The sequence below is a fragment of the Streptomyces sp. NPDC107454 genome (assembly GCF_055582885.1).
In genome coordinates, this window is sequence record NZ_JBVJPA010000011.1 from 1 (window position 1) to 57,671 (window position 57,671).

General features: G+C 69.8%; 40 protein-coding genes and 1 pseudogene (1 of these 41 running past the window's edge). 24 read left to right on the top strand and 17 right to left on the bottom strand.

Annotated features, from left to right (window positions below):
- Positions 1-70 precede the first annotated feature (70 nt).
- Together ACZ69M_RS27530 and ACZ69M_RS27535 are read right to left on the bottom strand one after the other, a co-directional pair.
- Entirely contained in the window at positions 71-2,197 is a 2,127-nt protein-coding gene (locus ACZ69M_RS27530) for an alpha-1,4-glucan--maltose-1-phosphate maltosyltransferase (RefSeq protein ID WP_470053908.1), read from the bottom strand.
- Positions 2,198-2,391: 194 nt separating this feature from the next.
- A complete protein-coding gene (locus ACZ69M_RS27535) occupies positions 2,392-3,594 on the bottom strand; it encodes a S8 family peptidase (protein WP_470053910.1) in 1,203 nt (400 codons plus the stop codon).
- 438 nt (positions 3,595-4,032) lie between these two features.
- Between ACZ69M_RS27535 and glgP the strand changes: the two genes are divergently transcribed.
- The gene (gene glgP / locus ACZ69M_RS27540; protein ID WP_470053912.1) at positions 4,033-6,702 is read left to right on the top strand and encodes an alpha-glucan family phosphorylase; all 2,670 of its coding nucleotides are present in this window, start codon (positions 4,033-4,035) and stop codon (positions 6,700-6,702) included.
- A gap of 31 nt (positions 6,703-6,733) precedes the next feature.
- Here glgP and ACZ69M_RS27545 read toward each other — a convergent pair whose 3' ends face one another.
- The 7 genes from ACZ69M_RS27545 to ACZ69M_RS27575 all read right to left on the bottom strand — a co-directional run bounded on the left by ACZ69M_RS27545 (position 6,734) and on the right by ACZ69M_RS27575 (position 19,049).
- Positions 6,734-7,249: a DUF1990 family protein gene (locus ACZ69M_RS27545; RefSeq protein WP_470053914.1), complete on the bottom strand. Its 516-nt coding sequence runs from the start codon at positions 7,247-7,249 to the stop codon at positions 6,734-6,736.
- A gap of 87 nt (positions 7,250-7,336) precedes the next feature.
- Positions 7,337-8,995: a M4 family metallopeptidase gene (locus ACZ69M_RS27550; RefSeq protein ID WP_470053915.1), complete on the bottom strand. Its 1,659-nt coding sequence runs from the start codon at positions 8,993-8,995 to the stop codon at positions 7,337-7,339.
- A 298-nt stretch (positions 8,996-9,293) separates the two neighbouring features.
- A complete protein-coding gene (locus tag ACZ69M_RS27555; protein ID WP_470053917.1) occupies positions 9,294-11,336 on the bottom strand; it encodes a M4 family metallopeptidase in 2,043 nt (680 codons plus the stop codon).
- Positions 11,337-11,822: 486 nt separating this feature from the next.
- Complete coding sequence (locus tag ACZ69M_RS27560) at positions 11,823-13,562, bottom strand: ABC transporter ATP-binding protein (protein WP_470053919.1); 1,740 nt, start codon at positions 13,560-13,562, stop codon at positions 11,823-11,825.
- On the bottom strand, positions 13,559-15,268 hold the full coding sequence (locus ACZ69M_RS27565; RefSeq protein ID WP_470053921.1) for an ABC transporter transmembrane domain-containing protein: 1,710 nt from the start codon (positions 15,266-15,268) through the stop codon (positions 13,559-13,561). The genes ACZ69M_RS27560 and ACZ69M_RS27565 overlap by 4 nt, the downstream gene beginning before the upstream one ends.
- 53 nt (positions 15,269-15,321) lie before the next feature.
- A complete protein-coding gene (locus ACZ69M_RS27570; protein WP_470053923.1) occupies positions 15,322-17,247 on the bottom strand; it encodes an ABC transporter ATP-binding protein in 1,926 nt (641 codons plus the stop codon).
- Entirely contained in the window at positions 17,244-19,049 is a 1,806-nt protein-coding gene (locus ACZ69M_RS27575; protein WP_470053925.1) for an ABC transporter ATP-binding protein, read from the bottom strand. The genes ACZ69M_RS27570 and ACZ69M_RS27575 overlap by 4 nt, the downstream gene beginning before the upstream one ends.
- Positions 19,050-19,255: 206 nt before the next feature.
- Between ACZ69M_RS27575 and ACZ69M_RS27580 the strand changes: the two genes are divergently transcribed.
- From ACZ69M_RS27580 to ACZ69M_RS27595, 4 genes are read left to right on the top strand one after another with little or no spacing between them, the layout of a single operon-like run.
- Positions 19,256-20,158 (top strand): ABC transporter ATP-binding protein, encoded by a 903-nt coding sequence (locus ACZ69M_RS27580; RefSeq protein ID WP_470053927.1) that lies wholly within the window; start codon positions 19,256-19,258, stop codon positions 20,156-20,158.
- Positions 20,155-20,889 (top strand): ABC transporter permease, encoded by a 735-nt coding sequence (locus ACZ69M_RS27585; protein WP_470053929.1) that lies wholly within the window; start codon positions 20,155-20,157, stop codon positions 20,887-20,889. Before ACZ69M_RS27580 ends, ACZ69M_RS27585 begins: the two co-directional genes overlap by 4 nt.
- Before the next feature lie 25 nt (positions 20,890-20,914).
- Complete coding sequence (locus ACZ69M_RS27590; RefSeq protein ID WP_470053931.1) at positions 20,915-22,183, top strand: sensor histidine kinase; 1,269 nt, start codon at positions 20,915-20,917, stop codon at positions 22,181-22,183.
- Positions 22,173-22,859, top strand: a complete 687-nt coding sequence (locus tag ACZ69M_RS27595; protein ID WP_470053933.1) for a response regulator — start codon at positions 22,173-22,175, stop codon at positions 22,857-22,859. The genes ACZ69M_RS27590 and ACZ69M_RS27595 overlap by 11 nt, the downstream gene beginning before the upstream one ends.
- A 17-nt stretch (positions 22,860-22,876) precedes the next feature.
- Here the strand turns inward: ACZ69M_RS27595 and glgX are convergent, their stop codons facing one another.
- On the bottom strand, positions 22,877-25,144 hold the full coding sequence (glgX, locus tag ACZ69M_RS27600; protein ID WP_470053935.1) for a glycogen debranching protein GlgX: 2,268 nt from the start codon (positions 25,142-25,144) through the stop codon (positions 22,877-22,879).
- A 151-nt stretch (positions 25,145-25,295) separates the two neighbouring features.
- On the opposite strand from glgX, the gene ACZ69M_RS27605 reads away from it, so the two are divergent.
- The 7 genes from ACZ69M_RS27605 to ACZ69M_RS27635 all read left to right on the top strand — a co-directional run bounded on the left by ACZ69M_RS27605 (position 25,296) and on the right by ACZ69M_RS27635 (position 32,486).
- Positions 25,296-26,513: a L,D-transpeptidase gene (locus ACZ69M_RS27605; protein ID WP_470053937.1), complete on the top strand. Its 1,218-nt coding sequence runs from the start codon at positions 25,296-25,298 to the stop codon at positions 26,511-26,513.
- A 202-nt stretch (positions 26,514-26,715) separates the two neighbouring features.
- Positions 26,716-27,975, top strand: coding sequence for a L,D-transpeptidase (locus ACZ69M_RS27610; protein ID WP_470053939.1), 1,260 nt, complete (start codon positions 26,716-26,718; stop codon positions 27,973-27,975).
- A gap of 91 nt (positions 27,976-28,066) precedes the next feature.
- Positions 28,067-28,834 (top strand): enoyl-CoA hydratase/isomerase family protein, encoded by a 768-nt coding sequence (locus tag ACZ69M_RS27615; RefSeq protein ID WP_470053941.1) that lies wholly within the window; start codon positions 28,067-28,069, stop codon positions 28,832-28,834.
- 264 nt (positions 28,835-29,098) lie between these two features.
- The gene (locus tag ACZ69M_RS27620) at positions 29,099-29,602 is read left to right on the top strand and encodes an ATP-binding protein (protein ID WP_470053943.1); all 504 of its coding nucleotides are present in this window, start codon (positions 29,099-29,101) and stop codon (positions 29,600-29,602) included.
- 86 nt (positions 29,603-29,688) lie between these two features.
- Complete coding sequence (locus ACZ69M_RS27625; protein ID WP_470053945.1) at positions 29,689-30,597, top strand: polysaccharide deacetylase family protein; 909 nt, start codon at positions 29,689-29,691, stop codon at positions 30,595-30,597.
- Complete coding sequence (locus ACZ69M_RS27630; protein WP_470053947.1) at positions 30,597-31,787, top strand: YVTN family beta-propeller repeat protein; 1,191 nt, start codon at positions 30,597-30,599, stop codon at positions 31,785-31,787. Before ACZ69M_RS27625 ends, ACZ69M_RS27630 begins: the two co-directional genes overlap by 1 nt.
- A 90-nt stretch (positions 31,788-31,877) precedes the next feature.
- Positions 31,878-32,486, top strand: a complete 609-nt coding sequence (locus ACZ69M_RS27635) for an ADP-ribosyltransferase (RefSeq protein ID WP_470053949.1) — start codon at positions 31,878-31,880, stop codon at positions 32,484-32,486.
- Positions 32,487-32,489: 3 nt separating this feature from the next.
- Here ACZ69M_RS27635 and ACZ69M_RS27640 read toward each other — a convergent pair whose 3' ends face one another.
- Complete coding sequence (locus ACZ69M_RS27640; protein ID WP_470053950.1) at positions 32,490-33,122, bottom strand: GNAT family N-acetyltransferase; 633 nt, start codon at positions 33,120-33,122, stop codon at positions 32,490-32,492.
- Between the two features lie 49 nt (positions 33,123-33,171).
- Here ACZ69M_RS27640 and ACZ69M_RS27645 point away from each other — a divergent pair, with 49 nt between their 5' ends.
- From ACZ69M_RS27645 to ACZ69M_RS27660, 4 genes and pseudogenes are all read left to right on the top strand, one after another.
- Positions 33,172-34,086: a helix-turn-helix domain-containing protein gene (locus ACZ69M_RS27645; RefSeq protein ID WP_470053952.1), complete on the top strand. Its 915-nt coding sequence runs from the start codon at positions 33,172-33,174 to the stop codon at positions 34,084-34,086.
- Between the two features lie 46 nt (positions 34,087-34,132).
- On the top strand, positions 34,133-34,345 hold the full coding sequence (locus ACZ69M_RS27650; RefSeq protein WP_095852504.1) for an EF-hand domain-containing protein: 213 nt from the start codon (positions 34,133-34,135) through the stop codon (positions 34,343-34,345).
- A 135-nt stretch (positions 34,346-34,480) separates the two neighbouring features.
- Positions 34,481-34,774, top strand: a pseudogene (locus ACZ69M_RS27655) (FCD domain-containing protein); the annotation flags it as partial.
- A gap of 60 nt (positions 34,775-34,834) precedes the next feature.
- Entirely contained in the window at positions 34,835-35,506 is a 672-nt protein-coding gene (locus ACZ69M_RS27660; protein WP_470054395.1) for an NADPH-dependent F420 reductase, read from the top strand.
- A gap of 2 nt (positions 35,507-35,508) precedes the next feature.
- Here the strand turns inward: ACZ69M_RS27660 and ACZ69M_RS27665 are convergent, their stop codons facing one another.
- The 3 genes from ACZ69M_RS27665 to ACZ69M_RS27675 all read right to left on the bottom strand — a co-directional run bounded on the left by ACZ69M_RS27665 (position 35,509) and on the right by ACZ69M_RS27675 (position 37,132).
- On the bottom strand, positions 35,509-36,051 hold the full coding sequence (locus ACZ69M_RS27665; protein ID WP_470053954.1) for an MOSC domain-containing protein: 543 nt from the start codon (positions 36,049-36,051) through the stop codon (positions 35,509-35,511).
- A 59-nt stretch (positions 36,052-36,110) separates the two neighbouring features.
- Positions 36,111-36,464 carry a hypothetical protein gene (locus ACZ69M_RS27670; protein ID WP_470053956.1) on the bottom strand — a complete coding sequence of 118 codons (354 nt, stop codon included), beginning with the start codon at positions 36,462-36,464 and terminating at the stop codon, positions 36,111-36,113.
- 110 nt (positions 36,465-36,574) lie between these two features.
- On the bottom strand, positions 36,575-37,132 hold the full coding sequence (locus ACZ69M_RS27675) for a glycoside hydrolase family 25 protein (RefSeq protein ID WP_470054397.1): 558 nt from the start codon (positions 37,130-37,132) through the stop codon (positions 36,575-36,577).
- Positions 37,133-38,626: 1,494 nt separating this feature from the next.
- Between ACZ69M_RS27675 and ACZ69M_RS27680 the strand changes: the two genes are divergently transcribed.
- Positions 38,627-38,779, top strand: coding sequence for a transposase (locus tag ACZ69M_RS27680; RefSeq protein WP_470053958.1), 153 nt, complete (start codon positions 38,627-38,629; stop codon positions 38,777-38,779).
- A gap of 270 nt (positions 38,780-39,049) precedes the next feature.
- Here ACZ69M_RS27680 and ACZ69M_RS27685 read toward each other — a convergent pair whose 3' ends face one another.
- From ACZ69M_RS27685 to ACZ69M_RS27695, 3 genes are all read right to left on the bottom strand, one after another.
- The gene (locus ACZ69M_RS27685) at positions 39,050-40,729 is read right to left on the bottom strand and encodes a hypothetical protein (protein WP_470053959.1); all 1,680 of its coding nucleotides are present in this window, start codon (positions 40,727-40,729) and stop codon (positions 39,050-39,052) included.
- Positions 40,730-40,966: 237 nt separating this feature from the next.
- Entirely contained in the window at positions 40,967-41,314 is a 348-nt protein-coding gene (locus ACZ69M_RS27690) for a LamG-like jellyroll fold domain-containing protein (RefSeq protein ID WP_470054398.1), read from the bottom strand.
- Between the two features lie 77 nt (positions 41,315-41,391).
- Entirely contained in the window at positions 41,392-45,102 is a 3,711-nt protein-coding gene (locus ACZ69M_RS27695) for a LamG-like jellyroll fold domain-containing protein (protein WP_470053961.1), read from the bottom strand.
- Positions 45,103-45,281: 179 nt separating this feature from the next.
- On the opposite strand from ACZ69M_RS27695, the gene ACZ69M_RS27700 reads away from it, so the two are divergent.
- The 7 genes from ACZ69M_RS27700 to ACZ69M_RS27730 all read left to right on the top strand — a co-directional run.
- Positions 45,282-45,668: a hypothetical protein gene (locus ACZ69M_RS27700; protein ID WP_470053963.1), complete on the top strand. Its 387-nt coding sequence runs from the start codon at positions 45,282-45,284 to the stop codon at positions 45,666-45,668.
- A gap of 132 nt (positions 45,669-45,800) precedes the next feature.
- Positions 45,801-46,154: a hypothetical protein gene (locus ACZ69M_RS27705; RefSeq protein ID WP_470053965.1), complete on the top strand. Its 354-nt coding sequence runs from the start codon at positions 45,801-45,803 to the stop codon at positions 46,152-46,154.
- A 72-nt stretch (positions 46,155-46,226) separates the two neighbouring features.
- Positions 46,227-46,754: a hypothetical protein gene (locus ACZ69M_RS27710; RefSeq protein WP_470053967.1), complete on the top strand. Its 528-nt coding sequence runs from the start codon at positions 46,227-46,229 to the stop codon at positions 46,752-46,754.
- A gap of 76 nt (positions 46,755-46,830) precedes the next feature.
- Complete coding sequence (locus ACZ69M_RS27715) at positions 46,831-47,163, top strand: hypothetical protein (RefSeq protein ID WP_470053969.1); 333 nt, start codon at positions 46,831-46,833, stop codon at positions 47,161-47,163.
- A gap of 42 nt (positions 47,164-47,205) precedes the next feature.
- Positions 47,206-47,718 carry a hypothetical protein gene (locus ACZ69M_RS27720; RefSeq protein WP_470053971.1) on the top strand — a complete coding sequence of 171 codons (513 nt, stop codon included), beginning with the start codon at positions 47,206-47,208 and terminating at the stop codon, positions 47,716-47,718.
- 913 nt (positions 47,719-48,631) lie between these two features.
- Positions 48,632-52,876 (top strand): LamG-like jellyroll fold domain-containing protein, encoded by a 4,245-nt coding sequence (locus tag ACZ69M_RS27725; RefSeq protein WP_470053973.1) that lies wholly within the window; start codon positions 48,632-48,634, stop codon positions 52,874-52,876.
- 136 nt (positions 52,877-53,012) lie between these two features.
- Positions 53,013-57,671, top strand: the 5' portion of a protein-coding gene (locus ACZ69M_RS27730) for an RHS repeat-associated core domain-containing protein (RefSeq protein ID WP_470053974.1). It continues 1,758 nt past the right edge of the window; the window shows 4,659 of its 6,417 coding nt (coding positions 1-4,659); it begins with the start codon at positions 53,013-53,015; its stop codon lies off the right edge, out of view.

Genomic DNA, 57,671 nt, shown 5'->3' on the forward strand with positions numbered 1-57,671 from the left:
TTGAACCAGTCGGGGTCGCGGTCCCTGGCCGGGGTGTCCTCGAAAGTGTCCGGGACGGGCTCGTTGACGATCATGTGGTGGGTGACCCTCCGATCTGCGGTGAGGACGGTCGCAGGACGGTGAGGATGTGCGCGGGGCTGTGCCCTGGCTCAAGACGCACATAGTTGGCCCTGCCCCAGTGGTAGGTCTCGCCGGTGAGCTCGTCGCGCACCGGCACGGACTCGTGCCAGTCCAGGCCGAGTTGCGGCATGTCCAACGAGACCGTCGCCTCCTGGGTGTGGTGGGGGTCGAGGTTGACCACCACCACAACCGTGTTCGATCCGCTCCCGTCCGTGACCGACTTCGAGTAGGCGATCACCGCGTCCTTGTCCGTGTGGTGGAAGTGGAGGCCGCGCAACTGGCGCAGCGCCGGACTGCGCCGGCGGATGGCGTTGAGCGCCCTCAGCAATGGCGCGATGCTACGACCCTCCCGCTCCGCCGACTCCCAATCCCGCGGACGCAGTTGGTACTTCTCGGAGTTCAGGTACTCTTCGCTGCCCGCACGCAGCGGGGTGTTCTCACAGAGCTCGAATCCGCTGTAGACGCCCCAGGCCGGAGACAGCGTCGCGGCGAGCACCGCACGCAGTTCGAAGGCCGGCCGCCCCCCGTGCTGAAGGAACTCGTGCAGGATGTCCGGGGTGTTCACGAAGAAATTGGGCCGCATGTAGGCGGCCGCCTCCCCCGACAGCTCACTCAGGTAGTCGGTGAGCTCCTGCTTCGTGTTGCGCCAGGTGAAGTAGGTGTACGACTGCTGGAAGCCGACCGCCCCCAGCGTGCGCATCATCGCGGGCCGGGTGAACGCCTCGGCCAGGAAGATCACGTCAGGGTCGGTGCGGTTGATGTCCGCGATGACCCGCTCCCAGAAGACGACCGGCTTGGTGTGCGGGTTGTCGACGCGGAAGATCCGCACGCCGTGGCTCATCCAGTGGCGCAGCACCCGCAGCGTCTCCTGGACCAGCCCCGGCATGTCCTGGTCGAAGGCGATCGGATAGATGTCCTGGTACTTCTTCGGCGGATTCTCCGCGTACGCGATCGACCCGTCGGCCCGGTGGTGGAACCACTCGGGATGCTTCTGCACCCACGGATGGTCCGGCGAGCACTGGAGCGCGAAGTCGAGCGCGATCTCCAGCCCCTCCCGCTCCGCCCGCCTCACGAAGGCGTCGAAGTCGTCGATCGTGCCGAGATCCGGATGAACGGCGTCGTGCCCGCCCTCCGGGGAGCCGATCGCCCACGGCACACCGACGTCGTACGCCCCCGCAGAGAGAGTGTTGTTGGGCCCCTTGCGATAAGTGGTCCCGATGGGATGAATCGGCGGCAGATACACGACGTCGAAACCCATTCGCGCGATGGCGGGCAGCCGCTCGGCGGCGGTGCGGAAGGTGCCGTGCACCGGCGGATCGAGATGTCCGCTCTCCGAACGCGGAAAGAACTCGTACCAGGAGCCGTACAGCGCCCGCTCGCGCTCCACCAGCAGGGGCAGCGGCTCCGAGCTGCTGACCAGCTCACGCAGCGGATGACGCGTGAGGACCCTGTCCACTTCAGGGGTACGGGCGGCGGCGAGCCGGGCCGCCGAGGAACGGCCGGTGTCCCGCAGCGCGTCCGCCGCGGCGAGGACGACATCCCTTCTGCCCTTGCTCTTCGGCACTCCGGCGGCAGCGCGCTCGTACAGCCGGGCGCCCTCCTCCAGGACCAGTTCCGTGTCGATGCCCGCCGGGATCTTGATCCCCGCGTGATGGCGCCAGGTGGAGACCGGATCGCTCCAGGCCTCCACGGTGTACGTCCAGTGGCCGGTCGTTCCGGCACGGACGCCGGCGCCCCAGCGGTCGGTGCCGGGGGCGAGTTCGCGCATCGGGGTCCAGGGGCCGGTGCGGCCCTCCGGATCGCGCAGGACGACGTTCGCGGCGACGGCGTCGTGACCTTCGCGGAAGACGGTGGCCGTGACCTCGAAGACCTCGCCGACAACTGCCTTGGCGGGGCGGCGGCCTTGCAGGACGAGGGGCCGAACGTCGACGACGGGAATGCGTCCGACGCTCTCGCCGCCTTCGGCTGCCGGTGCGGAGGGTTGCTCCGGGGCGCGCGGGACGGCGTCGACCTTGCGTAGGGGGGGTGTGTCGGAGGTGGTCGTCGGGGGTGGCGACGTGTGGTGCGTGGCGGGCATGACCGCTCCTGTCCGCGTCAACGAGGGTGGGCGGATGACGGTGTGGGGAGGTGGGGCCTGCGGGGCGTACCGGGGGAGCCTTCCCACCCTATTCGGGTGAGCAATCCGGCAGGTTGCTAACTACTTACGCGTATGTCTACACACAAGACCGGCCTCGTCCGACGGGCGAGGCCGGTGCCTGCTGCGGCGGTTTTCTAGGAACCGCCGACTTGCAGAAGCCTGTTCGGTGAACCGACCCCCGCACCGCCGACCTTCCCGTACACGGCCCGCCCGACCAACGCTTTGCCCACTTGGGCCGGGGTCGCCTTCGGGTGGCCGGCGAGATAGAGCGCCGCCGCGCCCGCGACATGCGGGCTCGCCATCGACGTACCGGAGAAGGTCGCCTTCCCGGTGTCGCTCGCGTACGACGCCGACGTGATCGCCACGCCGGGCGCGAACAGGTCGAGCGCCGCGCCGAAGTTGGAGAAGCTCGCCCGGGCGTCGGTCCTGTCGCTCGCGCCGACCGTCAGCGCCTCCTTGACCCGGGCGGGGGAGTACAGCCCGGCGGCCAGTCCGTCGTTGCCCGCCGCGACCGAGTACGTCACTCCGGAGGCGATGGAGTTGCGTACGGCGGCGTCCAGCTGGGCGTTGGCGTGGCCGCCCAGACTCAGATTGGCGACCGCGGGCTTGTGCGCGTGCCGGGTCACCCAGTCGATACCGGCGATGACCTGCGCGGTGGTGCCGGACCCGGCGTTGTCGAGCACCCGCACGGACACGACCTTGGCCTTCTTCGCCACACCGTAGGTCGTCCCCGCGATGGTCCCGGCGACATGCGTCCCGTGTCCGTTCCCGTCCCCCGCCGCCTTGTCGTCGTCCACGAAGTCCCAGCCGTAACTGGCCCGCCCCCCGAAGTCCTTGTGCGTGATCCGGATCCCCGTGTCGATGACGTACGCCGTCACGCCCGCGCCCGCCGACTCCGGCCATGTGTAGCCCTTGTCGAGCGGCAGAGCGGGCTGGTCGATCCGGTCAAGACCCCAGGACGGCGGGTTCTTCTCGAAGTGGTCGAGTGTCACCCGGGTGTCCTGGACGACGGAGGCCACACGGGAGTCCGCCGCGAGCCGCCGCGCCTGCTTCTCGCCCACCTGAACCGCGTACCCGTTGAGTGCCGTGCCGTACGTGTGGCTGATTCGCGCTCCGTACTTCTCGGCGATGCCCTTACCCGCCGACGACGGAGCCGTCGTACCCCCCTTGAGTGTCACGATGTAACTACCGCTGACGGAACCGGGTTCGCCGGCGCCGAGTATCCGCCCCTCCGGGGCGGCGTGCGCGGGCAGGGTGATGGCCGAAAGCACCGCGGCTGTCGTGACCGCGGTGAGGCATCCTGCCCAGCGCAGACGCCGCTGTCTCGTCTGTGCCATGACGTGAGTTCCCCTCCTCAAGTCGGCGTACGCCGACCGGGACCGACCGGTGTGCGACCGGGGTCGCGCGTACGCCACTTGGCAGCCTCTCGTGTGGTGTGAAGCACCACAAGGCCGCCCATGCGGGCGGAATCGGCCATACCCTCCGGGGGTGGGGCGCAATGGTTGCGTCGATTCCCGGTCGACGGTCGGCTGACGGCCGGTGGTGGCTGGCCGCGCGGTTCCCCGCGCCCCTGGAGCGGGGGCTGCGCCCCGCGTCCCCGTGCCCCTTACGGGGTGCCCCCACGCCCCCGGCCCGCCCAGGCGCCCGACCACCCACGCGCCCGCCACCCACGACGCCGGAGTTCATCGATGCGCCGTGTTGTGGAAACACCCTCGCCGCTACCGTCGTCGGTGACGTACTTCCCGCCGCATACGTCTTTTGTGAAGGTGGAACTTGTGAAGGCAATCCGCAGATTCACCGTTCGCCCCGTACTGCCCGACGCCCTTCACCCGCTCAGTGACCTCGCCCGCAACCTGCGCTGGTCCTGGCACGCCGAGACCCGCGACCTCTTCCAGTCCGTCGACCCCGAACGCTGGACCGCATCCGACGGCGACCCCGTACGCCTGCTCGGCAGCGTCGCCCCCCACCGCCTCGCGGAACTCGCCGAGGACCGCCGCTTCCTGCGCCGCCTCGCCGCCGTCGCCGACGACCTGCGCGACTACGTGACCGGCGAACGCTGGTATCAGACCCAGACCCAGATTCCCGACCTCCCCGCCGCCATCGCCTACTTCTCACCCGAGTTCGGCATCACCGCGGCCCTGCCCCAGTACTCCGGAGGCCTCGGCATCCTCGCCGGCGACCACCTCAAGGCCGCCAGCGACCTCGGCGTACCCCTCATCGGCGTAGGACTCCTCTACCGGCACGGCTACTTCCGCCAGTCCCTCTCCCGGGACGGCTGGCAGCAGGAGCACTATCCCGTCCTCGACCCCAACGAACTCCCTCTCGTACCCCTGCGCGAATCCGACGGCGCCCCGGCCCAGGTCACCCTCGCCCTCCCCGGCGCCCGCGCCCTGCGCGCCCGCATCTGGCTGGCCCAGGTCGGTCGCGTCCCCCTCCTCATGCTCGACTCCGACGTCGAGGAGAACGACCTCGGCGAACGCGGGGTGACCGACCGGCTGTACGGCGGCGGCAGCGAGCACCGGCTGCTGCAGGAGATGCTCCTCGGCATCGGCGGGGTACGCGCCGTACGGACGTACTGCCGGCTGACCGGCCACCCCCAGCCCGAGGTGTTCCACACCAACGAGGGCCACGCGGGCTTCCTCGGCCTGGAACGCATCGCCGAACTCGCCGAGGGGCAGGACGGGCACGACGGCCTGGACTTCGAGGCCGCTCTCGAATCCGTCCGCGCCGGTACCGTCTTCACCACCCACACCCCCGTCCCCGCCGGCATCGACCGCTTCGACCGCGAGCTGGTCGCCCACCACTTCGGCCCGGACGCCGAACTCCCCCGTATCGACGTCGAGCGCATCCTCGGCCTCGGCATGGAGACCTATCCGGGCGGTGAGCCGAACCTCTTCAACATGGCCGTGATGGGACTCAGGCTCGGCCAGCGGGCCAACGGGGTGTCGCTGCTCCACGGTCACGTCAGCCGCGAGATGTTCTCCGGGCTGTGGCCGGGTTTCGACCCGGACGAGGTCCCGATCACCTCGGTCACCAACGGCGTGCACGCACCGACCTGGGTGGCACCGGAGGTCTTCCGTCTGGGCGCCCGTCAGATCGGCGCCCAGCGCACCGAGGACGCGATGACGGTCGGCGGCTCGGACCGCTGGGACGCGGTGGCGGACATCGCCGACCAGGAGATCTGGGACCTGCGCCGGGTGCTGCGCGAGCAACTGGTCCTCGAGGTACGCGAACGCCTGCACGCCTCCTGGCGCCAGCGCGGTGCCGGAACGGCCGAACTCGGCTGGATCGACGGGGTGCTGGACCCGGACGTCCTCACCATCGGCTTCGCCCGTCGCGTCCCCTCCTACAAGCGTCTGACCCTGATGCTGCGCGACCGCGACCGCCTGATGGACCTCCTCCTGCACGCCGAACGCCCGATCCAGATCGTGGTCGCGGGCAAGGCGCACCCCGCCGACGACGGCGGCAAGCGACTCGTGCAGGAACTGGTCCGGTTCGCGGACGACCCGCGTGTGCGCCACCGGATCGTCTTCCTCCCGGACTACGGGATGGCGATGGCGCAGAAGCTGTACCCGGGCTGCGACATCTGGCTGAACAACCCGCTCCGCCCGCTGGAGGCCTGCGGCACGTCCGGGATGAAGGCGGCGCTCAACGGCTGTCTGAACCTCTCCGTCCTGGACGGCTGGTGGGACGAGTGGTTCCAGCCGGACTTCGGCTGGGCGATCCCGACGGCGGACGGTACGGATGGGGGTCCCCCCACGCGTTCAGCAGTGGGGGAGGACGACGACCGCCGCGACGACCTGGAGGCGGCGGCCCTCTACGAGCTGCTGGAACAGCGCGTGGCGCCCCGCTTCTACGAGCGGGGCCAGCACGGTCTGCCCGACCGGTGGATCGAGATGGTCCGCCAGACGCTGACCCATCTCGGCCCGAAGGTCCTGGCGGGCCGGATGGTGCGCGAGTACGTGGAGCGCCTGTACGCCCCCGCGGCCCGCGCCCATCGCGCCCTGGCCCCGGAGGCGGCCCGCGAACTGGCCGCCTGGAAGTCCCGCGTCCGGGCGGCCTGGCCCCGGGTCACGGTGGACCATCTGGAGGCCTCCGCCGCCACCACGACCGCCGAACTGGGCACCACCCTCTCCCTGCGGGTGCGGGTGGCGCTGGCCGACCTCGTCCCGGACGACGTCGAGGTCCAGGCGGTCTCGGGCCGCGTCGACTCGCAGGACCGCATCGCGGACGCGAGCTGCGTCCCGCTGAAACCGGCGGGCGGTCCGGACCTGGAGGGGCACTGGGTGTACGAGGGTCCGCTCTCCCTCGACCGCACCGGCCCGTTCGGCTACACGGTCCGTATTCTCCCCACGCACCGACTGCTCGCGTCCGGCGCCGAGCTGGGCCTGGTGACGATGCCTTCGGAGGAGGTGGGGGAGGAGGCCGGGGTCCTGATGCGCTGAGCGAGCCGAAAGCGGAAGGCGGACAGCGGGCCTACGGTTCGAACCCCGCGCACAGCCGGCGCAGTACCGTTCCGCAGCGCCGTGCGTAGGCGTGCTGGAGCCCCCGGGTCGCAGGTCCGCCCGCACGGGTGTACCACTTGGCCGCACGGCTGAAGGCGGTCACGGTCAGCCAGACCGTGCCGTCGCCCGTGCGGTCGACCACGAAGGCCTCCTCGCCGCGCTCGGGGTGGCCGGGCAGGGTGCCGTAGGCCCAGCCGGCCCGGCGGTACTCCTCGACCGCCCAGACCACCCGGCAGGGGGCCTTCAGGGGGCCGAGCCCGACGGTGACGTCGACTCCGGGGGCCGCCTTGTCGGCGGTGGCGGTTATGCCCACGCCCATCGCGCGGTGCATCTCCCAGGTCATCAAGGCTTCGGACGCGGCGCGGAAGACGGCCTCGCCCTCGCCGACGCGGGTGCGCAGGTGCAGGGGGTGGAACCCCGGCGGGCAGCGGCCGTCGCGCGTTGCGCCCACGTCCTCGTAAGTGAAGGGGTTGTCCGGGGAGACCATGGGGGACAGCGTAGGGCGGTACCCGGAGGTGCTTTCTCCCCGGGTACCGCCCAAGTGCCTAAGCGGGTCTCGAGGACCCCGTGGGCACTAGCTCACGTTGACCGCGGTCCAGGCCGCGGCCACCGCCTTGTACTCGGCACTGGTCGAGCCGTACAGGGCGGACGCCGCGGAGAGCGTCCCCGTGCGGGCCGACTTGTAGTTGGTCGTCGACGTGAAGTACGTCGTCAGCGCCTTGTACCAGATCTGCAGGGCCTTGTCCCGGCCGATGCCGGTGACCGCCGTGCCGTTGTACGTGGGCGAGTTGTAGCTGACGCCGTTGATGGTCTTGGCGCCGCTGCCCTCGCTCAGCAGGTAGAAGAAGTGGTTGGCGACACCGGACGAGTAGTGCACGTCCAGGTTGCCGACGCTGGAGGACCAGTAGTCGGCGGAGCCGCCGTCCTTGCTGGGCTTGTCCATGTAGCGCAGCGGGGTGCCGTCGCCGTTGATGTTGATCTTCTCGCCGATGAGGTAGTCACCCACGTCGGAGGAGTTCCCCGCGTAGAACTCGACGCCGGTGCCGAAGATGTCGGAGGTCGCCTCGTTCAGACCGCCGGACTCGCCCGAGTAGTTGAGGCCGGCCGTGTTGGCGGTGACGCCGTGGCTCATCTCGTGGCCGGCCACGTCCAGCGAGGTCAGCGGGTGGTTGTTCCCGGAGCCGTCGCCGTACGTCATGCAGAAGCAGCTGTCGTCCCAGAACGCGTTGACGTACGCGTTGCCGTAGTGGACGCGGGAGTACGCGCCGACACCGTTGTTCTTGATGCCGCTGCGGCCGAAGGTGTTCTTGTAGAAGTCCCACGTCTCCTGCGCGCCGTACGCGGCGTCGGCCGCCGCGGTCTGGTCGGTGGTGGAGCTGGAGGCCGCGCCGGTGCCCCAGACGTCGTCCGCGTCGGTGAACAGGGTGCCCGCGGAGGAGGAGGTGGTGTGCGACTTGTTGTACGTCTTGTGGCCGCCGCGGGTGCCGTCGGTCAGCTGGTACGTCGAGCCCGACAGGGTGGTGTTGAGGCTGACCGTGCCCGAGTAGAGGGTCTTGCCGGTGCCGGTCTCGATGCCCTGGTACTCGTAGAGCTTCTTGCCGGTGGCCGCGTCGGTGATGACGTGCAGCTCGTTCGGGGTGCCGTCGTCCTGGAGACCGCCGATGACCGTCTCGTAGGCGAGGGTGGGCTTGCCGGTGGCGGCCCAGATCACCTTGCGGGGGGCGCGGTCGGCCGTGGTCTTCTCCGAGCCGGCGGCCTTCGCGGCGGTGAGAGCCTGCTTCTCGGCCTTCGCGGTGGTGACCTGCGGCTTCAGCGAGGCGACCTTGATGGCCGTCTTCACGGCCTTGGTGACGCCCTCGGTCTTGCCGGCCTTGGACTCGTGGACGACCAGGTCGCCGCCGAGGACCGGAAGGCCGTTGTACGTGCGCTCGTAGCGGGTGTGCACAGTGCCGTCCGCGTCCTTGAGGACGTCTCTGACGACGAGCTTCTCCTTGGCGCCGAGGCCTATCTGCTGGGCGGTCTCGGGCGCGGCCGCGTCGGCCTGCTGGATCAGGCTCGTGCGCGCGGCGGCGGAGAGCTGGACCGTGGCGCCGGGGGACTTCGCCTTGGCGGCGGCCGACTCGGTCTGGGCGGAGGCACCGGTGGTCAGACCGGTGGTGAGCAGCGCTCCGGCGGCGACAGCGGTGGCGATGGCCAGAGTGGTGCGCTTGTGACGCGCGTAGAGGGGGGTCACGCAATCTCCTCTTGTGGGGGCGACCGGACGGCGTGGGGTGGCCGTACGGAAGGTGCGAAGTTGCGGTGCGGGTGAGCCGTGCGGTGGAAGAGTGACATCCAGGGCGCGTACATGTCAGGAGGGCGATGAAATCTTGGCCGAAAAGCGTCCGGTGGATGAAGATCGCTGTTCGTTACGCGGATCTCGATCTTGGTCAAGCGACAACAAAAGCAAGGTCATGGCACGGCAAAGAGGGCGTCGCCCCGGGGAGTCGGACCCCGGGGCGGCGCCCTCTTGATGCCATGCGTTCAGACGCGGTCTACGGGAACGTCAGCTTCCAGCTGTCGATGTAGCCGGTGTCCTGCGCGGCCTTGTCCTGGACCCTCAACTTCCAAGTGCCGTTGGCGACTTCGGAGGACGCGTTGACCGTGTAGGTCTCCTGGACGTTGTCCGCCGAGTCGGAGGAACTGAACGCCTTCAGGGGGTACACCGTGCCGTCCGGAGCCAGCAGATCCACCACCAGGTCGCCGCGCCAGGTGTGCACGATGTTCACGTCGACCAGAAGGTTCGACGGGGCGTTGCCGGTACGGCCGGTGACCGCGATCGACGACGTCACGGCCGGCCCGTTGTCCGGAATCGATACGTCGCCGGTGTTCTCGAACGACGTACCGGTGCCGCCGCCACCGCCCGGACGCGAGCCGACCTTCACGGCCGCCCAGGCGTTCTGCACCGCCGTGTACTCGGCGCTCGTCGTGCCGTACAGCTCGCCCGTCGCCGCGAGCGTGCCGGTGCGGGCCGCCGCGTAGTTGGTGGTCGAGGTGAACTTGGTGGTGAGCGCCCGGTACCAGATCTGCAGGGCCTTGTCCCGGCCGATGCCGGTGACCGGAAGGCCGTCGGCGGTGGGCGAGTTGTAGCTGACGCCGTTGATGACCTTGGCGCCGCTGCCCTCGCTCAGCAGGTAGAAGAAGTGGTTGGCGACACCGGACGAGTAGTGGACGTCGAGACCGCCCACGCTGGAGGACCAGTTGTCCGCCGAGCCGCCGTCCTTGCTGGGCTTGTCCATGTAGCGCAGCGGGGTGCCGTCGCCGTTGATGTCGATCTTCTCGCCGATGAGGTAGTCACCGGGGTCGGAGGCGTTGTTGGCGTAGAACTCGACGCCGGTGCCGAAGATGTCGGAGGTCGCCTCGTTCAGACCGCCGGACTCGCCCGAGTAGTTGAGGCCCGCGGTGTTGGAGGTGACGCCGTGGCTCATCTCGTGGCCGGCCACGTCCAGCGCGGTCAGCGGGTCCGCGTTGCCGGAGCCGTCGCCGTACGTCATGCAGAAGCAGCTGTCGTCCCAGAACGCGTTGACGTACGCGTTGCCGTAGTGGACCCGGGAGTACGCACCCACGCCGTTGTTCTTGATGCCGCTGCGGCCGAAGGTGTTCTTGTAGAAGTCCCACGTCTCGGCGGCGCCGTAGTGCGCGTCGGCGCCCGCGGTCGCGGCGTTCGACGTGGTGCCGTTGCCCCAGGTGTCGCTGGTCTGCGAGAACAGGGTGCCGGTGCCGGACGTGCCGCGGTTGAGGTTGTACGTCTTGTGGCCGCCGCGCGCGCCGTCGGTGAGCGTGTAGTTGGAGCCCGACTGCGTGGTCGTCAGCGTCACCTGGCCGCTGTACTGGGTGTTGCCGATCCCGGTCTCGATGCCCTGGTACTCGTAGAGCTTCTTGCCGGTGGCCGCGTCGGTGATGACGTGCAGCTGGTTCGGGGTGCCGTCGTCCTGGAAGCCGCCGACGACCGTCTCGTAGGCGAGGGTCGGCTTGCCGTCCGCCGCCCAGATCACCTTGCGGGGCGCCCGGTCGGCGTCGGTCTTCTTCGAACCGTCGGCCTTGGCGGCGGAGAGGGCCTGCTTCTCCGCCTTGGCGGCGGCGATGGCGGGCGTGAGCGAGGCGACCTTGAGGGTCGCCCGCGTCGCCTTGATGACCCGCTCGGTCTTGCCCGCCTTGGTGGTGTCGACCACCAGGTCGCCACCGAGGACCGGGAGTCCCGCGTACGTGCGCTCGTAGCGGGTGTGGACCGTGCCGTCCGCGTCCTTGATGACGTCGCGGGCGACGAGCTTCTCCTGGGCCCCGAGGCCCAGGTCCTTGGCGGTGGCCGCCTTGGCGGTGTCCGCGTCGCGTATCAGCTCCGCGCGCTGCGAAGGCGTGAGCTGGACGGCGAGAGAACCACGGTTGATCTTGCCGAGGGAGGACTTCTGGGGGGTCGCGCTCGCGGCGCCCGACTGGACGGCCGCGGCCAGCAGGGCGGAGACACCGACGAGGGCGACGGCCGCGACGCGGCGCTGGGTGGTGTGGGAGGTGCGTCTGTGGGAGGAACTGCTGCTCAACACACTGACTCCTTCTGCGTGGCCACGGCTCGCGCGGCCAGTGGGGATCCGGTCGGGGTGGGTACCCGTCCGGGCAGAACAGGGCAGAACAGGGCGGAACAGGGTGGTACGCGGGACCAGTTGCCTGAGGGTCCACGGCTACGACACGGCGATGGCGCTGTGAGGTTGCTGTGAAGTTGCCGTGGGAAGAGTGGCAGGAGATTTCGCTTTCTGTCAGGACCGCGTCAGGAAGTTGGCCGGAATTCGTCCGTTGTCCGGGTGTTCATGTTCGGCATGCGGACTGTTCGCCGGAGTGCGTCTGATCTGTGGCGCGGCAAGGCGCCGCGGCCCTGCCGCCCCGCGCCCAGGACGACCGGACGCGACCCGATTCGCCGCGCCCTGAAGGGGCGCGGGGAACTGCGCGACCAGCCACGAGGACGCCGCAGACGATCGACGGCACATCCCGGTACTTCCAGACGGCACATCCCGGTACTTCCAGCGGAGCGCTCAGTCCCCGTGCCACGTCCGCCAAAGTGCCGCGTACGCCCCCGCGGCCGCCACCAGCTCGTCGTGCGTGCCGAGTTCGGTGAGCAGTCCGTCCTTCATCACGGCGACCCGGTCCGCGTCGTGCGCGGTGTGCAGCCGGTGCGCGATGGCGATCACGGTGCGCCCCTCCAGTACGGCGGCGAGCGCACGCTCGGTGTGGCGCGCGGTCGTCGGATCGAGCAGGGCCGTCGCCTCGTCGAGGATCAGGGTGTGCGGGTCGGCCAGCACCACCCGGGCCAGGGCGAGCTGCTGGGCCCGCGACCCGTCCGTCCGGCGGCCGCCGCTGCCGAGCTCGGTGTCCAGGCCGTCCGGCAGCTCCCGGACCCAGCCGTCGGCACCGACGGCGGCCAGCGCCGCCCACAACGCCGCGTCATCGGCGGCGGGTTCGGCGATCAGCAGGTTGTCGCGAACGGTGCCCAGAAACACGTGGTGCTCCTGGGTGACGAGGACGACCTGCCGGCGCAGCTGCTCGGGATCGAGGTCGGCGATCGGTACGCCCCCCACCGTCACCGACCCGGACCGCGGCGCGTCGATGCCCGCGAGCAGTCGGCTCAGCGTGGTCTTCCCGGCGCCGGAGGGCCCGACGACCGCCAGCCGTTCCCCGGGCCGCACGGTCAGGTCGACTCCGCGCAGCACCTCGCCCCCGCGGTCGTAGGAGTAGCGGACATCCGTCACGTCGATCCGGTCGTCGACCGGGGTGGGCGAGCCCGAGGTCACGGCCCGTGGCGCGCGGGCCAGCCCCTCGACGCGGGCGAACGAGGCCCCGCTGCTCTGGAGCTGCTCGACCTGCATCAGGATCTGGTCGAGCGGCTCGGCGAGCTGGCGCAGATACAGGGTCGCGGCGACCACCGCGCCCAGGCTCATCGCTCCCCTCGCGTGCAGGGCACCGCCCACCAGCAGGACGGCGACCACGGGAACGACGTACGACACCTCCACGGCCGGGAAGAACACGCTGCGCAGGAACAGGGTCCGCATCCGCCTGAGCCGGGACGTCTCCAGCGTCCGACGGCTCGCGGTGATCCGGTCGCGCTGCAGCCCGAACGCCTCCACCGTACGGGCACCGGACGCGGTGGCCGCGAGGATCTCGGCGACGTCCGAGGTGGCGGTGCCCTCGGCGAGATACGCGGTGCGCGCACGGCGCAGATACCAGCGCAGGGCGAACCAGATCCCGACGAGCCCGAGCACCCCGCAGGCGCCGAGCAGCGGGGCGATGACGAAGACCGCGCCGAGGATGAACAACGCCTGGGCGCAGGAGATGAGCAGTTCGGGCCCGGCGTCGCGCAGGGTGTTGCCCACCACGGTGACATCGGCGGTGCCGCGCGCGGTCAGGTCACCGGTGCCGGCCCGCTCCACGACCGAGGCGGGCAGACTCAGCGCCCGCTCCACGAACTGCTCCCGCACCCGGGCCAGCGTCCGCTCCCCGAACCGGTGCCCCACGTACCGGGCCCACCGCGCCAGCAGCAGCTGCGCCAGCGAGCACACCAGGATGACCGAAGCCAGCCGGTCCACGACGTCCACACCGTCCCCGGCCCGTACGTCGTCGATGATCCGCCCGAGCAGCCAGGGCCCGACCAGACCGGCCGCGGCGGCCAGCGCGTTGAGGCCGAGCACGGCGGCGAAGGACCGCCCGTCCGCCCGGATCAGCCGCAGTGCCGCCCGGCGCACCTCGGCGGGTTCGGCGACCGGCAGATGCGCGCTCATCGCAGGACCTCTTCCGTGTCGCGGGCCACCAGTGCCCGGTATCCCGGCTCCCTGTCGAGGAGTTCGTGATGGCTGCCGCTCGCCGCGACCTTGCCGTCGACCAGGAAGTGCACGGTGTCCACCTGGTCGAGCATCAGCGGCGAGGTGCTGGTGACGACGGTCGTACGGCCCGAGCGTGCGGCCCGCAGCCGGGCGGCCACGGCCGCCTCGGTGTGCGCGTCGAGCGCCGAGGTGGGTTCGACGGCGAGCAGTACCTCGGGGTCGGCGAGCAGCGCCCGCACCAGGCGTACGCGCTGTCGCTGGCCGCCGGAGAGGCTGCGGCCCTGGGCGGCGACATCCGAGTCGAGACCGCCCGGGAGACCGAGCACGATGTCGTCCGCCGCCGCCGCGCGCACCGCCCGGGCGATCGCCTCCTCGTCGTGCTCCCGGCGGCCGGAGACCAGCTCGCGCAGGGTGCCCGCGAACAGGTCGGCCTCGTTGTCCGCGACCAGGATCCGCTCGCGCACCTGCGCCAGGGCGATCTCGTCGAGCCGTACGCCACCCCACGTGACCGCCGACTCCGCGTACCGGCCGAGGCGGTCGACGACGGCCTCGGACTCCGCGGGAACCGCTCCGACCAGCGCGGTGAGCCGCCCCGGCAGCACCCGTACCCCGGAGTCCGGATCGAGCAGCACCGCCGGGGAGGCGGGCGCGTCCCGGGCGTCGGGGTGGTCGGCGACAGGCTCCAGGGACAGGAACCGTACGACGCGCCGGGCGGCGACGACGGCCCTGCTGAGCTGGTAGCCGCTCTCGATGAAGAAGTACACCGGCATCACGAGGACCGCGACATAGCCGTACACGGACACCAACTGGCCGATGGTGATCTCCCCCTGAGCGGCGAGCCGGGCCGCGAGCCAGGTCACGAGGGCGAGGAAAAGGGTCGGCAGTCCCGTGCCCAGGGCCTGGATCCAGCTGGTCGCCGCCCCGACCCGGTACCCCTGCGCCCGCAGCTGCTGCGAGTCGCGGCGGAAGGTGTCCGCGAACAGCCCCTTGCCACCCAGCCCGTTGAGGACGCGCAGACCGCCCGCGAGGTCGCCGATCCGTGCGGTCAGCACGCCCTGCCGCTCGCGGTACTCGGTCTCCGCTCCCTGCAGCCGGCCCATCAGCGGGCCGACGAGCCCGGCGATCAGCGGCACCCCGAGGAGTATCACCACCGACAGCTGGAGCGAGACCGACATCAGCAGCGCGGCCACCACGCCGTAGGTGACGATCGCGGCGATGCCGGGACCCACGACGGTCAGCGACTGGCTGATCGTCTGGACGTCACCGACGCCGATCGTGACGACCTCCCCGGCGCCGACCTGGCGGCCCAGCGCGGCACCCAGCCGCGCCGACTGCCCCACCACGACCTTGACCGTACGGAAGTTGGCGTCCATCCGGACCTTGGTCATGGTGCGGTGCCGCAGGATGCCCAGCCATGCGTTGAACACGCCGATGCCCAGCACGGCGGCCGTCCAGCCGAACAGGGCGCCCCGGTCGCCCGGCTCCAGGCCGTCGTCGATCGCACGGGACAGCAGGTACGGCGGCAGCGCCAGGAGCGTCATCCACACCGTGGCGAGCAGCGCGCCCGCCACGCTGCGCCCCGACTGCCGGGTGACCAGCCACCACAGATACCGCCACCCGCCCCGGCAGTCGGGCGTCCCCGGGTCCTCGTGAGCGTCGATCATCCAGCCCTCATGCCTTTCGCTTGCCGTCCGCCGTACGAGTCGCTCGCCGTCCGCTAGACGAGGCTGTCGCGCCACGCCTGGTGCAGGTCCGCGAATCTGCCGGTGGACGCGACGAGTTCGGCCGGGCTGCCGTCCTCGACCACCCGCCCGTGCTCCATCACCAGCACCCGGTCGGCGATCTCCACCGTGGACAGGCGGTGGGCGATGACCACCGCCGTCCGGCCGCGCAGGACCGTCGACATGGCGCGCTGCACCGCCCGTTCCCCCGGGATGTCGAGGGAGCTGGTGGCCTCGTCGAGGATGAGGACGGCCGGGTCGGCGAGCAAGGCCCGTGCGAAGGCGACGAGCTGGCGCTGCCCGGCGGAGATACGGCCGCCCCGTTTGCGTACGTCCGTGTCGTAGCCCTCGGGCAGCGCGCTGATGAAGTCGTGGGCGCCGATCGCCTTGGCGGCCCGCTCGATCTCCTCGCGACTCGCGTCGGAGCGGCCGATGGCGATGTTCTCGGCGACCGTGCCGGAGAACAGGAAGGCCTCCTGGGTCACCATCACCACCCCGCGCCGCAGCTCGGGCACCGACAGCTCGCGCAGGTCGACGCCGTCGAGCAGGACCCGGCCGTCCGTGGGGTCGTAGAAGCGGGCCAGCAGCTTGGCGAGCGTGGACTTGCCCGCGCCCGTCGAGCCGACCACGGCCACCGTCTGCCCCGCGGGGAGCGTGAGCGAGAAGGTGGGGAGCACCTCGCCGCCGGTGCGGTAGGCGAAGCGGACGTCCTCGAAGACGACCTCGCGGCCCGGCTGCGCGGAGGCGAGCGCGGGCAGCCGCTTCGGCTCGGCCGGTTCCGGCACGGACGGCGTCTGGGCCAGCAGGCCCGCGATCTTCTCCAGCGAGGCCGCCGCGGACTGGTAGGCGTTGAGGAACATGCCCAGCCGGTCGATCGGGTCGTACAGGCGGCGCAGGTAGAGCACCGAGGCGGCCAGCACACCCAGCGCCAGCGATCCCCCGGCCACCCGGTACGCGCCCCACAGCACGATCCCCGCGACCGCCGTGTTGGCGACCAGCCGGGAGCCGACGACATAGCGGGCCATCTCCAGCAGGGCGTCCCCGTTGGTGCGCTCGTGCCGCTTGTTGAGCACCCGGAACTCGGCGTCGTTGGCGTCCTCGCGGCGGAAGGCGCGCACCGGCCGGATCCCGTTCATCGTCTCCGCGAACTTCACGATGACGGCGGCGATCGCGGTCGAGCGGAGGCGGTAGATACGGCCGGCGCGGCGCCGGTACTGCCGTACGAGGAGGTAGAGCGGCACGAAGGACGCCACCGCCACCGCGCCCAGACCCAGGTCCAGCCAGAGCAGCATCGCCGAGATGTAGACGAAGGACAGGATCACCGTGATGAGCTCCTGAAGGCCCTCGCTGAGCAGTTCGCGCAGCGACTCGACGTCCGTCGTGGAGCGGGAGATCAGCCGGCCCGAGGTGTAGCGCTCATGGAAGTCGATGCTGAGCGCCTGCGCATGGCGGAAGATCCGGCCGCGCAGGTCGAGCAGCACGTCCTGGTTGACGCGGGCGGACGCCTGGGTGAAGGCGTACTGGAGTCCGCCGGCGGCCAGCGCGCACAGCAGATAGCCGACACCCACCGCGATCAGCGGACCGTGGTCGTGCGCGCGGAACGCCGGTACGGCACGGTCGATGGCGTACGCGACGATCAGCGGGCCCGCCTGGATCGCGGCCTGCTGGAGCAGGAGCAGCACCATCGTCAGCACCACACGGGCCTTGAGCGGGGCGAGGAGGGAACGCAGGAGCGCGGCGGTGGCGCCCGGGGGAGTGGGCAGGGCGTCGCGGTCGAAGGGGTCCTGGTGGGACTCCCGCGCGTCCGGACGGTCCTTGCCGGGTACCCCACCGTCGGGTTCCGCGCCCGCTTCCCTGCCCGCTTCCCTGCCCGGTTCCCGGTCCGGCTCCTTGTCCGGCGCGGTCGTCGTGGGCGCCGTCATCGGTCGGCCTCCTCGTCACCTGACATCAGATGGGCGTACTCGGCGTTGCTGCGCAGCAGTTCGTGGTGGGTGCCGACCGCGGTGATACGGCCGCCGGAGAGCAGGGCCACGCGGTCGGCGAGCAGGACCGTGGACGGGCGGTGCGCCACGATCAGCGCGGTCGTCTCCGCCAGGACGCGGCGCAGCGCGGCCTCGACCGCGGCCTCCGTGTGGACGTCCAGCGCCGACAGGGGGTCGTCGAGGACGAGGAAGCCGGGGCGGCCGACGACGGCCCGCGCGAGGGCGAGGCGTTGGCGCTGGCCGCCGGACAGGCTCAGGCCCTGCTCGCCGACCTGGGTCCGCGTGCCCTGCGGGAGCGTGTGTGCGAAGTCGGCCTGGGCGACGGCGAGGGCACGGTCCAGGTCCGCTTCGCCCGCGGTGTCCGGGGCGCCCATGAGCACGTTCTCCCCGACGCCTGCCGAGAAGAGGGTGGGCTCCTCGAAGGCCACGGCCACGCGCGCGCGAAGCTCCTCGCGGGGCATCGCCGTGATGTCCTCGCCGTCCAGCGTGATCCGCCCGGCCGTCACCTCGTGCAGCCGTGGGACGAGGGCCGTGAGGGTGGTCTTCCCGGTGCCGGTCGCGCCGACCAGGGCCATCGACTCACCCGGACGGATGTGCAGATCGATGCGGTCGAGGACGGGGGGCGCGTCTGCCGGGGCGTCGGGATAGCGGAACCGGACGCCGTGGAAGCGGAGTCCGCCCTCGCCCTTCCCGGCGGCGCCCGCGTACGTACCGTCGGCGGTCGCGGACGTCCCGGTGGACTCCGGCTGCTCGTCCATCACCTCGAAGTACCGCTCCGTCGCCGTCGCCGCCTCCTGGCTCATCGCGAGGAGGAAGCCGATGGACTCGACGGGCCAGCGCAGCGCGAGCGCCGTGGACAGGAACGCCACCAGCGTGCCGGCGGACAGCCGGCCGTCGGCGACCTGCACCGTGCCGAGCACGAGGGCGGCGCCGATGGCGAGTTCGGGGAGGGTGACGATGACCGTCAGGATGGCGGCGAGGAGGCGGGCCTTGGCCAGCTCCGTGCCGCGCAGCGTGCGGGACAGCTCGCGAAAGGCGAGGGCCTGGCTGCGGTGGCGCCCGAAGCCCTTGATGATGCGGATGCCGAGCACGCTCTCCTCGACGACCGTCGTCAGATCGCCCACCTGGTCCTGGGCCCGCCGTGCCACCAGCGAGTAGTGCCGCTCGAAGAGCCAGCAGACCACCATCAGAGGCACCGCGGGAGCGAGCAGCACCAGGCCCAGGGTCCACTCCTGGGCCAGCATGATCATGACGCCGACGAGGATCGTCACGGAGTTGACCAGCAGGAACGTCAGCGGGAAGGCGAGGAACTGGCGCACCAGCATCAGGTCCGTGGTGCCCCGGGACAGCAGCTGACCGGAGGCCCAGCGGTCGTGGAAGGCGACCGGGAGCCGTTGCAGATGCCGGTACAGATCCGCCCGCATGTCGGCCTCGACGCCCGACAGGGGCCGCGCCACCAGCCACCGCCGCAGCCCGAACAGGACCGCCTCCGCGATCCCGAGCAGCAGCAGATACAGCGCGCCGAGCCAGATGCCCGCCGCGTCGCGCTCGGCCACGGGACCGTCCACCATCCACTTCAGGACGAGCGGGAACACCAGCCCCGTACAGGAGGCGAGGACCGCGACGAAGGCGGCACTGAACAGCCGCGTGCGCACCGGCCGCACGTACGGCCACAGGCGCAGCAGGCTGCGTACGGTCGAATGGTCGGCTCGGCCCGGGGGCACCGCATCTGGAGTGGACATCAGGAGCGAGCCTACGGTTCGGCACTGACAGAGCCCACCGAGTTTTGGCCGGGCCTGAATCGTTCCACGGATCCGGGACCGGTGCCCCGGGTCCCGGGTCCCGGGCCCCCGGGCTCGGTCGTATCGCCGCATCAACCGATCGGCTGATGCCGCTTCGAGCGCGATGGACGATGTGCCCGCGCCCGTCCCGACGGGATCCTCGGGACATGTCAGTCATCGAAGTCACCGGACTGCGCAAGTCCTACGGAGGCCGGCCCGTCGTCGACGGTGTCTCCTTCGCCGTCGAGGAGGGCGAGATCTTCGGGATCCTCGGCCCGAACGGCGCCGGCAAGACCACCACCGTCGAGTGCGTCGAGGGCCTGCGGATCCCCGACGCGGGCCGCGTCCGGGTCACCGGGCTCGACCCCGTCGCCGACCACGAACAGGTCGCCCGCGTCCTCGGTGCCCAGCTCCAGGAGAGCGAGCTCCAGGCCAAGCTCACCGTCCGCGAGGCCCTGGAGCTGTACGCGGCCTTCTATCCGCACCCCGCCGACTGGCGGCCCCTCGCCGAACGCCTCGGCCTGACCGCCAAGCTCACCACCCGCTTCGCGAAGCTCTCCGGCGGCCAGAAGCAGCGCCTGTTCATCGCGCTCGCGCTCATCGGCAATCCCCGGGTCGTCGTCCTCGACGAACTGACCACCGGGCTCGACCCGCGCGCCCGCCGCGACACCTGGCAGCTCATCGAGGACGTCCGGGCGAGCGGGGTCACCGTCCTGCTCGTCACGCACTTCATGGAGGAGGCGCAGCGCCTGTGCGACCGGATCGCCGTGATCGACAAGGGCCGGGTGGCCGCGCTGGACACCCCGGCAGGGCTGATCCGGCGCTCCGCGGGCTCCACCGTCATCAGCTTCACGCCGTCCGCGCCGCTGGACGAGGGTGAGCTGAACGCGCTGCCCGCGCTCGCGTCGGTCGAGCACAAGGACGGCCGGATCACGCTGTCCGGCACCGACGAGACCGTCAACGCGGTCATCACACTGCTCGCCAGGGGCCACATCACCGCCCACCAACTCCGCGTCTCCGACGCCACGTTGGACGACGCGTTCCTCGACCTGACGGAGGTCACCTCATGAACACCGCAGTCCTGCGCAGCGAGTTGCGCCTCTTCCGCCGCGAACCGGGCGCCCTCTTCTGGGTCCTGGTGTTCCCCACCCTGTTGCTGGTGATCCTCGGCTCCATCCCGTCGTTCCGCCGTCACCACGCCGACCTGGGGGGCCTGCGCACGGTCGACGTGTACGTCCCGATCGCCGTGCTGCTCGGCATGATCGTCGGCACGCTGCAGTTGATGCCGCAGCACATCACCGGCTATCGCGAGCGCGGCATCCTGCGCCGCATGTCCACCACCCCGGTACGGCCGTCCGCCCTGCTGTCCGCCCAGATGCTCGTCTACGGCGCGGCGGCCCTGGCCTCGGCCCTGTGCGCGCTGATCGTCGGCCGACTGGCCTTCGACGTACGAATCCCGAAGCAGCCGTACGGCTATCTCCTCGCCCTGCTCCTCGCGACTTCGGCCGCGCTCGCGCTCGGCGCCGTGGTCTCCGCGCTGTCCCGGACGACGAAGATCGCGGGCGCGATCGGGTCGGCGGTGTTCTTCCCGATGATGTTCTGCGCGGGCCTGTGGCTGCCGGTGCAGTCGATGCCCGACCTGCTGGCCCGGATCGTCGGGTACACCCCGTTCGGCGCCGCCGCGCAGGCCCTGAACCGGGCGGCGGCGGGGGACTGGCCGGGCTGGGCGCACCTGGGGGTCCTCGCGGCCTGGACGGTGCTGCTCACGGCGGGTGCCTCCCGCTGGTTCCGGTGGGAGTAGGCGAGGGTCCGTGCAGACTGGGGAGATGACCACCAAGGACCGGCAGATCGACCGGCGCTGGGAGCAGCTGCACACCTGGGGGCCGTACGGGCTGCTCGGTATCAGTGTCGTCCTCGCGGTCGCCGCCAGCGGCCTGACGGACCGTTCCGCCAAGTGGTACGCCGGCTGGGCCCTGGTCGCCGCCGCGGTCGCCCTCCAGTTGTGGTGGCACGGCACCCGTTCCCGCCGGGCCGGCTGTGGCCGGATCCCGAGCCGGGCGGGGACGGCGTACTACGTCGTCCGCTGGGCCATCGCCTTCGTCCTCAGCTGGCTCAACCCGTTCTTCGCGTTCTACGCCGCCTCCGGCTACATGGACGCGGACGAGCTGATCCCGGGCATCCGGCGGCAGCGGCTCGGGCTGCTCGCGAGCGCGGCCACCGTGGCCGGTGCGCAGGCCGGCGGGCTGCCGTTCGGGAGCGGCGTCCAGTGGATCCTCTTCGCGGCGCTCCTGGTCGCCAACTCCGGTCTGCAGATGGTGGTCGCCCATCTCACCCAGCAGGAGGCCGAGCGCTCCCGTGAGCGGACCGAGACCATCACCGAACTCGAACGCACCAACGCCGCCCTGCAACAGGCCCTCGACGAGAACGCCGCCCTGCACGCCCAACTCCTCGTCCAGGCGAGGGAAGCCGGCGTCGCCGACGAACGCCGCCGGCTGGCAGCCGAGATCCACGACACCATCGCCCAGGGCCTGACCGGCATCATCGCGCAGCTCCAGGTCGTCGCGAACACCCCCGATCCGGGGGCCGCCCGCGTACATCTGGGCCGCGCGTCGGAGCTGGCCCGCCAGAGCCTGGGTGAGGCGCGCCGTTCGGTGCACAACCTCGCTCCGGTCGCCCTGGAACACGACGGCCTTCCCGAGGCGCTGAAGAAGACGGTCGCGGACTGGGCCCGACGCACCGGCGTCCGCGCGGACTTCACCCTCACCGGCACGGTGGAACACCTCCACGAGGAGATCTCGGCGACGCTGCTGCGTATCGCCCAGGAGGCCCTGTCCAACGCGTCCCGGCACGCGCGCGCGGCCCGGCTCGGCGTCACCCTCTCCTTCATGGGCGACGAGGTGACCCTGGACGTACGCGACGACGGCCGCGGCTTCGACCCCGCCGCCGTCCCCGAACGCACCGGCAACGGCGGCTTCGGCCTGGACGGCATGCGGGCCCGCGCCGAACGCGTCGCGGGCTCGCTCACCCTGGAGTCCGAACCCGGCCACGGTACGGCGGTGTCGGCGCGCGTACCGTTGGTCCGCCATGACCGATGACTCGTTCGCCCCGGCCGATGACGCCGCGATCACCCTCCTCGTCGTCGACGACCATCCCGTCGTACGGGACGGTCTACGCGGCATGTTCGAGTCCGCGCCGGGATTCACGGTCCTCGGCGAGGCCGCGAACGGCGTCGAGGCCGTCGCCCTCACCACCTCCCTCGACCCGGACGTCGTCCTGATGGACCTCCGCATGCCCGGCGGCAACGGCGTCGAGGCCATCGCGGAACTCACCCGCCGCGGCGCCCGCGCCAAGGTGCTCGTCCTCACCACGTACGACACCGACTCCGACACCCTCCCCGCGATCGAGGCGGGCGCGACGGGCTATCTGCTGAAGGACGCCCCGCGGGATGAGCTCTTCACCGCCGTCCGCGCGGCAGCGCAGGGCCGTACGGTGCTCTCCCCGGCGGTCGCCTCCCGCCTGGTCTCGGCGGTCCGCGCGCCCGCCTCGACCCAGGACTCCCTCTCGGCCCGCGAGCGCGAGGTCCTGGCCCTGGTGGCCAAGGGCACGTCGAACCGTGAGACAGCCCGCGTCCTGTTCATCAGCGAGGCCACGGTCAAGACCCACCTCACCCACCTGTACGCCAAGCTGGGCGTCAACGACCGCGCGGCGGCGGTGGCGGTCGCCTACGACCGAGGCATCCTGGGCCGACACCCCGGTTCCCGCGCCCCTTGAGGGCGAGGACGGGTGTCTCAGCCCACCACCCGTAGCAACAGCACCGCCCGCGCCGGCACGGTGACCGTGCCGCCCGAGCGGTGGATCACGCCCGGCGCCCGCGCCTGATCCTCCGTCGAGGTGTCGACCACGAGTTCGTAGCGCGAGGCCCACGGAGGCCCCGGCAGGACGAAGCTCACCGGACGGTCCCCGGCGTGCAGCACCGCGAGGAAGCTGTCGTCCACGACCGGCGCTCCGCGGGCGTCGCGTCCGGGGATGTCCCGGCCCGAGAGGTACATCCCCAGCGTCGCGGCCGGCGCGTACCAGTCCCGCTCCGTCATCTCCGTCCCGCGCGGAGTGAACCACGCCAGGTCCCGCAGCCCGTCCACCGAATGGGCCCGCCCGGAGAAGAACGCCCGGCGCCGCAGCACGGGGTGCTGGTGCCGGAGGGAGATCAGCCGGGACGTCAGGTCGTACAGCGCCCGCCAGCCCGGTTCCTCCAGCAGGCTCCAGTCGACCCAGCTGATCTCGTTGTCCTGGCAGTACGCGTTGTTGTTGCCGCGCTGGGTGCGCCCGAACTCGTCCCCCGCGACGAGCATCGGCACCCCGGTGGACAGCAACAACGTCGTCAGCAGGTTCCGCAACTGGCGCCGCCGCAACCCCCGTACCCGCTCCTCGTCCGTCTCTCCCTCCGCCCCGCAGTTCCAGGCCCGGTTGTCGTTCGTGCCGTCCCGGTTCCCCTCCCCGTTGGCCTCGTTGTGCTTGCGCTCGTAGGAGACGAGGTCGCGCAGCGTGAAGCCGTCGTGGGCGGTCACGAAGTTCACCGAGGCATAGGGGCGCCGCCCGCCCCACGCGTACAGGTCGCTCGACCCCGAGAGGCGGTACCCCAGGTCCCGTACGTCCGGCAGCGCGCCCCGCCAGAAGTCCCGGACCGCGTTGCGATAGCGGTCGTTCCACTCCGTCCACAGGGGTGGGAAGGCGCCCACCTGGTAGCCGCCGGAACCGACGTCCCACGGTTCGGCGATCAGCTTCACCCGACGCAGGACCGGGTCCTGGGCGATGACCGCGAGGAAGGGGGAGAGCATGTCGACGTCGTGCATCGAGCGGGCCAGCGCCGCCGCCAGGTCGAAGCGGAAGCCGTCCACCCCCATCTCCGTCACCCAGTACCGCAGCGAGTCCGTGATCAGGCGCAGGACGTGCGGCTGCACCACGTGCAGCGTGTTGCCGCAGCCCGTGTAGTCGGCGTACCTGCGGGCGTCCGACTGGAGCCGGTAGTAACCCCGGTTGTCTATGCCGCGCAGGGACAGCATCGGGCCCAGCTCACCGGCCTCCGCCGTGTGGTTGTAGACCACGTCGAGGATCACCTCGATACCGGCCGCGTGCAGCGCCCGCACCATCCGCTTGAACTCGCCGACCTGCTGTCCCGTCGTCCCGGAGGACGCGTAGCCCGCGTGCGGGGCGAAGTAGCCGATCGAGTTGTAGCCCCAGTAGTTCTTCATTCCGCGCCGCAGGAGGTGGTCCTCGTGGGCGAACTGATGGACGGGCAGGAGTTCCACGGCCGTGACGCCCAGCCCGGCCAGGTGCTCGATCGCCGCCGGGTGGGCGAGCCCGGCGTAGGTCCCGCGCAGTTCCTCCGGGATCCCGGGATGCAGCCGTGTGAAGCCGCGGACGTGCAGCTCGTAGATCACCGAGTCCGCCCACGGGGTCTTCGGGCGGTGGTCGTCCGACCAGTCGTCGTCATCGTGGACGACGACGCCCTTGGGGACGTACGGCGCCGAGTCCCGGTCGTCGCGCACGGTGTCCGCGACCTGCTGCTGGGGCCAGTCCCGGACATGCCCGTACACCTCGGGCGGCAGACTGAAGTCGCCGTCCACCGCACGGGCGTACGGGTCGAGGAGCAGCTTCGCCGGGTTCCAGCGGGCGCCGGTCCACGGGTCCCAGCGGCCGTGCACGCGGTAGCCGTAGCGGCGGCCGGGCAGCACGCCGGGGACGAAGCCGTGCCAGATCTCGTGGGTCAGCTCGGTGAGCGGCACGCGCGTCTCGTGGACCTCGCCGTCCCGCTCGTCGAAGAGACAGAGGTCGACGGCCTCCGCCCCGCCCGCCCACAGGGCGAAGTTGGTGCCCGCCGCGCCGTCGGGGCCGACGCGGAAGCGCGCCCCGAGCGGGGTCGGGGCGCCCGGCCACACGGACACGGCGGGCGACGGCGCCCGCTGGGCGCCGTTCAGCACGGGGGACGACTGCGCGGGCAGCTTCTCGCCCGTGGCCCGCCCCTCCGGCACTGCCTCCTGCTCGGCTGCGCTCGACACCGTTCAGCCTCCTGCGGCTCGGTGGACGGCCGGAAGAGGAGCGTGCGGCGTCCCGGCCGCGGCTCCCCTTCGCGTCGTCCTCCCCACTGTTCTGCCCAGCGCTTGGCTCGCACTCACGTTTCCCCAGAGGTGCACACTCGTTGGGCCCGCTGTGAAGCACGAACAGACACGCGCGCGGCACGCAGGGGCCGCACTGGCCGCCGTACTGACCTGGGCCGGCCTGCTCGCCGGAGCCGCCGGCTGCACCTCGCACGGGATGGAGGACATGCTCGGCAAACCCCCCGCCGCCGAGGACGTCATCCGGATCTCTCCCGACGACAACAGCAAGGGCGTACGCCCGCGACAGGCGCTGCGGGTGCGGGTGCCCGACGGGCGTCTGGAGTCCGTGCAGGTCGTCAAGGACCAGGACGCGCAGGAGTCCGCGGTGCCCGGGCGCGTCTCCGCCGACGGTCTGACCTGGGCCCCCGACGACCCGCTCCTCGCGCTCGCCGCCAAGTACACCGTGGACGTGGTGGCCCTCGACGGGCAGGGGCGGCGCTCGGCGCGGCACACGACGTTCACGACGTACGTCCCCGAGGAGCGGTTCATCGGATACGTGACGCCGGAGAACCGCTCCACCGTCGGCACCGGCATGATCGTCTCCCTCGCGTTCAACCGGGAGATCGAGAACCGGTCCGCCGTCGAGCGCGCGATCCACATCGAGGCCAGCCCCGCGGTGGAGGTCCGCCCGCACTGGTTCGGCAAGAGCCGCCTCGACTTCCGGCCCGAGAAGTACTGGAAGCCGGGCACGAAGGTCACCGTCGGGCTGCGGCTGCGCGACGTCGAGGGGGCGAAGGGCGTCTACGGACTCCAGTACAGGACCTTCTCGTTCACCATCGGACGCAGCCAGGTCTCGCTGGTCGACGCCGCCGCGCACACCATGGAGGTACGCCGCGACGGCGACCTCCTCGCCACGGTGCCGATCACGGCGGGCGCCCCCAAGAGGACGACGTACAACGGGAAGATGGTCGTCATGGAGATGCTGGACGTGACGCGCATGAACAGCCGCACGGTCGGCTTCGGCGGCGAGTACGACATCCCGGACGTCCCGCACGCGATGCGCCTCACCGACTCCGGGACCTTCGTGCACGGCAACTACTGGGCCTCGGGCGTCTTCGGCAACAGCAACGTCAGCCACGGCTGCGTCGGTCTCCAGGACGTGAAGGGCGGCAGCTCCGGCACCCCCGCGGGCTGGTTCTTCGACCGCACTCTCATCGGCGACGTCATCGAGGTCGTCAACAGCGACGACAAGGAAGTCGCTCCCGACAACGGCCTCGGAGGCTGGAACATGGACTGGAAGGAGTGGAAGGCGGGCGGCGCGGTGAAGTAGCCCCGCGAAGCAGCCCGGACAAAGGGGTACGCACGTGTCGTAGGGCAGGGGACTCCAGCGCGCCCCCACACGGCCGAACTTGGGACTGAACGGTGACAATCCCGGGGAGCCATCTCTCAGAGCCGTGTGATTAATTAGCGCGATACGCGCGGCGACGCGCTGGGGTGCGGGCCTGATCAGGCCGTGCGAGGGGAGAACAGACTTGAACGGGCGACCGATATCGGGGGCGTCGGTTGGAACGCGGGCACGGGGGAGCCGGGGGAGCAAGGGGATCCTGGCGCTGCTGCTGGGCGTGCTGCTGCTCGCCGTGGCCGCGTGCGGCGGGGGAGGGGACTCGGACGCCGGGTCCGGGAACGGCAAGGGCAAGGGCTCTGGGAACTCCACCAAGGCCGACACCAAGGTCTCGCAGGCCGTGGTGACCATCGCTCCGAAGAACGGCACGAACGGCGTGGCCACCAGCGGGGCCCTCAAGGTCAGCGCGGCCAAGGGCAAGCTGACCGAGGTCACGGTCAAGGACGGCAAGGGCAACGCGGTCGACGGGGCGATAACCGGCGGGGGTGCCACCTGGACGCCCTCGACCCACCTCGCCTCCGCCACCAAGTACAAGGTCCACGCGGTGGCCAAGGACGCCGACGGCCGTGAGGCCGCCGAGGAGTCCGCCTTCACCACGCTGACCCCGAAGAACACCTTCGTCGGTATGTTCACGCCCGAGGACGGTTCCAAGGTCGGCGTCGGCATGCCCTTCTCGGTCCGCTTCACCCGGGGCATCACGCACCCGGACGCCGTCGAGAAGGCCATCAGGATCAAGACCGAGCCGGCCGTCGACGTCCAGGGCCACTGGTTCGGCAACGACCGCCTCGACTTCCGCCCCGAGCAGTACTGGAAGGCCGGTACGAAGGTCACCGTCACGCTCAACCTCGACGGCGTCGAGGGCCGGCCCGGGGTCTACGGCAAGCAGGCCAAGACCGTGTCCTTCACGATCGGCCGCAGCCAGGTCTCCACGGTCGACGCCAAGACCCACAAGATGGTCGTCAAGCGCGACGGCAAGGTCATCAAGACCATCGCGATCACCACGGGCAAGCCGGGCTACGACACCTGGAACGGCCAGATGGTCATCAGCGAGCAGCTCCGGGTGACCCGTATGAACGGTGAGACGGTCGGCTACGGCGGCGAGTACGACATCAAGGACGTGCCCGACGCCCAGCGCCTGACCGACTCCGGCACCTTCATCCACGGCAACTACTGGGGCGGCGACGCCTTCGGCAACTACAACGCCAGCCACGGCTGCGTGGGCCTGCGCGACGAGCGTGGCGGCGGCGACCGCAGTGCGCCCGCCGCCTGGTTCTTCGACCACTCCATCACCGGTGACGTGGTGATCGTGAAGAACTCCCACGACAAGACGGTCGCCCCGGACAACGGCCTCAACGGCTGGAACATGTCCTGGTCGGCCTGGACCGCCTGACCGTTTCGCCTCGACGGGCCCGCTGTGCCAGGTCACTTCTGTGACCGAGCACACCGGGCCCTTCGTCGTTAGTCCCCGTTAACCTGCCTCCATGACTGTGCATCTCGAAGTGGCTGAAGGCGTCGGCACCCTCCGCCTGGACCGCCCGCCCATGAACGCGCTGGACGTCGCCACACAGAACCGGCTCAAGGAGCTCGCCGAGGAGGCCACCCGCCGCGAGGACGTGCGCGCCGTGGTCATCTACGGCGGCGAGAAGGTGTTCGCGGCGGGCGCGGACATCAAGGAGATGCAGGCCATGGACCACGCGGCGATGGTCGTGCGCTCCCGTGACCTGCAGGACTCCTTCAGCGCCGTGGCCCGTATCCCCAAGCCGGTCGTCGCCGCCGTCACCGGGTACGCGCTGGGCGGTGGCTGCGAGTTGGCGCTCTGCGCGGACTTCCGTATCGCCGCGGACAACGCCAAGCTCGGCCAGCCGGAGATCCTGCTGGGCCTGATCCCCGGTGCCGGCGGCACCCAGCGCCTGTCCCGTCTGGTCGGCCCCTCCAAGGCGAAGGACCTCATCTTCACGGGGCGGATGGTGAAGGCCGACGAGGCGCTGTCGCTCGGTCTTGTGGACCGGGTCGTCCCGGCCGACGAGGTGTACGCCCAGGCGCACGCGTGGGCCGCGAAGCTGGCGCAGGGTCCCGCGCTCGCGCTGCGCGCCGCCAAGGAGTCCATCGACGCGGGTCTGGAGACCGATCTCGAGACGGGGCTCGCGATTGAACGGAACTGGTTCGCGGGGCTGTTCGCGACCGAGGACCGCGAGCGCGGCATGCGCAGCTTCGTGGAGGAGGGGCCGGGGAAGGCGAAGTTCCTCTGATCCCCTTGCAGTTGACGCGATGTCTTATCCGGTGTCCCCCGAAGGGCTGGTTTATGTAAGCCTTAAGGGAACCTTAAGCTTGCCTTGTCGGCGGCGACTGGCGATTGCCGCCAACTGGGGCATTCCGGCAGGTCAGATGGGCCCTGGCGAGTCCCGAACTGCCGGGGGCATATGCCGATAGGATGGTGCGGAATGGGCGGTTCCGGGGGGCGTATTCCTCCGGAACGGCCCCGAAGCGGGCTCTGGGCGGCCATGATGGGGGGCATGGCGGGGCTGGAGGGTATCGAACAGCCGCGGCGGCACGGGAGTGCGACCGCGGCGCGCTGGTCGCCTGCGGTCGAGGACGAGCGGGCGCTCAAGGCGCTCGAGTTGTTCGGCAATCCGACGGAGGGCGAGGTCCCGCTGCCGTCCCGCCCCGAGTCCGCCGCCACCGCACGGCGGCTCACTCAGGTCGTCGTCCTGCGGCACTGGGGGCTCTCCCCGAAGATGACCGAGGACGCCGTGTTACTGGTGTCCGAACTCGTCGGCAATGCCGTGCGGCATACGGGTGCCCGCGTCTTCGGGCTTCGGATGCGGCGCCGCCGGGGCTGGATCCGCGTCGAGGTCCGTGACCCCTCCCGCGGTCTTCCCTGTCTGATGCCGGTCCAGGAGATGGACCTGAGCGGTCGCGGTCTCTTTCTCGTCGACAAGCTCTCCGACCGCTGGGGAGTCGACCTCCTGCCCCGCGGCAAGACCACCTGGTTCGAGATGCGCGTCGCCGACCGCTGACCGCTCGCCCCCGGGGCCCGCGTCGTCGCGACCCGCACTTTCATCAATCGGACCAATCGCACGTTTTCTTACCATTACACCCTTAAATGGTGCGGGTGATCACGCCCGCTCGTCCCCCGCAGCCGTCCCCCGACGGAAGCTCCGCCGGAAGCCCCCATGGAAGCTCCGACGGCAGCCCCGACGGAAGCGTCGCGCGTGCGGCGCCGGATCGGCGTGCGGCGCTGCGGTCGGGTGTCGCGCTCGCCGCCGGGACACTCGCCGCGGGGTGTTCCACGACCGGCGTCGTCGCCCACCCGGCCGCCGTGTCCCGCACGGCCGTCTCTCCCTCCGCGAACCCGTCCGCGAACCTCTCCGCCAAGCCCGCCGCCGCGCCCGCGCCCCGCCGCTTCCCGCAGCAGCCCGCCGAGATCACCCACGGCCCCCGTGACCGTCCGCGGGTCGCCCTCACCTTCCACGGCCAGGGCGACCCGGCCGTCGCCAGGGCACTGCTCGGCGAGGCGGAGAAAGCCGGCGCCCGGGTCACCGTGCTCGCGGTGGGCAGTTGGCTCGACGAGCACCCCGACATCGCCCGCCGCATCCTCGACGGCGGCCACGACCTCGGCAACCACACCCTGCGCCACCTCGCCATCAACACGATGTCCGAGGCGGACGCGGAGGCCGAGATCCGGGGCTGCGCCGACCGGCTGCGGCGGCTGACCGGGTCCATCGGCACCTGGTTCAGGCCCTCCCGCACCCCGACCGCCTCCGCCCTCGTGGCGGGCGTGGCCCGCCGCGTGGGCTACCCGCACGTCCTCTCCTACGACGTCGACTCGCTCGACTACACCTCGCCGGGCGCCCCCGCCGTCACCCGCCAGGTCATCGGCGGGGTCCGCGAAGGATCCGTGGTGAGCCTGCACTTCGGGTACGCGGACACGGTCGCCGCGCTCCCCGCCGTCCTGGAAGAACTCGGCCGCCGCGGTCTGCGCGCGGTCACCACCACGGAGCTGCTGAGCTGATGCACCGCAACCGGAACCTCACGAAGCGCGCCCTGCTCGCGGGCGCGGTACTCGCCGCACTCGCCGCACTTCCGGGCTGCGACGGCGAGTCCAAGAACACCGCACACGAGGCCGTCGGCACCCAGGCCGCCGTCAAACCGGCCCAGCCGAACCAGCCCGACGGCCTGCCCGGCATGCCGCCCGTGCTCGACCCGAAAGACGTCTACGCCGCCGACCGGCCGAACAAGCTCTCGCCGGTCGTCAAGGACTTCCCGTCCCGCGTGTACGTCCCCAACACCAACTCCAACACGGTCTCCGTGATCGATCCGAAGACGTACGCGGTCATCGAGACGATCCGGGTCGGCGCCCAGCCCCAGCACGTCGTCCCCTCCTGGGACATGAAGACGCTCTGGGTCAACAACGACCGGGGCAACACCCTCACCCCCATCGACCCGAGGACCGGCAAGGCGGGCAAGACCGTCGACGTGCACGACCCGTACAACCTGTACTTCACGCCCGACGGCAAGTACGCGATCGTCATGGCCTCCCTCGACCGCGAGCTGGTCTTCCGTGACGCGCACACCATGAAGCGCGTACGGACCGAGCCGGTCAGCTGCTACGGCGTCAACCACGCCGACTTCTCCCCCGACGGCCGCTACTTCATCGTCTCCTGCGAGTTCAGCGGCGAGCTGCTGAAGGTCGACACCGCGCGCATGAAGGTGATCGCCCAGGAGAAGCTGCCCTTCCGCGGCGCCATGCCGCAGGACGTCAAGATCTCCCCCGACGGCAAGCGGTTCTACATCGCCGACATGGTGGCCAACGGCGTGTGGGTCGTCGACGGCGACAAGTTCACGAGGCCGTCCTTCCTCCCGACCGGCAAGGGCTGCCACGGGCTGTACGTCAGCCGTGACTCGCGCGAGATGTACATCTCCAACCGGGGCGAGGGCACCATCTCCGTCTTCGACTTCACCCAGAACAGGCTGACCAAGAAGTGGCGCCTGCCGCACGGCGGCAGCCCCGACATGGGCGGCGTCTCCGCCGACGGCAAGGTCCTGTGGCTGTCGGGTCGCTACAACTCCGAGGTGTACGCCATCGACACCCGCACCGGCGCCCAGCTGGCCCGCATCCCGGTCGGCAGCGGCCCGCACGGCCTGGCCGTCTACCCGCAGCCGGGCCGCTACTCGCTCGGCCACACCGGCATCTTCCGCTGATCCACGCCCGGTCGGCCCGAAGGCGGTGACACGCCGCCCTACGGGTGAAGATCCCCGGCCCGCCGCCACAGAACCGAGATCGTGCTCCCCATGATCACAACTCGCCTGCGGCGGCGGGCCGCTGCCGTCGTCGTCTCGCTCTCGGCCGTCTTCGCGACCTCCGCCGCGACGCTCCCCGCGACCCCCGCGGCCCCGCTCGCCAAGGCCGCCGCGCCCACGTGTCCCCTGTTCGACGACCCGGTGAAGGCCGCCGCCGACCACCGCGTCCAGGTCGACCGCATCACTCCCGAGCCGGTCTGGCGCAAGACCTGCGGCACGCTGTACCGCAGCGACAGCCGGGGCCCCGCCACCGTCTTCGCGCAGGGCTTCCACCCCAAGGACGTCATCAACGGGCAGTACGACATCGAGCAGTACGTCCTGGTCAACCAGCCCTCGCCGTACGTGTCGACGACGTACGACCACGACCTGTACAAGACCTGGTACAAGTCGGGCTTCAACTACTACATCGACGCGCCCGGCGGCGTAGACGTCAACAAGACCATCGGTGACACCCACAAGTGGGCCGACCAGGTCGAGGTCGCCTTCCCCGGCGGTATCGCGCGCCAGTACATCATCGGCGTCTGCCCGGTCGACAAGAAGACCAAGACCGAGATCATGAGCGACTGCGAGAGCAACCCGTACTACGAGCCCTGGCACTGACGCCTACCCGGCGATGAGCAGCGCCTCCGAGCCCACGGGACGGTAGCCGGCTGCCTGGAACGCCCGCATGCTGCGGGCGTTCCCCGGCGCGACCTGGGCCCACAGCGGCTCCGGGGCGAGCTGCCGGGCCGCCGTCACCAGGGCCCGGCCCAGCCCTCGGTGCCGCACTCCCTCGTCCACCTCGACGGAGACCTCCAGCCGCCCCGCGATCCCCCGCCCCAGCACCAGCACACCGCCCTCCGTCGTCCACGCGCGCACATCGGCACGGCGCCTGCGGGCGTACACGATCCGCGGATGCCCGCCGTCCGTGACCTCCCGCAGCGGGAGCGCCGGCTCGCCCGGCAGGGGAGAGCCCACGAGCATCGCGTCGATCGTCTCGGACGTACGGCCCGTCCGCTCGAGGAACGCGGCCAGGAACCGCGCGCTCATCGGCGCGGCGAGGGCGTCGCACGGCACGGCGGCCAGTGTGTCGTGCACCCACCGCGGATCCTCGTCCGTGAAGACCACCGCGTGCGCGGTGAAGGCGAGCACACCCGCGTCCCGGTGGGACGCCTGCGCCACGACGGTCGTACGACCGTCCGGCGGTGGGAAGACGCCCCGTGCGGCCGCGTCGAGAATGTCCCGAAGAGTCTCCACCACCGCGCTCCTTGAGTCTCCACCCGCTGGAAGGCCCAGACTCGCAGACATGATCGACGACGGCACCGGACTCCTCACCATCGGCGAGCTGGCCCGGGCCACCGGACTGACCGTGCGCACCATCCGCTACTGGTCGGACGAGGGCGCCCTGCCCCCGGTGGCCCGCTCCTCGGGCGGCTACCGGCTGTACGACGCCGCGTCCGTGGCCCGCCTCGAACTGATCCGCACCCTGCGCGAACTGGGCCTCGGTCTGGACGCCGTACGCAAGGTGCTGGCCGGCGAGACGACGGTCGCGGAGGTGGCCGCCGCCCATGTGACGGCGCTGGACGCGCAGATCAGCTCGCTGAAGGTGACGAGGGCGGTGCTGTCGTCCGTGGCGCGACGCGGTTCGACCGCGGAGGAGATGACGCTCATGAACAAACTGGCGCGGCTGTCGGCCGCCGAACGGAAACGGATCATGGAGGAGTTCGTGGAGGAGCTGTTCCACGGACTCGACTCCGTGGATCCGGCCATCCAGGAGCGGATGCGCTCCACCGCGGTGGACCTGCCTCAGGACCCGACACCCGAGCAGGTGGACGCCTGGGTGGAGCTGGCGGAGATGGTCCAGGATCCGGAGTTCCGGGCGCGGATGCGCGAGGTGGTCGAGTTCAACGCGGCCGATCAGGACCACGCCGCGGACGCCGGGCGATCCGTGTGGTTCCCCATGCGCATGCTCCAGGTGGGGGCCGAGGCCCGCGCCCGGGGAATCGCCCCCGAGTCGCCGGAGGCGGCGGCGCTCCTGCGGGAGGTGCTGGGGGACGGCGACCCGGCCGCCGTACTCGAACGCATGGAGTCGGCGTCCAACGACCGGCTCGCCCGCTACCGGGAGTTGCTGTCCACGGTGAAGGGCGCGGGGACCCCGTCAGCGCACCGTGCGGAGTTCGGCTGGGTGGTCGCCGCACTGAGGGCCGGCGCGGACCGTTAATCTGACCTCCGTCAACACAGCTTATGCACTACGAAGGGGCGGATCGGTGGCGGACATCGAGGAAGCACGCAAGCAGTTCGAGCGGATCGATACGGACGGTGACGGTTTCATCACCGCGGCCGAGTTCAAGAGCGCCCTCGCCCAGGGTGGCGACTGGAACGTCACCGACTCGGTGGCGGAGGCCATCATCGCCACCCGCGACCTCAACGGGGACAAGGTCCTCTCGTTCGACGAGTTCTGGACCCACCTGAACAAGTGATCCGGGCCCTGACCAGGTGACCCGGGCACAGGGGCGCCCGCCGACCATCCGGCGGGCGCCCCTTCGTCATGCCGGCCTCCGGATGCGTACGCTCCAGCGTCCGTCCCGCCGCTCCAGGGCCAGCGGCAGGTCGAAGACGCCGACATCGCGCTGCACGCGGCCGTGGTCGCCGCCGCCCGCAACCCCGTACTCACCGGCCTCTTCAGGGAGTTCGTGCCCGCCCTGCGGGAGGGCCTGATCGAGATGCTGGACCTGGTGGGGATGCGGGAGCACGACCCCAACACGGGCGACGACGCCCACGCGGCGCTGGTACGGGCCGTCGCGGACGGGGACGCGGACACGGCGGGGACGGTGCTCCGGGAGGAGCTGGAGGAGACGCTCGCCCTGTTGCGGCGGCCCGGCACCCGAACGCCGTACGTCCCGGAATAGGCGCGCGTGCACCACGGTTGACGATCACCGTCAGTCCAGTGGCGTCAACCCCGGAAGGGCCTGTCCATCATGAAGATCGGCATCATCGGAGCGGGCAACATCGGCGGCAACCTCACCCGACGGCTCACCGCCCTCGGACACGACGTCTCGGTCGCGAACTCCCGGGGTCCGGGGACCCTCACCGCACTCGCGGAGGAGACCGGGGCGACTCCCGTCAAGGTCGAGGACGCGGCGCGCGACGCCGAGGTCGTCGTCGTCACGGTTCCCCTGAAGGCGGTCCCGAACCTGCCGCACGGGCTTGTGGACCAGGCCGCCGAGGGCGTCGCCGTCATCGACACCGGCAACTACTACCCCCAGCAGCGCGACGGCAGGATCGCCGCGATCGAGGACGACGGCCTGACCGAGAGCGGCTGGACGGCCCGGGAGATCGGCCACACCGTCGTCAAGGCGTTCAACGGCACGTACGCCCAGGACATCCTGGACCGGCACCGCCCGGCCGGCGCCCCCGACCGACTGGCGCTGCCGGTGGCCGGTGACGACGAGGCCGCCAAGCGGGTCGTACGTGAGCTCATCGACGAACTCGGCTTCGACACGGTCGACACGGGCGGGCTAGACGACTCCTGGCGCCAGCAGCCCGGCACCCCGGTCTACGGCCTCCAGAAGGGCGTCGACGAGGTGACCAAGGCGCTGGCGGAGGCGCCGCGGGAGCGCCCCGCGGACTTCCGCGCGTAACGTCAGACGATCCGCAGCGGAAGGTGTGGCCCGGCCGGCAACTCGACCTCGACGGGGTCTCCGGGCCGCACCACACCGCCTTCCCGTACGACGCTCATGACCCCGGACTTGTAGACGACGCCGCCGTCCTCGTCCCTCCCGACGACCTGCTTGAGCAGCCCCTTCCGGAAGTCGTCGATCTGCGCGCAGGGATTGCGCAGACCGGTGATCTCCACGACGGCCTCGCTCCCGAGACGCAGCAGCGTGCCCACCGGCAGCCCCAGCAGATCGACACCCCGGGTGGTGACGTTCTCCCCGAGCTCCCCGGGAGCGACGGCGAAGCCCCTCTCGCGCAGCTCGTCGAACAGCTCCTCGTGCATGAGGTGCACCTGCCGCAGGTTCACCTGCGACGGGTCCTTCGCCATCCGGAACCGGTGCTTCACGGTGGTTCCCGCGTGCACATCACCCTCCACCCCGAGCCCGGCGAGCAGCATGATGCTCTCCCGGTTCGGCTTGGCGAAGGAATACGTCCCGTTACTGCTGACCGCCGTGACCGCCGCGCCCATCCGCGAGAGCTCCCCTCTCTCCGGCAGCTCCCACCGAGCCGCAGGTCAGAGCGTACGCGTCAGGAGAACTCATGGGTCAGCCGGATCTCTCCGACGATGTGGGCGTTGAACTCGTCGAGTTCCTCGGCCGGCACCCACAACTCGAGGATGGTCCGCCCGCCGACCTGCTGGACGGGGTACCGGCTCAGGAACTCCGAGTCGACCTCGAAGCGGGTGACATGGCCGGCACCGCTGTGCTTCACGTTCCAGTCCCGCGCGATCCTGATCGCGTAGTCCTCGTTGAGCACCGGATAGAAGATCGGCTGCTCGGGCAGCCGGGGCGGCCAGGCGCGCCACCCCGACTGCCGGACCAGGGCCAGCTCCTCGGGACCGGTGGGGCGCCACAGAGCCGTGGTCGCCGGCTGGCTGGACATGAGCACCGCTTTCGAAGGGGGAGGTACGGGGGAGCCCGGACGATACCGGCGTCATGAGCCCGGCGGCCACGAGGTTTCCGTCCGTTCCACCGGGGGCGGCGGCCGGCCCGTCAGCCCCCCGTCGCCCACTCCTTCAGCGCTGCCTTGCTGCCGAAGTTCGCGACGTCCCTGTCCAGGGGCTCGTCGGTGAACTGGTGGAACCGCCACGAGGCCTCGATGCGGGGCTTGCCCGCGGTCACGTAGTCGGCGATCCACAGCCCGTCTCCGGCGTACGAGGTGGTGTCGACGGTGAGCCAGTAGTTGCGGTTGGTGTAGAGGAGGACCCGGTGGTGCGGCCGAAGCTGCTTCACCATCCGGATGAAACGGTCCTTCTCGGCGTTGCTCGCGTGCGTGCCGTCACCGGTGGCCTCCCAGTCGACGGCGAGCAGGTCCCCGGCCTTCTCGGGGGCCTTGCCGACGAAGTACTCCGCCTGGGCGGTGATGTCGCCGGGCCACAGGAAGTGGTAGAACCCGACCACGCACCCGGCGTCCCGGGCCGTCTTCACCTGTGCCGTGAGTTTCGGATTGACGTACGTATGGCCCTCCGTCGCCTTGACGAAGACGAAGGAGAGACCGTCGGTGGAGAAAGCGGACGACTGGTAGGCGCTTACGTCGATGCCGCGCAGCATGGGCGACTCCTCCGTGCGTGGGGGGATGTACACGTACCGTCCTGCCTGATACGTGCGGGGAGCGACTACTTGTCAAATGCCCCCACTTCCCCCACCACACCCTCGAACACCGGCCCGGACACGGAACCTCCGCTACCGCCGCCACGGGAAGCCGCGGCCGGCTATCAGCACTCGATGATGTTCACCGCGAGCCCGCCCCGCGCCGTCTCCTTGTACTTCACGCTCATGTCGGCCGCTTTTGATCAACACTCTGACCTGTTTTTTTGGCGCGGCAAACGCGGCTCGCGTGGCACCGGGGATTTTTCGGGGACTTCTTGCGGACGCTTACCCACAAGGTATCCGGCGGCGCTCGACGGCCGTTGTGCAGGGAGGAATCACGAACGGTGTTGACGTCCGGGAAGCATTCGCCCGAGCCGACGAACCGGCGCACTCGTAATGCGGAGGTCTCGGGTTCGAATCCCGAAGGCGGCTCCATGGTGAACCCCAGGTCAGGCTTTTGACCTGGGGTTTCTTGCTTTGAGTGACCTTTGAATTCGGGCCAATCGGGCACGTGCGCTCTGTGTATCGCAATGCGTAGGTCTGAGGTTTGCAGTCCGTGGCGGCTCTGCCTATGTAGGGCTGTGATCTGGCCTTTCGTCCCTTGGGGTCGCTCTTCTTCGGGCTGTTCGGATTGGCGTGGTGGCCGTGTGGTGGCCGAGGTGTAGACCGGCTCCCGGTCAACCGTGAAATCGGTGGTTCACAGGGGAACAATGGTTGTGGCATCCCGACAATCGCCCGGTCAACCTACGTCCCCGTTCGGGCGGTGGCCGGGCCCTGACAGGTTGCTGTCTTGCTGGGCTCGGTCCACAGGTCGTGTCCCCGGTCGTGGTGTAGCCGATCACGGTCCGTCGCTTCCGCTTTGGAGCCGTCCGGTGCGTGCCGCAGCCAGCCGTCGTGCGATCACCGCTGGTCCCGGCCCGGCGAGCTTCAACAGGGCCTCCGGCGAGGGCGATTCGGGCCGCGACCTGCGGATTCCGTCAGCTTGATCGGCTACACCACTCGGCGGGACGCCATCGGTCCACAAGCGACCGCGTGCAGAAGAAGCCGTCGATGCGGATCAGGGCGGCACCGGTCTGCACCTGGAGGGCTGGTGTTCGACCAGGTCAACTCGGCCAGTCCGGCGACGGTGACACTGGGCGCTGCCAAGGTCACCTTCAGCGTCACAGCCTGGGTGGCTGGTGGCACCTGGACCTACTCGAGCACGGTTGCGATGCTCCAAGCCTGGACGACCAGTTGGCGGTGCACTGGAACTCGATGCTTTGCGCTGCCTGGGTGACGACCGGTCAACCGATGGCGGGCAAGCTCCCCTCTGATGCCAGTACGGCGAGGTCGTCGCGAGCGACGGGAAGTGGGACCTGTCCACGTTCCCCTCGCTGCGGGACATGGGACTTGCTCCTGAACGTTGGACACTTGAGACATGGATCTTGAGGGTCTGAGATCGGACATCTCGTGGTCATGAAGCACTGTCCGCCGGAGTTCAAGGCGGACGTCATCGCGCTGTACCAGTCGCGTCCCGGGGCGACGATCAGGTGGGCTGCCGCCGATCTGGGAGTCAAACCGGAGACGTTGCGGAACTGGGCGCGGGCGGGGCCGGGGCGAACCGGCTGAGGGGGCGCTGGACGGAGGTGCCCGCCGACGCCGCTGGAGGCCGAGAACGCCGGCCGGGCTCACGGACCATGGCCGAGGTCGGGCGGTGCATGTGGGAGGCAAGGGCCTGTTTCGGAGTGAGATCAGCTCTTCAGGTTCAGTGCTCCGGTGTTTCGCAGGGGTGGGCGACTGATCATCTGGGGTCGGTGGCCGGGGCGATCCCCCGGCCACTGGGGGCCTTGCGTCGAACCGCCTCCTGCGAGCCGGTCTTGTCGGATCGGTGATCGCAAGTCATCGGACGTCGACGTAGTCGGTGACCCGGGCGCTTCTGAGGTAGTGGTCTCCGGTCTCGCGGCTGAGGGCGATGGCCCAGGTGCCGTCCCTTTCGGCGGTCACCATGCCGATGAGGTGGCCGTGTTTGTCGCTGCCCAGTTCGCAGACATAGCGGTAGGTGCTGGAGCCGCGGGGTTTGAAGTAGAGGGTGGGCGAGCCGCTGTTGAGCGGCTTCCAGGTGGTGCCCTTCTTGTACTGGAGTGTGCCGCCGAAACTGATCGGTTGTGACTTGCGGACCGGGTCGGGATTGGCGCGGAAGCCGGTGATGCGGGTGGCGTAGCGGTAGAGGTGGACGGGCTTGGTGGTGCTGGTGGCCAGGTCGGGGTTGCCGTTGAAGCGGGCTCGCCAGTAGGCGTCCGTGTTCCGGGTGGTGAGGGTGCGCGCGAACGTCTCATCGAAGAGCGGCTTGTTGTAGTGGACCGGGACGGGGATGGTGGTGGCGTCCTTCCAGCCGCTCTTGCCGTCTTTGGAGTACTGCAGGGTGAGGGTGGGTTTGGCGGGCCACTTCGCGCGCGGGTCCTCGTAGTAGACGTACCCGGAGACGGGCAAGGACGCGTCGTCATTGAGGAACGCGTTCATGCCGAGGTGAGTGGTGTACGCGACATGCAGGCTGAAGGGTTGGGTGGCGGCCTGCTGGAAGGGCATGTAGTCGGTGCCGACGACGAGTTCGGCGCTTGGCGCAGGGCTGTCCGAGGAGACGTGCAGCGTGTAGGAGCCTTGGCTGTCGGTCGTGGTCCGGCCGACCTCGAATGAGGACTCACCTCGGGCGTCGAGACCGTCGAGGGTGATGATGGTGTGCGGCAGCGGCTGCCAGCCGGAGGTGGTCTGGATCTCGGCGTGGCCGGTGACGGTTCCGGTGGCGCCCTGCTTAAGGTTCAGGGCGTGTGTGCTGGCCGAGAAGCGGACCGGTGCTTGTGTGGTGTGCAGGTCTTGCGGGGTCGTCACCAGGTCGATCGCCCCCGGATAGTTGCCGGAGGCCTGAGGCGCGGCGGACAACTGGACGGACGGCGCGGTGGGTGTGAAGGCGGCGGTGAAGCGGCCGTCCGCGCCGGTGGCAGCGGTCATCTGGCTGCGTCCGGTGTTCACGGCGACGGTCATGCCGGCGGTGGGAGCGGGGGCGTCGGGCTGGCGGGGGTCCCTGGCGACGACGGTGCCGCTGACGGAGACCTTCTGGTGGAGGTAGTCCGGCGCGCTCGGGGTGGCGGTCAGGTCGGGGATCGTGACGATGGTCCGGTACTCCAGGGTGTACGGGGAGAGGGCACCGGTGACGGTGGCGCCGGAGACGTCCTGCAGGTCGACGGTAACTCGGTAGTCGCCGAGCTGGGCCAGGTGGACGGGGGCCCGCCAAGTTCCGGAACGTGCGTCCTGCCCGGAGTACTGGATGAAGTCCTCGGTCGATCCGGCTTCCGGTGTCCCGTCCGGCGCGTCCAGCGGATAGAGGTGGGCCGTGATCCGCCTGATCGGGCTGTCGGAGTGTGCCGTCACGAAGAGCATGCCGGGCTGGCTGTACCAGCCGTCGGCACCGGACAGGACGGGGCCGACGGTGTCGGTGTCCGCCTGGGCTGAGGAGAGGCCGGTGAACAGGGAGGCGGACAGCGCGGTTGCTGTGGCTGCCGCCAGGAAGGTACTGCGTCTCAAGATTGTCCCCCAGGGAATCGGTCGACTGCCCGTGAGAGCGCAAGGTTCGAATGGAGCTTCGGCTGGCGCGCTTGGGTGGGGCAGGTGATCGAGAACTGTAATGGTGTGCTTTCGGCGTGCAGATGTGTGGTTGTGCTGCCGTTGCCCCGCGAGATCGACAGGCGCTCGACCGGGGTGCCTCGGTCGAGCACCTGAACGCGCGTCATCAATCAGTCGACTTGGCTGGTGGTCGGGTTGTCACCGGTCGCGGCTGCGTCGGCGGGGGTAGTGCGGTGTTGTAGAGGTGGATGTCGCTGATCTCGCTGTGGCGTATTCGCCGTAGGCGCCCAGTGCGACGCGGCGGCCGATCTGGACGGGGCCAGTGGCGTTCCGCGGGGTACCGCCGAACGCTTTGGTGTCGACTTGGCGTCCGTTGACGTAGAGGGTTATTTGGTTCGTGGAGGCGTCGTAGACGCCGACCAGGTGGGCCCATTGGCCGATGGTCGGGGTTCCGCCGTAGGTGGCCGTGAAGGTTTTGCCGGTGTTGTCCGTTTGGACCGCGGGCTGACGACGGTCGGCAACGCGGCGGCGAGGGAACGGAGCCAGACATCGGCGTCGGGGCGGGCGTCGAGGGTGGTTGCTCGGCGGGGCACCACTTCGGTTTCCGGGCTGCTGTTCATGGCTTACCCCATTTGTATGACGACCACGGTGTCGCCGGGTGCTGTCGCGTCTGCTGGTGGAAGTGCCGTCGGGTAGAGGCGGACGTCGCTGAGGCGGCCGTTCGCGTACTCGCCGTACGCGCCCTGGAAGAGGCGGCGGCCGAGCTGGACGGGGCCGGCGGCGTTCCAGGCCGTGCCGGTGTAGGTCTTGGTGGCGGACAGGTGGCCGTTCACGTAGAGGAGCAGCTGGTCTGCGTCGGCGTCGTAGACACCGACGAGGTGGGTCCATTTGCCCGCCATGGCCTTGGCGCCGTAGGCAGCGGTGAAGGCGGTGCTGGTGGTGTCGTCGTTGTGGCGGCCGAAGGCCCAGACCCCGCTCCCGGAGGAGTAGTAGAGCTGGAAGCCGTTGGCCGCGCCGACGACAGGGTCGTCCGACTGGGACACGAAGCTGGAGTTGGTGCCGGACAGGGAGTTCAGCTTGACCCACGCCGAGACGGTGAAACTGCCGCTGGTGTCCACGCCGGGGCCGGTCGTGGCGGCGTACGCGGTGGTTCCGTTCAGGTTCAGGGCCGTGCCGCGATCGGTGTCCGTGATCCAGGAGGCTCCGCCGGTCAGGGCGGCCGGCGTGTTGCCGGTGGGGTCGGAAGCGGTGGTGCCAGTGCTGTCGTTCAGGTTCCAGCGGTGGGTGGCCGTGTCGGTGACGGTGCCCAGGGATACCGGGTCGGCGAAGGAGGCCGTGGTGCCGGACGGAGTGGCGCCCGGGTACTCGGTGAGCTGGCCGGAGGTATCGGTGGCGTACAGGTCCGGCTTGCCGTCGGGGCCGCCGGTGGCGCTGTTGATGTCGCCGGGGGAGGCGACCGTCGGGTAGTCGCGCTTGGGCAGGACCACGGACAGGGCCGTGGCGGGGTGGGCGTTCCAGCCCGCGGTGGCGCTGCTCGTCCAGTTCTGGGCGGCGGTGTTGTTGCAGGTGTAGAGGCGGACCTGGGTGCCGTTCGTCGTGGCGGAGCCCGGGTCGTCCAGGCACTTGTCGGACTGCGGGTTGACCAGGCTGCCGGAGGCACCCGTGGTCCACTTCTGGGAGCCGCTGCCGTTGCACTTGTAGAGCTGAAGCAGCGTGCCGTTGTCCGTGCTGCCGTCGGTCACGTCGAGGCACTTGCCGAGGACGCGCAGGGAGCCGTCATTGTGCAGAACCCACTGCTGGGCCGGGCTTCCGTTGCAGGTGTAGATCTGGATCTTGGTGTGGTCGGCGGTGTGGGAGCCCGCGTCGTCCAGGCAGAGCGTCCCGCCGGAGGATGTCTTCACGGCCGAGACGAACGGTGTGCGGACGGGAGCGTGCAGCAGCTTGGGCAGCAGGGTGGAGCCGTCGACGTCGATCGGGAAGGTGTAGACGGTGCCCGTGGTGTCGTCGCGGGCCCAGAGGGTGGGGGTGCCGCCGGTGACCTTGCCGTTGCCGTTGTCGTCGACGGAGAAGGTGCCGCCAACCCGGCCGGGGGCGATCAGGGTCAGGCCCGACCAGTCGCCGTCGCCGAGCAGCAGCGGGTGGCCGAGGTGGTTGATGCCGTACGTCTGGTACGCCCAGAGCCTGTTGCCTTCGACCGTGAGCACGGCGGGGTGGTCGGGGTTGCCGTACACGTCTCCGTCGACGATCAGTTGGGAGATGTCCCAGGGCGTCGACGGATCGTAGCCTGCGTCGGCGCAGCGGCTCGTGGGGACGACGTCGGTGGCTTCGCAGGGGTCTTTGGTCACCACGTTGTAGCGGCGACCGATGAAGCCGGGGTAGGCGGAGTAGGGGGTGTGCGGGAAGGAGGCGTCGTCCTTCGGGTCGAGGTCGTTCTCCACGACGTACATCTGCTGGGTCTTCTTGTTGTACGCGAGCAGGTCGTCGTGGGTGTCGCCGTGCAGGTTGCCGCGGTGGGCGATGAGGTAGTCCCGCCAGTCCCCGGTGGGCGCGCCCTTCGCGGTGGAGACGATCACCGGTCCGGTGACGGCGGGCGGGGTGCCGGTGACGGGGCCGTCCTGGGCGGGGGCGGGTGCCTGGGCGGGGTCGCTGTTGCCGGGGATCAGTTCGAGGTCGCCGGTGCTGGTGGTGGCCAGCAGGTCGGGGCTGCCGTCGCCGGTGACGTCCCCGGGGGCGATCTTCGTCTTCGGGTCCCAGGGTGCGGTGAAGGTGTAGCCGACCGGGTTCTGGGACAGGTTGCCGGCCCGGTCGACGGCGACGACGTACAGGGTGTGTACGCCCCAGTTGGTGACCGGGACGGTGACCGTGCCGGTGGAGGTGGTGCCGCTGGTGGCGGTCACTTTGGCGGTGTGGCCGGTGGCGGTGGTGGGCTGGTCGTCGAGCTGCCACAGGAAGTGGTCGATGCCGCTGGCCTTGCAGCCGGCCGGGTCGCAGGTGTCGGCCGGGGTGTTGTCGGCGGCGGAGACGGCGAAGTCGGCGGTGACGCCGGTGCCCGCGTAGGTGTCGCCGGAGCCGCTGCCCACCGGCGGGAAGTGCGGGTTGTCGGCGATAGCGGGTGTCTGCGGCGGGGTGAAGTCGGTGTCGAACCAGCAGTGGTCGCTGATCGCCGACTTCAGCTTGATGGCGGAGTTGTCCTGGGCGTAGACGTCCCAGCCGTACTCGTGGCCGTCCTTGAGGGTGAATCCGATCGGCGCGTCGGCGTCCTGGCCCGAGGCGACCATGCCGCTGTCCGGGGTGCCCTTGTCCACGGCGTTGCCGTCGGCGTCCAGGTCGGTGCGGTCCCAGACGTGGTAGTGCGCCTCGGCGTGCTCGCCCTTGATGTGGGTGGTGACCGTGGAGTGGAGCTGGACGTTGCTGCCCGCGTCGCTGTAGGTCGTCGCGCCGATCCAGCCGATCGCGTCGGCGCCAGTGACGCAGTCGCCGTCCGCGCCCAGCGGCTTGGGCGTGGTGCGCAGCTTGGTGGGGACGTCGGGCGCGATGTCGAAGTTCGTGATCAGGGAGAGGGTCTGCGACATGCGCAGGTAGTCGTCGTTGGAGCTGGTTTTCGACTCGTTGCCGAAGAGGCCGATGGTCCAGGTGGACTTGTTGCCGTCGGCGATCTTCTGGATCTGGTCGTCGACCCGGAAGCTCGCGGTGCTGTTGGAGCAGTTGTCGTTGTGCCCGCTGGGGACGGTGGTTTTCACCGCTGGGTAGCCGTTGTCGTCGAGAGTGTCCGGCTGGTGCCGCCAGTCGGTGTTCTCGTTGATGCCGCCGGTGGTGTGCAGGGTGATCGGCTGGTCGTGGGAGCAGTCGAGGCTGGCCGCGTAGGTGGTGCTGACCTTCACCTCTGCCTTGATGACGGTCATCGACGGGTCGAGACCGCTGGTGTTGAGCGCGTAGTACGACCGCTCGAGGCCGACCCCGCAGGCCCCGCCCCAGCGCTGGTAGCCGACGCCCTCGCCGTTGGTCTGGGGCTTGTTGTACTGCGGGGCGTCGGAGCAGGCCGAGCTGGAGTACACCTCGTCGTAGGCACCGGACTTACTGGTGACCGGGTTCTCGAAGGGGTCGATGTAGACGGGGTAGCGCGTGTCGGGGCCGTCGAGCAGCGAGGTGTCCGGGGCCAGGGTGATCGCGTCGTCGGCGGTGGTCATCGGGACCTGGCCGACCTGGGCGCCCGGGCCGGGGCCGGCGGCGGAGGAAGCGTCCGAGGGAGCCACCGGGGCGTCGGCGGCGGCCCGCACGAAGGAAGCCGGCCTGGCGGCCGTGGGCGCGGTCGACGTGACGTACCCGAGTCCCACATCAAGATGGGCGTCGAGGTCATGGCACCCAATGGTTACCTGTGGGTGTTCGACAACGGGAGAATGAGCGTCGGCAGACCGGGGGCGCTGCTTCGGCGAAGGGTGTATTTCGGCGGCAGATGGTTGACATTCCAGCCGGGTGGCTCCGGCGCGAGCGGTGGATGAGAAGGGAGTGCTCGATGCTGAAGCGAGTGGGATTCTATGAAGAGGCCGACGACGTCCTTCAGGCGATGAAAAGGCCGGTAGCGGTTTCCGACGAAGGTGCTGTCGTGCGCTACCTCAAATCCGGAAGCCCTCTAGTCGTGACGGGGTCCTGGGATGATGATCTACTCGATCCTGACAGTAAGCGGATCAGTCAATACATGATCCACACAGACGGGGTGTGGATCTGGCCGAGCACTCTTGTTTATTACTTCGTCAGGTATCGGACAGAGTTGCCGGACGAGTTTCTGCGACACATGGCCGCCTCGGGGTGGACAGTACCGACGCTGGACGAGGCCGCCATGGATGCCATCGTGGACCAGTTCATGCTGGAGGAGTCCGTGGATCCGGAGGATTCCAACTGACGCGGGCCACGGCGCAGTCGAACCGGGCCTGCCTGGTCTTGGGGCCGGGTATCGGAAGCGGATGTGCGTACACCGGGTAACGGGGAAGCTCATTTCATCGGTACCGACGGAACCACCTTCTGCGCACCGCACATGATCGGGCACCACGTCACGGAGCGCGGAGAGCATTCGCTGTTTCCGAACCGGGATGGAGAAACTGTCAGCACGGCCATGGCGAGGAAGACCTGGGCAGCGGGCTACAACGCCGAAACAGGCGAGATAGCCGCTGCCTCCTCGGGTTGCGGATACTGCGCGGAAGGCAACGTCATCAATGCTCCGGGCGGTGACGTCAACCGTGTCGTGCTGACGCGAGCGCTGTATTGGGACAGGGAGGAGGAGATCTGGGACGAGATGCCGATCTGCGACAAGTGCCAGGCCTTTCTGACGCCGGACGATGTCGAGCCAGGGCCGTGGTACTACCACCCCGGTCCTTGGGACAACAGTTAGCGGTACCAACTCGTACACTTTCTCCCCGCGCAGTCGGGGCTACCCGGACACCAGGACATGGGGAGTGCACACATGGGCATCAGGCCGTCGCTGATCCAGGCCGAGCGGGTCGGCTGGGCTTCCCTGCGGTGTGGCTGCGGCATGACTGGCGCGCATATACCCGAGACCTTCGCGGCCTTGGTCGATGCGACGACGCCGCAGGGGTTGGCGGAGGCATCCCTGGAGGGCCACGTCCACATTCAGTCGCTCCTCTTCGAGGTAGCGGTTCCTGTCTCCTCGATGATCGTGGCGGCCCTGAACGAGCCCCTCTGGGAGGATGTACGGGTCAGGCTCCTGGATGACCTCGGCGCCTGTGTGGGCGGGGAATCACACTGGACCGAGGTCGAGGCCGGCGCACCCGAGATCGAGATCGACTGTCAGATCGCTGCCCGGGAAGGTCTTTGGACGCTCTACCAGGAATACGCGACCGGTCGGGCGCTGCTTGCGCGGCTCGTCCTCGACGTGGTGGACAACGACCGAGACCGCTGCGCGTATTTCGATCACAAGCTGAAGGGGCGGATTCAGAAGCGGGCGAAGCGTCATGGACCGACAGGATGGTGAAGTAGGCGAGCCTCGCGCTCGCGTCGTGAGAAAAGCTCCGTCGGTCCCTTTTCGGCGTGAAACGTAAGCTGGAACCGTGGCGAGTCATCCAGGCTTCGGCGTGCTTCTGACCCGGCTCATGAATCACCGTCGGACGGATGTGGCGTGGCTGGCCTCCGCCGCCGGTATTCCGGAGACCGAACTCCGCGCGGTGGTGTCGGGAACGCCGCCGCTGGCTTCGAAGCTCGGCGCTCTCGCCCCCGCGCTCGGTTTCCACGTCGCCGACCTCCATGTGATCGCTGACGTCCCGGTGCCAACAGCCCTCACACCCCGGGAACCGGCCGCCGGGGCGGCGATCGCGGGCCTTGTCCAGATCATGCTGGCACTGCCGACGGACCAGAGAGCCTACGTCCACCAGCTCATCGATTAGCTGTCGCTGGATGACGGCGAGCGACCGTCCTTCCCTCCACCGTTGGTTTATGACCAGCGCGAGGTGGGCTCCGGCGCGATACTCGCCAACCTGCTGTGCCTCAACCGGAATCTGCACTCCCCGACTGCCGCAGCCAAGATCCTGGCCCTTCTGACGGAAGGCCGCGTGTACCTGGCCGCCTCCACGGTCAGCGGTATCGGCAGGGGCCGCCTAGCACTGACTGCGGACCGGGTGGCAGGCTTCGCGACCACTCTCGGCATCCCGGGTGGTGACCTCGCCGCTATCACCGCGGTTGAACTCCGCGAGACGTCGGAGCCCGACGATCCGCTGGCGGCCGAAATGGCGCGGCTGCTGTGGAACTGCCGACGCCTGACCACGGCTCAGGTCGAGTACGTGCGCGACGAAGCGGACTCGATGCTGGTAGCAGTGCCCGACGACGCCCCCGGCGCGGGCTGGAACCGCGTCCGTCACCACCACGGGAGATGGTGGGGCGCGCGCCGAGGCACTGACCTGACCTGTTGGAGCAGGCGTCGTCGGTCGGGGGCACCGACATGATGGCGCGCGGCCTGCGGGGGTGCTTGTGGGGGAGTGACAAGCCCTGGCGAATCGTCCTCCTGTCCCTGCGGAACCCGGTTTGGTGGCCGCCCGGTGTCCGGACGTCTTTGGACGGCGCGTCACGGGGTGGCACGACCCAACCTGTCGCATGTGCTCTGATCAGGCGCAACGTCATCCGGCGGCACGACACGTCACTCGGCAACACGATCGCTCACGGTCTCGTAATGCGTAGGTCTCGGGTTCGAATCCCGAAAGCGGCTCCGAGAAACCCCAGGACTCACTCACCGTGACCTGGGGTTTTTCCTTTTCTGTGGCCTCTGGGCTGTCCTTGGCCTCTTCGCGGGGCAGCATTCAGGGGTCTCCGGTCGCCGAGTGGTGGCCATTTGTGCAGCGGGCGTGCGCTGGCGGTGGCTGGGGAGCGGGCCGAGATGCTGTCGGGTTCCTACGAAGCGTCTGGACGAGAACAGTGCTCACTCGGTTGTGTGCCGCCACTGGTTGTCATTGTGATCTGGGCGTCGATGGCGCGGACCTTCAGGTCGCCGAGCCGGGTCAGGCAGGAGTCGTCCGGCAGGACGGCGAGCACGCCCGAGCGGCGGTGAAGGGGCCATTCCTCACCCCAGCGGATCGGCGGAGACGGCTGCCAATCCAGTCAGGCCGTCTTTTCACCGAATTTCCACAGATTTTTCCAAACCGTGTTCAGTGTCACACTCATCAAGGGCATTTCGTCTGATATGTCGCATTAATTTCAATGAATCTTCACCTTGTTCTTACTTAGTCTCCGTTCTTGACCATCTTTCTCAGTATTTTCTCACCGAATCGTTGTTGTGGAGTGTGAATGCGGGGGCGCGTGCTGACGCGAAGACATGGCCGGACACTGACCTTGGCGCTGACGCTGGTGACGGCAGTGGGGGTGATGCCGGCGACAGCAGCGGTCGCCGGCACCCCAACGGCTCCGTTACGGGCGGGATCGGCGGCCGAGCAGGGAACCGACCCTGGGGCGGGGACGACCACGGAAGATGCTCTGGCCGAGGCGAAACGGTCCGGCAAGAGCGTCGAGGTTCGATCGCTCCGGGCGGAGAGCAGCGACGTCTATGCGACGTCCGACGGGAACCTGGAGGCGCGTGAGTATCTGCGCCCCGTGCGGGCCCGGGTCGGGAGCGAGTGGAAGCCGGTGGACACCGACCTGGCGAAGACCTCGGAGGGGACGGTGGCCCCGGGCGCGACCACCGTCGGGCTGGAGTTCTCCGGGGGTGGGGACGCGCCCCTGGTGCGGATGGAGAAGGCGGGGCGTGAACTGGCCCTGTCCTGGCCGGGCAAGCTGCCCGCTCCGGTCCTCGACGGCGCCACGGCAACCTACCGGGACGTGCTTCCGGACGTTGACCTGCGGATGGGAGCCCAGGAGGACGGCTTCACACAGATGCTCGTCGTCAAGTCCGCCGAGGCTGCGGCGAGCGAGGAGCTGACTCAGCTGCGGCTGAAGCTCTCCGCCGACGGCATGGACGTCCGTGAGACGTCCGAGGGTGGCCTGGAGGCGGTCGACCAGGGCGCCGGGAGCGCGGTGTTCGAAGCGCCCACGCCCGTGATGTGGGACTCCAGTACGACTGTGGCGTCCAAGGCGACCGCAGCACCGAAGCAGACAGCGTCGGCGAAGTCACTGCCGGCCGCAGCGGCCGAGGACGGCCAGGTGGCGACCTCAAGCGCCGGTCCCCGGGCCGCCGCCTTGGGCGACGAGCCCGCGGCCGGGGAGTCGGCGAAGCTGGCGCCGGTCGGGGTGGACGTCCCCTCCGACGGCAAGGAGGTGGTCCTGACCCCGGACACGAACGTGCTGAAGGGCAAGGACACCGTCTACCCGGTGTTCATCGACCCGCAGTGGTACTCCCCGCGTGCCTCCGCGTGGACGATGGCGTCGAAGTACTGGGCGTCGTCGCCGCAGTGGAAGTTCAACGGCGAGAACAACGCCGGCCTGGGCTACTGCAACTGGTACTACTGCCAGCCGAACGACACGAAGCGGCTCTTCTACCGCATCCCGGTGTCGAAGTTCGCGGGCAAGACCATCCTCCAGGCAGAGTTCGTCGTACGGAACGTGTGGTCTGCGTCCTGCGACGCACGGAGCGTGGAGCTGTGGCGGACGAAGGACATCTCCTCCTCGACGACCTGGAACTCCCAGACGGCGAGCGGCTTCTGGATCGACCAGCTGAAGTCGGAGTCCTTCGCCTACGGCTACGAGGGCTGCTCGGCCAAGGACGCCGAGTTCGACGTGAAGGCGGCCGTGCAGTCGGCGGCCAACGCCAAGTCGTCGACGATGACGTTCGGCATGCAGGCCGCCAGCGAAACCGATGCCTACGGGTGGAAGCGGTTCTCCGACAAGGCGTATCTGCGGGTGAAGTACAACCGCCCGCCGTCGCAGATCAAGATGTCGCAGCTCACCATGGAGTACGGCGGCACCTGTAAGAAGCCTGCCGACGCGCCGCGCGTGCGCACCCTCGGCAAGATCTACCTCAACGGCGTCACGGACCCGGACGGCGACACCATAGGCGTCCAGGTCGAGGCGGCCTGGGACACCGGTGACGGCAAGGGGACGATCGCGCGCTGGAAGCCCGCCCGGACCGGGTACAAGAAGTCCGGCTCGAGCTTCTCGCTCACCCTGCCCTCCTCCCTGCCCGAGAACAAGCAGATCAACTGGTACGCGCGCAGCTACGACGGCGCGCAGTACTCGCTGTGGTCCAGCGCGGGCGATCCGACGGGCTGTTACTTCACCTACGACACGAAGGTCCCGAAGGCCCCCGCGGTCACGTCCGCCGAGTATCCGGCCTCGGACCCGGAGAACCCGGACGATCCGTGGTTCGACGGGGTAGGCCAGTACGGCTCGTTCGAGCTCAAGGCCGCCGACACCGACGTGACGAAGTACTGGTTCGGCATCAACGGCGACCCCTCGTCCAAGAACACGATCACCACGTCCGCGGGCGCGGCGAAGATCGCGAAGATGCTGCCGGCCAAGCCCGGCCTCAACTTCGTCACCGCCAGGGCGTTCGACGCGGCCGGTAACGGCTCCGAGATCCGCACCTACCAGTTCCGGGTCAAGTCGGGGCAGCTCGAACGTGCCGACTGGTCCATGGACGAGGCGGCCGGCGCCACTCAGGTGGCGGGCAGCGCGCCCGAGCAGACCGCGCCCCTGCATGGCGGCCCGACACCGAACGTGGAGGGCAAGTTCGGCAAGGCGGTGCAGTTCGACGGCGTCGATGACTACGCCGCCACCGACATCGCGACCATCAACACAGACGTCAGCTTCTCGGTGTCGGCCTGGGTGAAGCTGTCCGCCATGCCGTCCGGAGCGGCGGTCGTGGCCTCCCAACGCGGGAACAACGCACCGGGGTTCGAGCTGTACTACTCCAAGGGGTATGACCGCTGGGTGTTCAACCAGTACAGCTCCGACAGCACCAGTGCCACCCCCGTCCGGGCCATGCAGGCCGCCGCGGGCGGAGTCAAGGCCGGGGAGTGGACGCATCTGGTCGGCATCTACTCCGCCGGCGAGCAGCTGCTGAAGCTGTACGTCAACGGTGCGCTGGCCGGGTCCACGGCCTACTCCACGGCCTGGAACGCGCGGCGCGGTATGGTGATCGGCGGCAGCTTCCTCAGCGGCACACCGACGGCGCCCTTCCCCGGCGCCATCGACGAGGTGAAGACCTTCGAGAAGCCGCTGTCGGCGGCCGACGTGGCGAGCCTGTACAGCTCGAACTCGATCGGCGGCCGTCCGGCCCGCGCGGTCTTCCACATGGACGACGCCGCCGACGCGACCGCTCTGAGCGGCCGGGCCGATGTGAACCCCGCGGTCCTCAAGGGCGGCGCCGTCACCGGCTCGGCGGGAGTGGACGGCAACGCACTGGCCCTGGACGGGACCGACGACTATGCCGCCACTGGCGGCCCGCACATCAACACCTCGTACAGCTTCGCCGTCTCGGCCTGGGTGAAACTGTCCAAGGCCAAACCGACGCACGCCGCGACCGTCTTCACGCAGATCGGCGCCACGGTGACGGGACCGGCGCTGTACTACTCCAACTCCTACGACCGCTGGGTGTTCGCCCAGCACAGCGCCGACACAGCCGACTCCACGGTGGTGAGGGCCATGCAGCCGGAGGACACCACCGCGTACGGCGGAGAGTGGACACATCTGGTGGCCGTGCAGGACACCGAGGCCGACACGCTCTCGCTGTACGTCAACGGCACCCTGGCCGGAACCGTGGCCCTGCTTCCGACCTGGTACGCCGGAGGTGCGGTGCAGATCGGAGCCGGCGCGTTCGAGCGTACTCCCACCGCGTTCTTCCCTGGCCAGATCGACGACGTGCGGCTCTTCGACCGGCCGGTGTCCGCCGGCGAGGTGCAACAGCTGTTCAAGCAGCGCGCGTTGCTCAACGCCCGCTGGAAGCTGGACGGAGTCACGGGCTCCGCCTCGCCGGACGACGCCGACAGCGCGGCGGCCCTGACCCTGCAGGGTGGCGCGAAGATCGGCGCCGGGTTCATGGACGGCGGCCTTGAGCTCGATGGCAAGGCCGGCTACGCGAGCGCCCCGGCGGTCCCCGTCGACACGAGCGCCAGCTTCACCGTCACCGCCTGGGCCCAGGCCGCCTCGATCCCCACGCAGAACGCGGCGGTGGTCAGCGCGGAAGGGACCAGTCAGAGTCCCTTCGCGGTGCGCTTCGTCTCGGACGCGCAGGATCCCGAGGGGCTGGGCAGCTGGGAGATCGCGCTGCCGAACAAGGACGGCACGGACGCCACGACGGCACGCCTGGCCAACACGGAGTTCAGCGGCGTGACCGGCTGGAACCACCTGGCCATGGTTTATGACGGCTTCGCCAAGCAGGCGCGCCTGTACGTCAACGGCGTGCTCCAGGAGGTCCCGTGCGAGGACGCCGACGGTGACGGCACGGCGGACGACGCCTCCTGCGAGGACCTGATCGCCTGGGGCGAGAACGTGCTCACCACCAAGGCCGGCAAGTCGCTCCAGGTCGGGCGGACGAAGGTCGGTACGACAGGTGCCGAGTACTTCCCCGGCGTGATCGACGACGTCTGGTTCTTCCAGGGAGCGCTCAACGACAGCCAGGTCGGCGAACTCGCCAGCTCCTGGTTCGACGTGCCCACCCAGGTCCCGGCCGGCAGCTGACGCCCGCCGCGGGCGGTGCGCCGGTACCACCCGCGCGCACCGCCCGTTCTCCCCAGCCCACTCTGCCCTTTCAACAGTGGCGCCGCCGCCCCGCCGTACGCGGGACCGGCGCCACGCAGCGATGGACGGCATACACATGAGACCCAACCCCTCCCGTTTCTCTTTAACAGCCCTGCACAGGCCGGTATCCCTGATCGTGTCGGCCCTCATGGTCGGGGGACTGGTCCAAGCCGCAGCCGGCCCCGCCTCGGCCGCCAGCGGCCACCCTCTGCCCGGTGTACCCAAGGCCGACAAAACGGTCTCCGGCGCGAACGGCGTCAAGGTCAAGCCCCGTACCCTCACCAAAGGTCCGAAGACGCCGGGCAAGGCGCCCAAGAGCACGTGGCCCAAGGCCGGCACAGCCATGGTGGAGCTGTCGGACCGCGGTGCCCGGCAAGCCGGTGAACTGCCCCTGAGCATCGCCCCCGTGAAAAAGGCCAAGGATGCGGCCGAGGGAGCCGTCCAGGCCCACATCCGAGGCCGTGACCAGGCCGAACGCGCCGGGATCGACGGGCTGTTGATCACCCTCGAAGCGAAAGACGACGCGAAGAACGCGACCGCGGCCAAGGCGGTCGACGTCGGCAAAGTCGCCGTCACAGTCGACTACGCGGACTTCGCCCAAGCCTACGGCGGCGGTTACGCCTCCCGCCTGCGCCTCGTCGAACTGCCCGCCTGCGCCCTCACCACCCCCGCCAAGGAGACGTGCCGCAAGAGCACGCCTGTCGCCGCCCGCAACGACACCGACCGGCAGACGCTGACCGCCGACGCGGTGAGCCTGAGCGCCGGCGGGCTGACCGTCCTGGCCGCGGCCGCCGAGACCGGCGGCGAGAAGGGTGACTACAAGGCCACCTCCCTCTCGCCGTCGGCGACGTGGACCACCAACCTCAACACCGGCGACTTCACCTGGTCGTACGACATGCCGGTGCCCGACGTGCCCGGCGATCTCACGCCGGAGGTGGGCCTGGACTACTCCTCGGGGTCCATCGACGGCCGTACCGGCGGCACCAACAACCAGGGCTCCTGGGTGGGTGACGGCTTCGACCTGTCGCCCGGCTTCATCGAGCGCCGCTACAAGCCCTGCGCCGAGGACGGCGAGAAGAACGCCGACGGCAACAAGCCGGGCGACCTGTGCTGGTCCTACGACAACGCGTACATCTCCTTCAACGGCAAGGGCGGCGAGCTCGTCCCCGTCGGCAAGGACGAGTTCAGGCTCAAGCAGGACGACGGCACCCGCATCGTCCGGCTGGCCGACACCGCCCGCGGCAACGGGGACGACGACGGCGAGTACTGGCGGCTGACCACCCCCGACGGCACCGCCTACTACTTCGGCTACCACCGGCTGCCCGGCTGGACGAGCGGCAAGGAGACCACCGACTCCACCTGGACCGTCCCGGTCTACGGCAACAACACGGACGAGCCGTGCCACGCCTCGACGTTCGCGGCGTCCTGGTGCCAGCAGGCCTGGCGGTGGAACCTCGACTACGTCGTGGACACCCACGGCAACGCGATGGGCTACCACTACGTCAAGGAGACCAACTCCTACGGCCGCAACCTCAAGGCCGACGACGACACCCCGTACACCCGCGGCGGCTACCCGGAGCGCATCGACTACGGTCTGCGCTCCTCCCGGATGTTCGCGGACAAGCCGTCGGCCCAGGTCGTCTTCGACAACGCCGAGCGGTGCCTGCCGCAGGACGGCGTCACCTGCGCCGTGGACACCATCGACGCCAAGTCGTCCTACTGGTACGACACGCCGTGGGACCTCAACTGCAAGGCCGACGCCAAGTGCGACGACGGCCGCCTCTCGCCCTCCTTCTGGACGCGCAAGCGGCTGGCCGGGGTCACCACCCAGCTCCTGAAGTCCGACGGCACCTACGGCAAGGTCGACTCCTGGAAGCTCGGTCACCGCTGGGGCATGGCCGACACCGACTACCAGCTGCTCCTCGACAGCGTGCAGCACACAGGCCACACCGACACCACGCCGATCACCCTGCCGAAGACCACCTTCGCCTACACCCAGCTCGCCAACCGGCTTGACAAGACAGGCGACGGTTACGCCCCCTTCATCAAGGCGCGGCTGTCCACCGTGGCCGACGAGTCGGGCGGCCAGATCGACGCCAACTATTCGGCGCCCGCCTGTGGCGCGGACGCCCTGCCGACCCCGCAGACCAACACCACGCGCTGCTTCCCGCAGTACATCGGCGGCGACAGCACCGACGCCCCCGACATCGAGTGGTTCAACAAGTACGTCGTCACCTCCGTCTACGCGACCGACCGCACCGGCGGCGCCCCGGACCAGGTGACCGCCTACGAGTACCTCGACGGCGCCGCCTGGCACTTCGACGACGACGACGGCCTCACCAAGGAGAAGTACAAGACCTGGTCACAGTGGCGCGGCTACGGCCACGTCCGGGTAAAGAACGGCGGGCAGGGCGGCGCCGCCGCCATGAAGTCGCAGGAGGACCACTACTTCCTGCGCGGTATGGACGGCGACCGCAAGAACACCACGGGCGGCGCCAAGTCCGTGACGGTCTCCCTCGACTCCGGTGAGGGCGACCCGATCACCGACCACGCGTCGGCCGCGGGCCTGGAGTACAAGTCCGTCGCCTTCGACCGGCCCGGTGGCAAGGTGATCGGCAAGACCGTCAACCGGCCCTGGCACCACGAGACGGCCAAGAAGACCCGCGACTGGGGCGTTGTCACCGCCGACTTCACCGGCGTCTCCGACAGCCAGACCTGGACCTCCCTGGACGACGGCGCAGGCGTCAAGTGGCGCACCACCTCCAGCTCCGTCACGCACGACACCGTCGCCGGCCGGGTCACCCAGGTCGACGACCGCGGCGACACCGCCACGGCGGCCGACGACCAGTGCGTCCGCACCACGTACGCCACCAACGCCGACAAGAACATCCTGCTGCTGCCCTCGCGGGTCGAGACCGTCGCCAAGGCCTGTGACGCCGCGGTCGACCGGAGCAAGGACGTCATCGACGACATCCGCACCGCCTACGACGGCGGCGCCTACGGCGCGGAGCCGACCAAGGGCGACGCCACGGCCACCGCACCGCTCAAGAGCCACAACGGAACCAAGGCGACCTACCTGGAGGCAGGCGCCACCTACGACGACTACGGACGCGAGCTGACGGTCACCGACCTGACGGCCGACATGACCGTCACCGGCGATGCCGTCCCCGTGCGCACCGCGCGCACCGACGGCCGCACCACCACGACGGCCTTCGTCCCGACCACCGGACTGCCCACTCAGACGAAGACCACCACCCCGCCCGCCGACCCGGCGGTCCCGGCCACCGTCCAGACCACCGTCAAGGACCTCGACCCGCTGCGCGGACTGCTCGTGAAGCAGACCGACACCAATGGCAACGTCACCAATTACGCCTACGACGCGCTGGGGCGCTCGACCAAGGTCTGGCTCGCCGACCGCGCCACCAGCGGCGTGCCGACGTACGAGTACGCCTACACGGTCACCGAGGGCAAGCCGGTGGCCGTCGCCACCAAGCTGCTCAACAACGAGGGCGGCCAGATCACGTCGTACAAGCTCTACGACGGCTTCCTGCGGGAGCGGCAGTCTCAGGCCCCGGGCCCGGACGGCGGGCGGATCATATCGGACATCTTCTACGACGAACGGGGTCTGAGCGCCAAGACCTTCGCCCCGTACTACAGCACCGGCAGCCCCGTCACCGAGCTCTTCAAGCCCGCCGACGCACTCGCCGTGGAGACCCAGACCCGCACCACCTACGACGGTCTGGGCCGCTCGGTCGAGGAGAAGCAGATCGCGGGCAACGCCGACGGCGGCACCGTCCTCAGCACCACGAAGACGATCTACAACGGCGACCGCACCACGGTGATCCCGCCGGTGGGCGCCACCACCGTCACCACCCTCGCCGACGCCCGCGGCAACGTCACCGAACTGCGCCAGCACCATGCGCGGGCGCCCGAGTCGGCGTACGACACGACTACCTACGACCACACCCCGTCGGGCGAACTGCTGAAGGTCACCGACCCGGCCGGCAACAGCTGGAGCCACACCTACGACCAGCGCGGCAACCAGCTCTCCATCACCGACCCCGACAAGGGCCGCACCGACACCAAGTACGACGACCGCAACCAGGTGATCTCCAGCACCGACCAGGGCGGCGTCACCCTGTTCAACGCCTACGACGGACTGGGCCGCAAGACCGAGCTGCGCGAGAGCTCCGCCACGGGCAAGCTACGGGTCAAGTGGACCTACGACACGGTGGCCGGCGCCAAGGGCCAGCTCGCCGACTCCACCCGCTACGTGGGCGACGCCGCGTACACGACCTCGGTCACCGCGTACGACAAGCTGTACCGGGCCACCAAGACGGCGACTGTGATCCCGGCGGCCGAGGGCGCGCTGGCCGGTACCTACCAGTCCGGCACCGCCTACAAGCCCTCCGGCCTGGTCGCCTCGCTCAGCTACTCCGCGGCCGGCTCGCTGCCGGGCGGCTCGGTCAGCTACACCTACGAGGACCAGACCCTGCGTCCGATCTCCGTGTTCGGCCAGGGCATGACCTCCTCGGCCACCTACAGCCAGACCGGCAAACCGCTGGTGTACAGCTTCGGGCTGACCAGCGGCGGCAAGAAGACGCAGGTCACCAACACCTACGAGTACGGCACCCAGCGCCTGGCGACCACCCGCGTCGACCGTGAGGAACAGACCGGAGTCGACCAGAACGTCACCTTCCGCTACGACGAGGCCGGCAACGTCCTCTCCCTGAAC

Bases quoted from the DNA above. Each gene is read 5' to 3' on its own strand.
- ACZ69M_RS27570 (WP_470053923.1), bottom strand. From the start codon at position 17,247: ATGACGGCGCCCACGACGACCGCGCCGGACAAGGAGCCGGACCGGGAA.
- ACZ69M_RS27575 (WP_470053925.1), bottom strand. From the start codon at position 19,049: ATGTCCACTCCAGATGCGGTGCCCCCGGGCCGAGCCGACCATTCGACC.
- ACZ69M_RS27590 (WP_470053931.1), top strand. From the start codon at position 20,915: ATGACCACCAAGGACCGGCAGATCGACCGGCGCTGGGAGCAGCTGCAC.
- ACZ69M_RS27620 (WP_470053943.1), top strand. From the start codon at position 29,099: ATGGCGGGGCTGGAGGGTATCGAACAGCCGCGGCGGCACGGGAGTGCG.
- ACZ69M_RS27705 (WP_470053965.1), top strand. From the start codon at position 45,801: ATGATCGGGCACCACGTCACGGAGCGCGGAGAGCATTCGCTGTTTCCG.
- ACZ69M_RS27585 (WP_470053929.1), top strand. From the start codon at position 20,155: ATGAACACCGCAGTCCTGCGCAGCGAGTTGCGCCTCTTCCGCCGCGAA.
- ACZ69M_RS27630 (WP_470053947.1), top strand. From the start codon at position 30,597: ATGCACCGCAACCGGAACCTCACGAAGCGCGCCCTGCTCGCGGGCGCG.
- ACZ69M_RS27680 (WP_470053958.1), top strand. From the start codon at position 38,627: ATGAAGCACTGTCCGCCGGAGTTCAAGGCGGACGTCATCGCGCTGTAC.
- ACZ69M_RS27545 (WP_470053914.1), bottom strand. From the start codon at position 7,249: ATGGTCTCCCCGGACAACCCCTTCACTTACGAGGACGTGGGCGCAACG.
- ACZ69M_RS27535 (WP_470053910.1), bottom strand. From the start codon at position 3,594: ATGGCACAGACGAGACAGCGGCGTCTGCGCTGGGCAGGATGCCTCACC.
- ACZ69M_RS27530 (WP_470053908.1), bottom strand. From the start codon at position 2,197: ATGCCCGCCACGCACCACACGTCGCCACCCCCGACGACCACCTCCGAC.
- ACZ69M_RS27710 (WP_470053967.1), top strand. From the start codon at position 46,227: ATGGGCATCAGGCCGTCGCTGATCCAGGCCGAGCGGGTCGGCTGGGCT.
- ACZ69M_RS27675 (WP_470054397.1), bottom strand. From the start codon at position 37,132: ATGCTGCGCGGCATCGACGTAAGCGCCTACCAGTCGTCCGCTTTCTCC.
- ACZ69M_RS27625 (WP_470053945.1), top strand. From the start codon at position 29,689: ATGGTGCGGGTGATCACGCCCGCTCGTCCCCCGCAGCCGTCCCCCGAC.
- ACZ69M_RS27560 (WP_470053919.1), bottom strand. From the start codon at position 13,562: ATGAGCGCGCATCTGCCGGTCGCCGAACCCGCCGAGGTGCGCCGGGCG.
- ACZ69M_RS27635 (WP_470053949.1), top strand. From the start codon at position 31,878: ATGATCACAACTCGCCTGCGGCGGCGGGCCGCTGCCGTCGTCGTCTCG.
- ACZ69M_RS27670 (WP_470053956.1), bottom strand. From the start codon at position 36,464: ATGTCCAGCCAGCCGGCGACCACGGCTCTGTGGCGCCCCACCGGTCCC.
- ACZ69M_RS27565 (WP_470053921.1), bottom strand. From the start codon at position 15,268: ATGATCGACGCTCACGAGGACCCGGGGACGCCCGACTGCCGGGGCGGG.
- ACZ69M_RS27725 (WP_470053973.1), top strand. From the start codon at position 48,632: ATGCCGGCGACAGCAGCGGTCGCCGGCACCCCAACGGCTCCGTTACGG.
- ACZ69M_RS27615 (WP_470053941.1), top strand. From the start codon at position 28,067: ATGACTGTGCATCTCGAAGTGGCTGAAGGCGTCGGCACCCTCCGCCTG.
- ACZ69M_RS27580 (WP_470053927.1), top strand. From the start codon at position 19,256: ATGTCAGTCATCGAAGTCACCGGACTGCGCAAGTCCTACGGAGGCCGG.
- ACZ69M_RS27645 (WP_470053952.1), top strand. From the start codon at position 33,172: ATGATCGACGACGGCACCGGACTCCTCACCATCGGCGAGCTGGCCCGG.
- ACZ69M_RS27700 (WP_470053963.1), top strand. From the start codon at position 45,282: ATGCTGAAGCGAGTGGGATTCTATGAAGAGGCCGACGACGTCCTTCAG.
- ACZ69M_RS27595 (WP_470053933.1), top strand. From the start codon at position 22,173: ATGACCGATGACTCGTTCGCCCCGGCCGATGACGCCGCGATCACCCTC.
- ACZ69M_RS27665 (WP_470053954.1), bottom strand. From the start codon at position 36,051: ATGGGCGCGGCGGTCACGGCGGTCAGCAGTAACGGGACGTATTCCTTC.